We start from the raw sequence: 57,671 nt of genomic DNA on the forward strand, positions 1-57,671 counted from the left end.
CATAATGCTATTAATATCCCTCATTCTATTTGAGCACCCATAAGGATGCTCTATTTGTCATGCAATTTTCAAGGTACTGATTATTAAACAAACCTCTTCGTTTTAACTTGACATTTAATAGTTAGTCTATTAAACAAAAAAGGAGTACCCTAAGGTACTCCTGATATAAACAAATATTACCAGAATACATGCGCTCCGATGATGATTCCTTCGCGGCCGTTAACGCGGCGGAAGTGGAGTGCGCCGCCAACGGTGGTCTCACCGTTAATGGCTGCCTGTGCTGCCTGATAACAGGAATCGTTGATCCTGCCGCTGTTATATACATTGGCTACGGTTCCGTTAAGGGCAGGTGTAAACTGACCTGAAGCGTATATTACGCCATAAATACTGTTCTGATATGCACCGCTCTTGACACGGTTCATAACTACAGCGCCTACTGCAAGCTTGCCTTCATAAGGCTGGTTACCTGCTTCGCACTGGATGAGGGCTGCAAGAAGCTTAACTTCATCAGCATCTGCTGAAACCTTGCCACGGTTTTTGGTAAGGGCGGCCTTCTTCTCAGCTTCCTCCCTGATTTTGATGGCGGCAACGGTCTCACCCTGGTCAATCCTGAACTCTTTTGTCACGAAGCTGCTCTGAACATAGCCTGTCTCATCGTTGAAATCAACGCTGATCCAGCCATCTCCCGTATCCTCTATCATTTCGACAAAAGTGTTCTGGGGGAGAACTCCGAGTACAGAAGAATCCTCGGAAGCTTCTGCTCTGACATTGAGTGCACTGCCGGAAGTCTTGACTACCTGTCTTCCAACGTCAAGGGCCTGTGCCTGTGCCTCGTCATCGAAAAGTAGATATTCGTCCTTGGCCCATCCGATAAGGTCTCCGGACTGGAGCTTGGTCCATCCGTCCTTCCTGTCAATGATCCTGCCACCGCAGTCCTTGTACAAAACTCCGACTTTGGTGGAGTCCTCGCTGGGCTCCTCTCTTACGTTCATGGCTCTGGAAACATTGGCCATAACAAGAGTAGACTCTGTTGTATCCTCCGTAGTCTGGGCGGAACTTGCTGCAGATGATGACTTGTCTGCGTTCTTGGCTGCCTTAACCTCTGCTGCATCTTTGTCCAAACCAAGTGGTGCCACGGGGCTTAAAATGTTTGAAATACCGGTGGAGGGTTCGCCGTATGCTCCAGCATTGCGAGCCTCCGCAGTTACTCCGCCGTTCGCCACAAGGGTGATACCAAGAAGGGTCGTCATGACCAGTCTTGCTATCCCGGCGGATAACTTTGCTGTCTGTTTCATGATTCTAATAACCTCGATGTCTTTATTTGTTACAAATATGTTGCAATTTGTTAACGTCCTCAAAACACAACAATATTACTAGAAATATTTAATTTTGTCAAATTTGTTTATATATTTTGCCTATAAACCGCCTGCTGATGGGGGGAATAGGGCTTCTGGGGCAGGGGAGTATATGGGGAGGCAGCGGGGCGGAAGCATCGGGAAAATGCTGGTTTTCGTGCGCCTCGTGATTCTCTAAGACTCGATGGTGAAGGAATGACTCCTACTCATGCCTATTCGTGGACAGTCGTCATTCCTTCGCCCTCTCGTCTTGATAATCATCTCGTCGTGCGAGAACTGCACATTTTCCCGATGCTTCCGCCCCGCTGCCTCCCCATATACTCCCCTGCCCCAGAAGCTCCTATTCCATGCATACCCGCGGCTGTTTATAGACAAAATACACCAACGAAATATCCACAAAGAGGGGGCTGCAATCCTTTTGTGATTAGCGAAAGTTATTTAACATACGGTAACATACAAACTCCCTCATAGTCATCGCACAAACGCCTCTCACAAGGATTGATGAAACGGCCCGGTTTGGGGGTAAAATCTACTTCTTTCCATCATACACAAACAGCTCTGGGAAGACTTCTATAACGTAAGATTTAGAGAAAGACCTTACGGATTGGAAGTAGCGTAAAATGCGCAGGTGACAACAAGTATTTTACGCTACTTCCAATTCGTAAGGCCCATTCCAAAATACTTCCGGCATGAATCCCCCGGAGCGTCCGGGTAGCCAATAAGTAGATTTTATAGGTTTCTACTTCTATCGATGCAGGCAGTTACAGCGTCCATGACTGTTCCGCGGAAGCCTTGCTCTTCCAGGACGCGTACAGCTTCGATTGTGGTGCCTGCAGGGGAACATACCATATCCTTCAGTTCACCGGGGTGCTTACCGGTTTCAAGAACCATTTTTGCACTGCCAAGGACAGACTGTGCTGCGAATTCATAGGCCTGCTTACGAGGCATTCCACCTGCAACTGCAGCATCTGCCATGGCTTCGATGAAAAGAAATACGTAGGCAGGTGATGAACCGCTGACTCCAACCACTACATCCATCAACGATTCAGGCACTGTATAGGCCTTGCCAAAGCTCTCAAGAAGCTCCAATACAAAGTGAAAATCACTGTCACCCACCAGGTCGTTTCTACATACCGCTGAGCAGCCCTCAAGTACAAGGGCGGGAGTGTTGGGCATTACTCTTATGATCTTGGTTGGTTTCTCGAACTCTTTTGCCAGCCATGCGATTGTCTTGCCTGCAGCGATTGAAACAACTACCTTGCTCTCATCAATGCTGTCCATGATATCTGCGATGACAACCTTGAGATACTGGGGCTTAACGGCAAGGATGACGATGTCCGCCTCCTTGGCTACGGCTTCGTTGGAATCACGAACCTGAATGCCGTATTTGTTAGCAATCTTAAGTCTGGTCTCCTCTGTTGCCGCAGTTCCGATAATCTCGTTGGGGCCCATGAGCCCTTTTGCCAAAATACCACCAATCATGGCCTTCGCCATATTTCCAAGTCCGATAAATCCTACAGTCATTGCTTAGCTCCTCCTTTGTCTTGATGCCTCAAATGTCAAAATTGCTGATGATGTAGCAGCGTTCATGGATTCCACCTCTCCCTTCATGGGTATGAGAATGTACTCTCCTGCTGCATCTGCGGTCTCTTTTGTAAGACCGTTACCTTCATTTCCTATCAAAAAAGCTGTGGGCTTAGTGTAGTCAAATTCGTCGTAGTTCCTGGTTCCCTTAAGGTGCGCTGCGTAGGTGCTGATGCCGCTTGCGTGGAGCTTTTTGAGCATTTCGGGAACATTCTCTACATATATAAAAGGCATTCTGAAAATGGATCCCATTGTGGATCTGATAACCTTGGGATTGTAAATGTCCGCGGAGCCCTTACTAAGGATAATCCCCGTAACTCCGGCACCTTCTCCGCTTCGCAGCATTGTTCCAAGATTGCCGGGATCCTGAATATTCTCAAGAATAAGAATAAGCGGCGCTGCGTCCTTGTCAGTCTCGTTGTAGCCTTCGATGACTTCCTCTTCGGTGTAATGATACTGCCTTATCACCGCCAGAACCCCTTGCGGCGTCTGGGTCGCAGCCATTTTCTTCATAACTTCCTCGGAAACAGGCTCAGCTCCGTACCTCCAGAGAATCTCTTTGTCATCTTCACCGGCACTGTCAAGGAACTTCTCGGTAACATACACTTCCCTGACCTGCAATACCGGTGCTTCCCTCAGCATTTTCATGCCTTCGATGACGAAGACGTCTCCTTCTCTTCTTGCTTTACTTTTTTCTATATAGCTAACAACCTTCTTGACACGGTCGTTATTAACACTTGTGATCATAACTATTCCTCATTTATCTATTATTCAAGAAAGCGACTGTTGCACTCTTCTCAAAAATTATAACACCTCCTATTTCTACCAACAACAAAGTAAGCTAAATACATAAAACGAAAAAGACCTGAAACAGCCGACTGTTCTGAGCGAAGTCGATAGGAGGCTGTTTCAGGTTTTTTGAGTTTTAATGAATCACGACGCAGATGACAACAAGTATTTATAGCTCCTGTTCTCTTCGGCATCGATTCCCGTCCCGGAAATAAATCAAAGTATACGTGCGATCTCGTACATGTACTCGTTGATGTTCTTCTTCATTGCAAGAGCCTCGTCGATATCGTAATCAACGAACTGGCCGTTGCGGTAACCAACTACTCTGTTGGTCTTGCCTGCTGCAAGGATATCAGCTGCGTAGCATCCCATCATGGAAGCATATACACGATCCTTACATGTAGGGCTACCACCACGCTGCATGTAACCAAGGATTGAAGCTCTTGTCTCAAGACCTGTAGCAGCCTCGATACGACGAGCCATTGAAGTTGAATGTCCGATACCCTCGGCATTAACGATGATGTGGTGTGTCTTACCTTTTTTACGGTTATCAATGATGTTGTCAATGATGCGCTGCTCATTGTAATCGTACTTCTCAGGAAGAAGGATGTCGTCAGCACCGTTGGCGATTGAGCACCAAAGTGCGATATATCCTGCGTGACGTCCCATAACCTCAACGATACTTACACGCTCGTGAGATGAGGATGTATCACGAATCTTGTCGATAGCGTCCATAGCTGTATTGATGGCTGTATCGAAACCGATTGTATAATCTGTGCAGGAGATGTCCAGGTCGATTGTTCCGGGAACACCTACAGTGTTGATACCCTGCTGTGAAAGCTTCTGAGCTCCGCGGTAAGATCCGTCACCGCCGATAACTACCATTCCGTCTATTCCATGCTTGCGGCAGATCTCAGCGCCCTTAGCCTGTCCTTCGGGGGTTGTGAACTCCATGCAACGAGCTGTTCCAAGGATTGTACCACCGCGCTGGATGATATCTGAAACGCTGCGTCTGTCCATATCGATGATCTCTTCATTAAGAAGACCCTGATAACCCTTCTTGATACCCTTAACCTTAAGTCCGTTTGCAAGTGACTTACGAACAACTGCACGGATTGCAGCGTTCATTCCCGGTGCATCACCACCGCTGGTAAGAACTCCGATTGTTTTGATCTGCTTTGCCATAATCATTTCCTCGATTCTAAAACTGTCTTTATTTAACCTCTAAAAAATCCTAATTAATATAATACAAAAATGCCGCATTGACAATAGTTTGACATACTTAAATTAAGTGTACCGCAAACTTTTTTTGTCTGCAATAAAATTTGCCTAAACAATATCAGCACTTTTCTGACAAATGACACCTGAAATGGGATAAATAGCACTTCTCATGCCGCCGGGCATTTGATAAACTATCGATATAACGTGATCAAAGAGGAGAAAGGTATATGGGAACATTTTCAATCAACCCCGGCGGGGTAAAAACAAGTGCAATTCAGCTTCAAAACGCCGGGCAAAAACTGCAGTCTTTTTCACCGCAGATCCGCCATATACTACAGAAGACATCCGCAGTGTAATGTATGCCATGAAACATAACGGAGACACTTATGGTCTTTCAATTGATCAACAGGCTCTGATGGCACAGGTACAAAAGAAATTTCTCAGCAGCATTCCTCAAACTGATTACCCGAATTACGAATCAGTTACCGATGTCTATGGAGGTGTCACCGGAAATACCTGCAGAACCAAGAGTTATTATGGTCACAGTCTCGATTATTGGTCAGACACCACGCATCCTGCCAAGGAATTATGGGCAGAGTACTTTTCTTATAATATGGCCGGTGATACCAAAAACCTTGAGCATTTGAAACAATACTACCCGGAAGCATATAAAGCTCTGACCGAGTATGCAAACTATGTGTATAAGGAAACAAACGGAGGCACCTGATGAAATTTGCTAAATTTATAGCTGCAGCAATGCTTACAACACTTATACTTACAGGCTGCGGTAACGTTAATAATGGAGGCGCAACTATGAGCGAAAATAACAATATAAATGCCATGGACGATTATCAGTACATGACACAGGTTCTTGGCTGCACGGATGAGGAACTCGCAGGCTTCGATGTAATCTCGGTTTGTTCCGTGCTCAAAATCAGAGAACAGAATCTTAGCAGTGAAGATGCACACAAGCTGGTAAGCAGATTAAAAGACAGTTATACAGATGACGGCAGATGCAGCATCTATATGATCTCTACCGCAGCCGGAGGCGTAGGCATTTCATCGGATATCGAAGTATCCAGGATAAGCTATTACGTAAATAACGGCAATGAGATCATCAATGCTGTCTTTGATATAACAAACAAGCAGTATTTTCTTAATGACACTACTCCTCACGCCCTTTCCGACGCACAGTCCGAAAGTTTAAAAACCATCGCCAACAGAAACGATGTCAAAACCTGGGAAACTGTCACCCGCGGCGAAGAGAAGGAAACAACAGGCTGCTATGAGTGGAAAATTGTATTTCAGGACGTAAACGGCATATATTACGCCTATGAAGGCAGTAGCGCCGACGGCAGCACCTTCCCACCAACCTACGGCGGAGTAGACGGCGAACTGTACGATATCTTACACCAATAATGTAGTATCGATACTGAGATATGTTATAATCAGTTATCACTTTTTATTGGGGAAAAAAAATGGCTTTTACTCACTTACACGTCCACACGGAATACTCTCTTTTGGACGGTTCCAACAAGATAAAAGAATACGTTAAAAGACTTAAGGACCTGGGCATGACCGCCGGTGCCATCACGGATCACGGCGTCATGTACGGCGTCATAGATTTTTACAAGGAGTGCAGGGCTGTAGGCATCAATCCCGTTCTGGGGTGCGAGGTCTATGTAGCTCCCGGCTCCCGTTTTGAAAAAGAGTCTGCGGTTACGGATGAGAGATACTACCATCTGGTACTCCTTGCTGAGAACAACGTGGGCTATGCCAACCTTTCCCATATCGTAAGCCGCGGCTTTACCGAAGGCTATTATTACAAGCCCCGTGTAGACATGGAGCTTCTGGAGCAGTACCACGAGGGCATAATCGCCCTTTCCGCCTGTCTTGCCGGCGAGATTCCAAGGAATGTCATCAAGGGCGAGCCTGTTAAGGCCAAGGAAGCTGCTATGCGCCTTGATAAGATATTCGGCCACGGCAACTTTTTCCTTGAGCTTCAGGACCATGGCATTCCGGAGCAGAGAACTGTCAACAACTACCTGCTGGCTCTGTCACAGGAGCTTGATATTCCGCTGGTTGCCACGAACGACTGCCACTACACCTACGCCGACGACGCGGAGGCCCATGACCTGCTTCTCTGCATTCAGACAGGTAAAAAAGTCACCGACGAAGACCGTATGCGCTACGAAGGCGGTCAGTACTACGTCAAGAGCGAGGAGGAGATGCGACATCTTTTCCCCTATGCGCAGCAGGCTATTGATAATACGCAGAAGATCGCTGACAGATGTAACGTTGAGATTGAATTCGGCGTTACCAAGCTCCCTCACTACGAGGTGCCTGAGGGCTATGATTCCTGGACTTATCTGAATAAGCTCTGCGACGACGGTCTTGCGGAGCGCTATCCCGAGGACGACGGTACCCTTCGTAAGCGCCTTGACTACGAGCTCTCAGTAATTCAGAAGATGGGCTACGTTGATTACTTCCTTATAGTATGGGACTACATCAACTACTGCCGTCAGAATGGCATCGCCGTAGGCCCGGGACGTGGCTCCGCAGCAGGAAGTATTGTCTCCTATTGCATGCATATCACCAATATCGATCCCATTAAGTATGACCTTCTCTTTGAGCGTTTCCTTAACCCGGAGCGAGTATCCATGCCTGATATAGACGTGGACTTCGAGTACGAGAGACGCCAGGACGTTATAGATTATGTTACGGAAAAATACGGTGCCGACAAGGTTGTGCAGATCATAACCTTCGGTACACTGGCAGCCAAGGGTGTTATCAGGGATGTGGCCCGTGTTATGGACCTGCCCTACAGTTTTGGCGATACCATTTCCAAAATGATACCAACAGAGCTCAACATCACTCTTGATGCAGCTCTTAAGATGAATCCGGAGCTCCGTGCCCAGTACGAGCAGGACGAGACCGTTCACAAGCTCATCGACATGTGCAAAAAGCTTGAGGGTCTACCCCGCCACACCTCAATCCATGCAGCCGGCGTCGTTATCTGCCAGGCTCCTGCAGAGGATCTGGTGCCACTGTCACGCTCCGCTGAAGGAAATATTACAACCCAGTTCACCATGACTACCATAGAGAAGCTGGGACTACTTAAGATGGACTTTTTGGGACTTCGCACCCTTACCGTTATCAAGGATGCAGTCCGTTTCGCCAACGAATCTCTGGGCAAAAAGCCCGGTGACGAAGGCTTCATAGACATTGATAGGATTGATTACAACGACCCTGCGGTTCTTGCCTCCATCGGAAGCGGCAAATGCGACGGTGTATTCCAGCTGGAGTCAGGCGGAATGCAGAACTTCATGAAGGAGCTTAAGCCCCAGTCCCTGGAGGACGTAATTGCGGGCATTTCCCTGTACCGCCCCGGCCCAATGGACTTCATTCCCAAGTACATCAAGGGTAAAAATGATGCTTCCTCCATCTCCTACTCCACACCGGAGCTGGAGCCGATATTAAAGCCCACCTACGGCTGTATCGTGTACCAGGAGCAGGTTATGCAGATCGTTCAGCAGCTTGCTGGCTACAGCCTCGGACGAGCTGACCTGGTTCGTCGTGCCATGAGTAAGAAGCACGAGGACGAAATGGTCATAGAGAGGGAGAACTTCGTCAACGGTAACGAAGCCGAGAATGTTCCCGGCTGTGCTTCCAAGGGAATATCCATCGAAGTTGCCAACAGAATCTATGATTCCATGATGGACTTTGCGAAATACGCTTTTAACAAGTCCCACGCCGCCTGCTACGCTGTTGTTGCGCTGCAGACCGCATGGCTTAAATACTACTATCCTGTTGAATTCATGGCCGCCCTTATGACCTCAGTTATCGATAACTCGGGAAAAGTTTCGGGCTACATCATGAGCTGCAGGAACATGAATATCACTCTTTTGCCCCCTGACATCAATGAGGGCTTCGATGGCTTCTCTGTGGCTGAGATTGACGCCGGAGAGAATGACAGACCTATTCCCGGTGCGGCTATAACCTGCGCTCCCGGCAAGAAGAAGGCAATCCGCTATGCCCTCACAGCCATCAAGGGCGTTGGAAGGCCCGTTATCTCCGCCATTGTAAAAGAGCGTAAGCTCCGCGGCAAGTTCAAGGACATCGACGACTTCCTGACCAGAATGCAGGACGCTGACAGCGAAGTTAACAGACGCGCCATCGAGAACTTTATCAAGGCAGGCGCCTTCGACTGCTTCGAGGGCACCAGAAAACAGCTCATGACCGTCTATGGCCAGATCATGGACCGCCTCCACAGCGCAGGCAAGAACAGCATGGCAGGCCAGATGTCTCTTTTTGACATAGCAGGAGAAGACACCAAGGCCCAGTACAAGATCCCGCTTCCCAAAGTAGGAGAATTCCCTCGTGAGCTCATGCTGGAATTTGAAAAAGAAGTGCTTGGCATCTACGTTTCAGGGCACCCCCTTGAAGAATACGTTGCCATGTGGAAAAAGAAGATCACCAACACCACCACCGATTTCTATCTGGACGAAGAAACCGGCAAGCCTGTGGTTAAAGATAATGACAGAGCTGTGATCGGAGGAATAATCTCCGAGAAGAAGATAAAATACACCAAGAACGACCAGATAATGGCCTTTATAACCTTAGAGGACCTGGTGGGAAGCATTGAAGTAATCGTCTTCCCCAAGACCTATGAAGCCAACGCCCCGCGCCTAGGCGAAGACGCCAAAATATTCATCGAAGGCCGCGTCTCCGTAGAAGACGAGCGCGACGCCAAGCTAATTGCTTCCAAGGTCACCCTCTTCGATGAAGTACCCAAGACTGTGTGGCTACGCTTCCCCAATAAGGAAGCCTATGAAGCCGCTGATGCCAGCATAATGAACATAATCTCAAGCAGCGATGGCAACGACGAAATCGCCATCTACTTAAACGACACCAAGCAGATCAAAAAGCTCGGCAGGCAATTCAGCATCAAGGCTGACACCGCTATCCTGGAGCGTTTCTCCTCGCTAATTGGCAAAGAGAATGTTCAGCTGACGTAACCTGAGGAGATAATTCATAGAGCGAAAAAACGGAAATCCGCTGACTGCTTTGAGCGTAGTCGATAGGAAGCGGATTTCCGTTTTTGAGTTCTAATGAATTACAACGCAGGTGACAACAAGTGTTTTCACAAACCGGTCACCTTTCTTACGGGGTAAACTGTATTACTGTCCAATATTGTTGCGGATTAAATTAAGCCTGTACTGCTGCCTTGAGGGCTTCTGCTCTGTCTGTAGCCTCCCAAGGAAGGTTAAGATCGTTACGGCCGAAGTGACCATAAGCTGCTGTCTGCTTGTAAATAGGTCTACGAAGGTCAAGCATCTTGATGATTCCTGCAGGACGAAGATCGAATACCTTACGAACTGCCTCTGTAAGCTTCTCATCAGAAACCTTACCTGTGCCGAATGTATCAACAAGGATTGATGTAGGCTGTGCTACACCGATAGCGTATGAAAGCTGGATCTCTGCTCTGTCTGCAAGGCCTGCTGCAACGATGTTCTTTGCAACGTATCTTGCTGCATATGCTGCAGAACGGTCAACCTTGGTGCAGTCCTTACCAGAGAAAGCTCCGCCGCCGTGACGAGCTGCTCCGCCGTAGGTGTCAACGATGATCTTACGGCCTGTAAGTCCGGCATCACCCTGAGGTCCGCCGATTACGAAACGGCCTGTGGGATTGATGTAGATCTTGGTATTGTCATCAACAAGTGAGAGGTCAACAACTGCATCGATAACGTACTTTCTGATGTCAGCGTGGATCTGCTCCTGTGTTACTTTCTCGTCGTGCTGGGTTGAGATAACGATGGCCTCAAGTCTCTTAACCTTGCCGTTCTCGTCGTACTCAACAGAAACCTGGCTCTTGCCGTCTGCTCTGAGGTAATCAAGAGTTCCGTTCTTTCTAACCTCTGTGAGCTTCTTGGTAAGCTTGTGAGCAAGGCTGATAGCGTAAGGCATGTACTCCTCGGTCTCGTTGGTAGCATATCCGAACATCATACCCTGGTCGCCGGCACCGATGGCTTCAAGCTGCTCATCTGTCATCTGGTTCTCTCTTGCCTCGAGAGCCTTGTCAACACCCATAGCGATATCAGCTGACTGCTGATCAAGTGCTACAAGTACTGCGCAGGTATTGCCGTCAAAGCCCTTAGCTGAGTTATCATATCCGATCTCGCAGATTGTCTCACGAGCGATCTTGGCATAATCAACATGAGCCTTGGTTGTGATCTCACCTGTGATGAGAACGAAACCTGTGCAGGCTGCTGTCTCGCAGGCAACACGGCTCATGGGATCCTGTGCCATGCAGGCATCAAGGATCGCGTCTGAGATGTTGTCGCAGATCTTATCGGGATGTCCCTCTGTTACTGACTCGGAAGTGAAAATAAACTTATCCATTCTAATTATCCTTTCTTCACAAAAAAACTCCGATTATCTTGTTGCGTGCGTAACAAAACAATCGGAGCTGATCATCGTATCAGATCCTCTTATTGCTCGTATTCCAATCCTTTGGAATTGCACGCTCAGGTTGGCACCTTCCGATTCGGCTCGGGGTTGCCGTGGCTTCACAGGTCCTATGTACCTCCACCACTCTGAATAAGAGAACGGTTAATTGTTAAACCGGACTTTTTTAGTCCGTTAAGAAATGTTAACCCATTAATCCTACAAAATCAATAGGGATTTCATAAATTCATTAACATTTTGAAAAAAAATATCATTCGTTGGCATTGCCTTTGAAAATAACGATGCCCTTTTTCTTGAACTTCTTGGGAGCCTCTGTGGTTGCTGCGCCATCTGTTGAAGCGGGCTTCTTAACAACCTTACGTACTACCTTCTTCTCGCCCTCTGCTGTGGTCGCAGCCTTAGGCGCCGCCTCTGCTGCTCCCGCCGGCGCAGATGCCTTCGGCGCCGCAGCCTTTTTGGCTGCCGGCTTCTTCGTTACGCCTGCTGCAGCGGCTACCTGGTCTACGACCGAGGTTCGCTTAGGCGCAGCCTTCTTCTCCGGCGCAGGCGTAGCCTTGGGCGCCGGCCTCTGTGCAGCCTTCGCTGCTGCCTCCGCCGCTACCTTGGCAGGATCCTGCAGTTTCATTGTCAGCGAGATTCTCTTTTTATCAAGCTCAACATCAAGTACCTGTACGTCAACGATGTCGCCTACGCTCACCGCCTCAAGAGGATGCTTAATAAACTTATCTGTAATATGTGAGATATGTACCAGTCCGTCCTGGTGAACACCTATATCCACGAAGCAGCCAAAGTCGATTACGTTACGAACCGTACCCTTCAGCACCATACCGGGCTTAAGATCCTTCATATCAAGGACGTCGCTTCTAAGGATAGGTGCAGGCATGCTCTCACGAGGGTCACGAGAGGGCTTCTCAAGCTCTGACAGAATATCTGTAAGAGTGATCTCACCGATTCCCAGCTCCTCTGACAGCTTCTTTTTCTCAGCCTCGGTGACGCGCCTTGAAAGTGAGCCTACAGAAGCACCGGCTGCATTGTCCTGGCTGCGAACTTCAGCTGCGTCCTCGCCACCCTTGCCGCTTCTGCTATCATCCTCAACAACAGCCAGATTGCTGCCTGCAAGAGCTGCTGCCAGCGCTGCTCCCATTGCTGTGCCTGTATTCTTTATAACTACCTGCTTAGGCTTCTTCTGGGGCTTTGGCTTCTCGGTCTTAGCGGGCTTTTTCTCAAGTGCAGCCTTAGCCGCATTCTTCTGAGCTGCCCTTACATCGTCAAAGGTAATGCCAAGCTTGTCCATGAGCTTGAGCGTAGCTTCGTAGGACTCAGGGTGCACACTGGTTGCATCGAGAGGATTCTCACCGTCTGCGATACGAAGGAAACCTGCGCACTGCTCATAGGCCTTGGGTCCCAGCTTAGGCACGTTAAGAAGGTCTTCTCTCTTCTCGAACTTGCCGTGCTCCTCTCTGTAATCAACGATGTTCTTGGCGATAACCTTGCTGATACCTGAAATATACTGAAGAAGAGGTGCCGATGCGGTATTGAGATCAACACCTACCTTGTTAACACAGTCCTCAACCACGCCCTCAAGGGTCTCGCCCAGCTTTTTCTGGTTCATGTCGTGCTGGTACTGGCCCACACCGATGGACTTGGGATCTATCTTAACCAGCTCTGCCAGAGGATCCTGAAGTCTTCTTGCGATGGATGCCGCACTACGCTGTCCCACGTCAAACTGAGGAAACTCCTCTGTAGCCAGCTTACTTGCTGAATAAACGGAAGCCCCGGCCTCATTGACGATTACGTACTGAAGGGGTCTGTCCAGCTCTTTTATCAGTTCAACGATGACCTGCTCAGACTCTCTTGAAGCGGTTCCGTTACCTACGGAAATAAGGTCAACGTCATATTTGTCGATGAGCTTCTTGAGCTCTGCCTTGGACTCCTCAACCTTGTTCTGAGGAGCTGTGGGGTAGATAACCTTGGTATCAAGGACCTTGCCGGTGGCATCAACGATTGCCAGCTTGCAGCCTGTTCTGAAGGCGGGATCCCAGCCAAGCACTGTTTTGCCAGCGATGGGCGGTGCCATAAGGAGCTGAGTCAGGTTCTTGCCAAATACGGAAATAGCTCCGTCCTCAGCCTTCTCTGTCAGCTCATTTCTGATATCACGCTCAATTGCAGGTGCGATAAGTCTCTCATAGGCATCCTGATTGATCTCCTCGATGACGGGAGTTGTGATGGGATTGTCATTTTTGAGCATCTTCTTATTAAGATACTGAAGGATCTGCTCCTCGGGAGCTTCGATCTTGACCACCAGGAACTTCTCGGCTTCACCTCTGTTAAGGGCCAGAACTCTGTGTCCCAGCACCTTGCCAAGGGGCTCCTCGTACTCGTAATACATCTCGTATACGCTCTGGGCCTTCTCATCCTTGGCCTTACTTGTAAGGCGGCCCTGCTCCATTGTGGCTTCTCTGATATATGTTCTGAAATCAGCGTTGTCGGAAACATCCTCAGCGATGATATCCATAGCTCCCTGAAGAGCTGCTGCGGGGTCATCCACACCTTTTTCAGGATCTACAAAGGCAGCTGCCTCCTCCTGCAAAGGCTTGGTTGTCTCCTGGGCAAGAAGGATCTCTGCCAGAGGCTCAAGGCCCTTCTCTCTTGCAACGCTGGCTCTTGTCTTTCTCTTAGGACGATAAGGAAGGTACAGATCCTCGATGGCAACCATGGTCTCAGCTGCGATGATCTTGGCCTTAAGCTCATCAGTTAACTTGCCCTGCTCCTCGATAGAAGCAAGAACCGCCTCTCTTCTCTCTTCAAGGCCTCTTAAATACTTAAGTCTCTCGTCGAGATTACGGAGCTGCTCGTCGTTAAGGGATCCTGTCACTTCCTTACGATAACGGGAAATGAAGGGAATTGTGTTGCCCTCGTCAATCAGCTTAATGGCTGCTTCCACCTGCCATTTTTCTACGTTAAGTTCCTCTTTGATCTTTAATACAATATCCATACTGTCCTCACTAAAAAAAGCTTAATACTCATGCCGTATCCGATAAACTCAGCCTTATTTTTGTCTGAACTTTTCATAAACAGCACACACTCCCCTATTATACCAAGCCTTTGCGGGCATTTTCAAGACTCTGCGAAGGTCCGAAACATTGTAAAAAACCCGTTCTTATTGTAGAATCAAAATAAGAATGTATGTTTTGCACAGCGAGGAGTTACATGTCAGACAACGGGGACGATAAGTACTATTACAACAATTACAACTACAACCAGGCCCACAACGACCTGGATCAACACGTTAATCTTGCGACCGTGGCTATGGTTGCAGGACTTTTGTCAGTTCCATTTTGTTTTTTTGGATACATTGGTATCGTGCTTGGCGGCATAGCAATAGTGATGGCCATCCTGTCCAAGGGTACAGCCGCGAAGTTCCTTCCGCAGGCCAAGAAGGGCATTGCCTACGGAGCTCTCGGCGTCATAATAGGCTATGCAGTGGTTATCTCCAGTATACATATGCTTCTCACCAATCCTGAGATGCGTCAGCAGATGAACCAGATAAGCCAGCAGTTGTACGGAGTCAGCTTTGACGAGACACTTGAGGAATTGACGGGTAGTCCCGTTACTCCTGAGGGCAACTGATAGCAGTTTTCCCATATTTAAGTGTCCGGAAAAGAGGTGCCTATGAGTATTATCGGTGCTGTAAATAGCGGATACGGAGCAGTCGGATTTTTTGGCACACCCGGTACAACGGATGCCTCCAAGGCCGAGGGTTCCAAACCTATTTTGAATCCTTCCGAGTCCACCCAGGTTCAACCCGGAAAGAAGTCCTCTCCTGCGGAATGTCAGACCTGCAAGGAGCGCAAATACCAGGACGGTTCCGATGAGATGGTCTCCTTCAAGACCGCCCAGCATATCAGCCCTCAGGCCGCAGCAGCAAGAGTTCGCGGTCATGAAGCCGAGCACGTAAGTAACGCCTACAAGGATGCAGCCCAGCATAACGGCAAGGTCCTTCAGGCTTCAGTTTCGATCAAAACGGCAGTATGTCCGGAATGTGGCAGAACCTATGTCTCCGGCGGAGAGACTGCCACCAAGATAAAATATACAAATGAAGAAAATCCTTACCAGCAGGCCAGAAAAGCCCTCGACAAACAGGGCACTCTCGGTGCAAATGTGGACCTTGCCGGCTAAGGCAGGGGAGTACACCTAATGTCAGAATTAAAGACCATATCACAGCTTAAAGCTATCGCCAAAGAGAGATCTCTTGGCAAGTACGGCACCCTCATCGGTGCCGCTATCATTCTCGGCATCATCAGATTCCTGGTGATCTCGATCACATCCTCTTTTACCGCAGGATCAAGGAGCCCCATAGCAATCGTACTTGGCTGGCTCATCGCGATCATCGTCAATACGCTTCTCGGAGTCTTCGTATCCGGCGAAGCTTATATGTACATGAATCTTATCTATTCCCAGACCGTTAGTATATCGGATATATTCTTCGGATTTAAGCAGCAGCCCCAGAAGGCCGTGGCTCTTCAGGGCATCTTTGAGATTATCGCCAACGTGCTGACTCTGCCATATTTTGTGCTACTGTACGGCTTGCAGGCGGGTATTGATTTCTCAACTTCTATCCCATTTCTCATCCTGACGCTTGTATCATATCTTCTTTTGTTTTACGCGAAGATTGTATTTTCCCAGATCTTTTTCCTTCTCCATGACTTCCCGGACTGGTCGGTCAGACAGATCCTCACCACCGGCATTCATCTCATGAAGGGCAAAAAACTGAAATACCTGGGCCTTATCTTGAGTTTTATCCCTATGATTCTTCTTGGGTGCATAACCCTATTTATCCCGCTGCTGTGGATCAACGTATATATGCTTGCAACCTACGCAGCCTTTTATCAGGATATTATGTCCGGCGCTGCAGCGCAGAAAGAAGAAGGTGAAAATGGACTTAATTGATGCTATCAAAGCCATAGACAAGCCCCACGAGGATGACGTCTTAAACAGACTTTTTACCCCCTGGGGAGAAAATCTTAATTCGGATAAAGTGCTGCAGGAGTACCCGCGCCCACAATTTGTCCGTGACAACTATGTGAACCTGAACGGCTACTGGGACTACACCTTTGTCTCTGAAAAAGAGTCCGTTGAGATTCCTTCCGACGACAAGATGGAGGGCAAGATCCTGGTACCTTTTTCACCGGAAGCAATGCTGTCGGGAGTCGAGAAGCGTCTTGAGCCCGATCAGTACTTATGGTACAAAAAAGACCTTCCCGCCCTCACAAGGAAATTCAAGGATTCCAGATATCTGCTGCATTTCGGCGCTGTGGATCAGTTCGCCGATATCTACGTGAACGGAACCTACCTGGGTTCTCACAGTGGCGGCTATCTTCCTTTTACAGTCGATATCACTGAACATCTGTATTTTTCCCCGGACGGAAGCTACGCAGAAGACAACAAACTTGCGGTAAGGGTAAAAGATACAAGTGACTCCTCCTACCACAGCAGAGGCAAGCAGACTCTTCGCCGCGGCGGCATGTACTACACCTGTCAGAGCGGAATCTGGCAGACCGTCTGGATCGAAGAGGTGCCAAGCACTTATATCAGAGAGATCCGCATCAGACCTGAGGCGGACTTAAAGACCGTATCCATAGAGATTTCCACCAATAGGCCCAGCTCCGTGACAATCAAGACTCCCGGTCTTGAACTGGTTAAATCAGGGCGCTCTTTTGACAGCAACGAATCTGCTTTCCCCGGAGATGCCTCTTTTTCCTCAGACACCTATCCCACAATTGGGCAAAAGAGTGAGGGGGATACCCCTTCCTATTATCACTTCACCTTAAGTCTGAAGGACCCGCACCTGTGGAGTCCGGAGGATCCTTATCTATATCCTCTGCAGATTGATACAGGAGAGGATCATGTGCGCTCCTATTTCGCCATGAGATTCTTCTCCACGGAAAAAGATGACAAGGGTATCACCAGATTTTGCCTCAACCACAAGCCCTACTTCCTCATGGGAGTTCTGGATCAGGGCTACTGGCCGGACGGGCTCTACACCGCCCCCTCCGACGAGGCACTTATTTATGACATTACAGAGATGAAACGTCTCCATTTCAATATGATGAGAAAGCACATCAAGATCGAGTCTGCCCGCTGGTACTACCACTGCGACAGACTGGGCATGATCGTGTGGCAGGACATGGTAAGCGGCGGCTCTTCCTATGCCAAGCCCGTTGTAAGCTACCTGCCAACTCTTTTCCCCAAGGTATTCGGAAGAATGAGCGATGGTCCCGCCTACTACAAGACCTTCTCCAGAGGCTCCGCAGAGGGCCGCAGCGAGTGGCTGCTTGAGATGCAGAACACCATCCGATACCTCTACAACGTGCCTTCCATCGGCACCTGGGTTCTCTTCAACGAAGGCTGGGGACAGTTCAACGCCGCAGGCGCTACAGTTATGGCCAAAGAGATGGACGACTCAAGACCGGTTGATCAGGCCAGCGGCTGGTTTGACGAAGGAAGCGGAAGCTTTAGAAGTGTCCACAACTACTTCCGTCCCCTTAACGTGGAGATTGACAAGGCCGGTCGCGCCTTCGTTATCTCTGAGTACGGCGGCCTTACCTGCCACCTCGACGGCCACTCCAGCGTGGACAGAGTCTACGGCTACAAGAAATTCGAGAACCTCGACACCTTCGGTGTTGCCTACTACAACCTGATAAACGGCGACCTCAAGCCCCTTATCGCCAAGGGTCTCTCCGGCGCGGTCTATACCCAGGTCAGCGATGTGGAGGAAGAGGTTAATGGGCTGATGACGTATGATAGGAAGATCACGAAGATTAATCCGAATCTTGACCCGAATATGAGTAAGAGGCTTAATCAATGAGTACTAATACCAAGTCAAATACAATAAAGGACCTTACCGTCGGCGATCCTATGAAGCTGATCTTTGGCTTCGCAATGTCGCTGTTCTGGGGCATGCTGTTTCAGCAGCTCTATAATATAATTGATACTGCCATCGTATCCTGGTTTCTTGGCAAAGAAGCCTATACCGGCATGGGAACAACAGGTGCGGTGAACTTCCTTATCATGGGCTTTTGCATGGGAGTCTGCAACGGCTTTGCCATCCCTGTGGCCCAGAGATTTGGGGCAAAAGATTATAAAAGCATGAGAAAGTTCGTTTCTCATGCTATCATTTTGTGCAGTATTTTCGCTGTTGTAATGACTTTTCTTGTCAGCATATTCTGCAGACAGATCCTGGTCGCAATGAAGACTCCCGAGGATGTTCTTCAATATGCGTATCAGTATATCATCGTTATATTCCTGGGAATCCCCGTAACCTATATGTACAACCTGCTCTCAGGTATTATCAGAGCGCTGGGCGACAGCAAGCACCCGGTTCAGTTTCTCATCATCGCTTCCATCATCAACATCGGACTTGACCTTCTGTTTATCCTGCCCCTTCACCTTGGAATCACAGGTGCAGCGCTGGCTACGGTTATTTCCCAGTTTATCTCGGGCCTTATGTGCCTCATTTTTATCATCAGAAAGATTGATATCCTTCATCTCAAGAAGGAAGACTGGAGACTGGACAGATCCCATTTCTTCATCCTTATCAACATGGGTGTTCCCATGGGTCTTCAGTACTCCATCACCGCCATCGGAAGCGTTATCCTTCAGACTGCCATCAACAGCCTTGGAACTGACGCAGCTGCTGCCGTTACCACCGGCGGCAAAGTTGGCATGTTCTTCTGCATTCCTTTCGATGCTCTGGGCTCCACCATGGCCACCTACGGCGGTCAGAACGTTGGCGCAAAAAAACTGGATCACCTGTCCCAGGGTCTTGTAGCTGCCATCAAACTGGGCTGCGGCTACGCTATCCTGGCCTTCGTGGTCCTGTACTTCTTCGGAAGGAACTTTGCCATGATCTTCCTTGATGCCGGCGAAGTGTCCTGCCTTGACAATGCCCATTTATTCTTGATCTTCAACTCAATGTTCTACATACCGCTGGCTCTGGTCAACATCGTGAGATTCCTTATCCAGGGCATGGGCTACTCCATGTTTGCGATCCTTGCCGGCGTAATGGAAATGATCGGCCGCACCCTGGTGGCAACACTTCTCGTTCCCCTCATCGGCTTCAATGCAATCTGTCTTGCAAGCCCTGTAGCATGGGTTCTGGCTGACGCCTTCCTCATTCCGGCATTCATCATCGTACGGAATCGTCTTAAGAAAATATTTAACGGACAGGTGGAAGTATACTGAGGCGAATGGGGACATGACATGGGGACGGTTTTTATACCAATGGGGACGGTTCTTTATGGTATAGTTTTTTCTTTGCAAAAACTATACCATAAAGAACCGTCCCCATTGGTATAAAAACCGTCCCCACTTCATGCTTTAGAGTTTTCCTAGCAATTCTTGGTATGTTAACTCTCCGCCAAGATAATCGGATTCTCCTTCAAGTCCATCAATCACGGTCTTAATCTCTGCTTCGGTGAGGTTTTCGTCTGTGTAGTTTAGGTAAACTACTTTTCCCTTGGCATTCTCAAGGGCTTCATCTGTGGTTTCCTCTTCGTCGGGAAAATCGTTGCCGTTGAGGTCGTCGAAGTTGTAACCCTTGAGGGCGTAGGAGCTGACCATGTGGTGGTCACTGTCCATGATTAAATAGGTGTAGTAAAAGATTGCGCCGGCATAGTCCTGATTGAAATTGGTTATGACTGCTTTCTTTTCCACATATTCATAGCCTGCATTTCCGCCTGCGCCGTAGGCCCACTCGAAGATCGGGCAGTAGAGATGTCCGTCCTCGTACATATAGAGGGACTGCATACATCCCGGCGTAGATATGACTAAATCGGGGATATCATCATCGTTAAAATAAATAAGACCATAGCTCAGTTCATCAGCTTTATATCTGAGCGCGGCGTTTTGGGTTACCGTAAGGTAAGCATCCTTGTAAGTAGCAAAGGTTCCGTCAAAGCCCTCTCCAAAAAGAAGCTTTTTTACCGAATCACCGGATATATCCTGCCCCAGAGCATCTCTTACTTGCTCAGAAAAATAGTCCGGTGAAAAGAAACTATCCATGTAATCCTCGGAGTATCTCTTTTCGAATTCGCAGATGGCTACTTCCCTGCCTCTTTCAGTATCTCCGATAACGATAATGTCTTCGTAGTTATCAAAATTGCTGTCTGCAATGGTGATCTCATCTATATTCAAAAAAGTATAATCCACGAACTTGTTACCTTTATGCTCATTAAACAGAATATTATTTTCAGCCTGGACTTCGTCGCCCTTAGTAACCGTTAAATGTGCCAGCTTCCCCATACTATCTGACTCGTATGTGCTGAGGGTAAGTGTTACTTCGCCGCCATATTGGATAAGATTCGCATTCATGCTGTAATCCGCTTCGCCAAGCTTCCACAAAGAGTTATCTTCTTGAGCTGGGGCTTCGGTGCCGGCCAGGGAGGAGGAATCGGCTTCCTTGGCTGATTCATTTGTCTGAAGACTTACCGTACTTTCCTGCGGTTCATCGGATGTGGCCACACTTGAAACTTCCTTACTTACATTTTCAAATTCTGCAGGGGCAACCGCTTGCTGCTCTGCCTGGTTTCCGCAGCCCGCGAGCATAATGGCTACAGCCGCAGTAGCACTGATTACTTTTCCAAACCTTTTCATTTGCTTAATTCTTCTTTCCTTTTTTCAAAATATCTTTCATAAAATGATCTTCATCAATATCATTTTAATTCAATCTCAATGGGATCTGCCTCTGCACCAAAACCATTTCTGAAATAGGTAAGACCCTTATCTTTGGTCCAGGTCATGTTGCAGTAGTAGCCGGATTCAACCAGAGGATTCCAGAAGGAGAACTTGTAATTATCCCCCTCTTCTTCGATCTTTGTCTCATAATCTGTGGGGTTCTGGGGCTTCCCACTCTTTGAATAAATCAGCATAGAGTCCGTAAGAAACTCTTCCTCAGTGGGGATCTTCTCACACTGCTCTTCCATATAGATTGAATCTTCCGTAACGTAGAAGGTTCCCAGAGCATATCTGTCCATTCCGCTGTAAGTTCTCTCAGGGATATCTTCATACTGAACAGTCAGAGAGTACACATCGCCATTCTCATAATTGGCAAGAAGCTGAAGTTTAACCGTTATCTCATCGGGATCTTCGAAAAAGAAATTCTTTACTTGGTAGGTATATTCTTTTGACCCTTCTGCGAAGAAATAGTCATTGTGGACTTTGGCTGTCAGCGTGTTTCCAGCGGAAGTATTTGCTGCGGAAGCTGATGTCTTGCAAAAGCCCTCATAGGATTTCTTCAGATTCTCTGCTGTTATATCCTTGAACCAGAAGGCGTTATCAAGAAGTGCATCAACAGCCTCAGGCTCCTGACAAGGTTTTAAAGAAATGCGATTGTTCTCCATTAGCATTTCGTAATATGTATAGTCGTTACGGCCTGCATCATACTCCATATCTATAACAATATATGCGTTTTTATCAGCATTATCTGCGGATCTGATGCCCTCCATAAATAAATCGGGCTGGGAATTCATCCCCTCGAGGACTGATGTATCAATAGCTTCCAGAGTTCCCTCCGCTGTAACCTCATATATGTAGTTCATGGAATAGTGCCCTGTTCCTGCCCAACCTGACTTGATAACCTCCAGCATTCCGTCATTATCAAGGTCGGTCACGGCAAAACCGTAATTTGCAAAATCCGTGGCCTCAGTAAAATCGCCATGGGCCTCCTCTGAGAGTTGCCAAACTGCAGCCTCTTTCTCAAGGAGCTCCAGCTGCCCCTCAGTATCGAGCGCAGCGTTATCGGAATTTTCACTGCCTTTCCCGGCGATGACTTTCCAGTCGATGTCGTCATTTCTGTGCTCATAGAATTTACCTGCCACCGCAAGCCACTCCTCCATGGTCACTTCCTTTTCATCTTCTCCCAGATAAAACCAGTCCTCAGAGTCCAACTCGCGGTTTTCGTTTGCGTCGTACCAGGAGGCAACAGTCTCGGAAGTCTTTTTCCCCGACTCAAACTCCGTGTATCTGAATATATCATGAAGCGGCGCATCTCCCGGATACGCATACAAAACTCCGATAAGACCATCTGTATTTATGGGCACGTCATAGCCGCAGCCATCATATATCATCTTATATTCACCATCTACATTTTTGATAAGGGCCGACACCGGGCTGGCCAGAATAAAGAGCTCGTCCTCGCCGTCTTTATCCAGATCCATGATCACATAATTCACATCACGGTTACCGACAAGTTCTGTAAGACTGACGCTCTTTCCATCTAAGGTCTGAAGCTTTGCTTCTCCCTGCAAAAGAGCGTCATAGCTGATATTTTCAGCTGTTTCTTTTGATGTTTCTTTTGATGTTTCTTCTGTATTGGTTACAGACTTCTCCGTAACCTCCTGCAGCAAGGAATTTACATCACTGTCTTCCTGCTGCATCTGCTTATCTCCGCATCCTGTCATTACTACCATCGACGCGGCGATCATTAGTATCACTGTTCGTTTCAATACTTTTTTCATTACATTTATCTCCATATCAATAGATTATCAATTCAGTCTCCAGTTTACACACTCATTTAAACACAATATTTTTCTCTAATAAATCTCGCTATATGCCAAATGCTTATTCCTATTCCCCAAGCTATACAAATTAGTAGAATCGAGTAGGCTGACTCCTACTCGATTTCGCACACGAACATTCCGCATTTCATGCTCCATGTTCTTACGACCGGCAAATGAATTTGTATGCAAGCATCCATTCGCTTGCCGGTCTTGTGCTGCAAAAAGAGCCTAACCCCATTTGGATTAGGCTCTCTGATAATATTCAGTTAATGTTTATTCAAATGTAATCAATGTTCCGGCCTTGCCTCTAAGGGCATCAGCTACCGATGAAAGTGATGTTATAAGAACGGAGCCTTCGTGGTTGGCATTGAGGAACTCGATTGCTGCTTCAATCTTGGGAAGCATATCTACCTCGCCGAATTCTCCGGCTTCTATGTATTTCTGTGCATCGGCCACGGTCATCTTCTCGATAGGTGCCTGGTCCTCTTTTCCGAAGTTCTTGTATACACAAGGAACAGAGGTGAGGATGATGAGTCTGTCGGACTTAAGATCTGCGGCAAGCTTGCCTGCGATCGCGTCCTTCTCGATTACTGCAGAGGCGCCCTTCAGATTATGTCCCTGCTGGATTACGGGGATTCCGCCACCGCCGCAGGCGATAACTTCCTGGCCGGCATCTACAAGGGCCTTGATGGCGTCAATCTCAACTATGTCGATGGGCTTGGGAGCGGCAATGATTCTTCTGTATCCGTTGCCGGGTTCTTCCTTGACGAAGTTGCCCTTCTTGATCTCTACATCAGCGTCCTCTTTGGACATGTTACGTCCGATGGCCTTGGTGGGTTCATAAAAAGCTTCGTCGTAAGGGTCAACAGTAACCTGTGTAAGAATGGTGCTGACAGGCTTGGAAATACCGCGGCTTGTAAGCTCAGCCTTGAGAGAATTCTGAATATCGTAGCCTACATATCCCTGGCTCATGGCGCTGCAAACGCACATGGGAGCTGCCGTGTAATCGATATATATTCTGTGAAGCTCAGTCATGGCCTTGTGGATCATGCTGACCTGTGGGCCGTTACTATGAGTGATAACCAGCTGATATCCTGCCTCAACCAGATCTGCCAACGCCTTGGCTGTGATCTTGGTGGCATCCTTCTGCTCATTGGTGGTTACGCCAAGTGCTTCGTGTCCAAGAGAAACTACCGCCTTAATATTTTCCATTTCGCCCTCCGAATTCAAAAAAGATAAGGTAATTGTACCCCATTTCGCCCTGTATTAAAACATAATTCGTAAAAAAGCCCAACTGGCATTCACTGCCAATTGGGCTAATATCATTTTTAAAGCATTGTTGCCTGCTCTGTATTGAACTTGGGAAGCTTGGGCTGGGCTGCCTCTCCTCGGATCTCGATAAGGGGAGAAGCCTTGCCTTCAATATATTCACGGGTTATGGTCACACGGCCGATATTCTCGTCCTTGGGAATCTCATACATGATATCCAGCATGAATTCCTCGATGATGGCACGAAGGGCACGGGCTCCGGTATCTTTTTCCATGGCCTTCTCTGCGATGGCTTCAAGGGCGCCGTCGTCAAACTGAAGGTCGACCTCGTCGAGAGCCAGGAGCTTCTGGTACTGTTTGAGAATAGCGTTCTTGGGCTCCTTGAGGATCTTGATCAGCATCTCCTTGGTAAGGGCCTGCAGTGTGCAGATAATGGGAAGACGACCAAGGAACTCGGGGATCATACCGAACTTCTTAAGGTCGTCAACGGTAACGTTGGTAAGAAGATTAGGGTCATCCTCGTATTTATCCTTCAGGTCTGCATCAAAACCGATGGAAGTCTGCTTGTTAAGCCTCTGGGTGATGATCTCCTCCAGATCCGGAAATGCTCCGCCGCAGATAAAGAGGATATTTCTTGTATTAACTGTCGCAAGAGGAACCATGGCGTTCTTGCTGCCTGCGCCTACGGGAACCTCAACGTTGGAACCCTCCAGGAGCTTCAGCATTCCCTGCTGAACGGACTCGCCGCTAACGTCTCTGGAAGTGGTGTTCTTTTTCTTGGCAATCTTGTCTATCTCGTCGATGAAGATGATACCGTGCTCGGTCTTCTCCACATCGTTGCCTGCTGCAGCCAAGAGCTTACTTACAACGCTCTCGATATCGTCGCCAATATAGCCTGCCTCTGTAAGTGAGGTAGCATCTGCAATAGCCAGCGGTACATCAAGGAGCTTAGCCAGCGTCTTAACCAGATAGGTCTTACCGCTACCTGTGGGTCCCAGCAGGAGAATATTGGACTTCTCGATCTCGATATCATCCATAGTATCTGTGGCAACTCTCTTGTAATGGTTGTAAACCGCAACGGACATGACCTTCTTGGCCTGATCCTGACCGATCACGAACTCATCAAGCTTAGCCTTGATCTTGTGAGGCGCAGGGATATTTTTAATGTCAAAAGCGGGCTTGGCTGCGGTCTCACTCTTTTTCTTGATCTTCTGAGAATTGGGAATGCCTCCGCCCATGTTAAAGCCACCGGGGATACCCATATCAAAAAAGCCCATTCCGGGGAATCCACCGCTGTTCTTGTTGAGCTCATTCATGAGATTGGGGTTGTTCAGCATGTTCTGATAATCAAACTGGCTGACAGTATCCATGGTCTTGTGCATGCAGTCATCGCAAATGCAGATATTATTGGGAAGATGGAACATCTTGCCCGCCTTGCTCTCTGGCCTTCTGCAGACAAAGCACACATCCTCATATTCGTTTTCCTTCGGTCCATAAGTATTATCACTTCTGGTGCCACTTCCGCCATTCTGACCATTGCCGGAACCATTACCACCGTTTCCTGAATTATCCGCACTATTTCTCAGAACATCCTTCTTGCTATCATATTCAACTGTGTAGGGAGTCTCCTCAATATCCACTCTCTCATCATCAGTCACTTCTCTGAAGTCAAAATCGTCATTTCTCTTATCTGTCATCTATATCTCCAATCTAAATCCTGTATTCCTTACTCTCTCAATCCATTCAAATTGCCGAAACTTACGCAATTTAAACACATTATAATATCCGCCCTACCGCTAATCAAGTGAACTTTCTCTAAAATCCCCCTCCCCTCACATGATTGCCGCCTACTTCCTCCCTCATATGATTGATGTATTATGCATCTAAGATTCAATGGCTTTAGGCACAAATCCGGTGCTGCTGCTTTATATATAGTAATAGTTTTGGCCTTACAAAGACAGGGGGAGCGGGTAAGGTGTCGGGGACGATGGCTTGCAGGAATGAAAATTACTTCTTATAACGTTGAGGAGGATTTAGGAGCGCCTCAGACAGACAATCATGTGAGTGTTCCGAACAGCGTGAGATGAGCATGATTGGCTGGATGAGGTGCCCTAAATCCCCGATAGGTTATGAAGGAATTTTCATTTCTGCAAGCCATTGGCACCGGCGCATTACCTGCCCCCCCGTCATGTATCCAAACCATCACCATATAGAAAAAGGCACCGGATTGTGTTCCGGTGCCTTGAATTTAGTGGCCGCCTCTTTGTTGGTTGGAACCTGAGTTTCTATCCTCCGGCTTCCCCGGCTGCGTCTGCCCATCATAGTGATCACCCTCACCATTACTCTGGTCCTGTCCTGAACCGGATGTGCTATCCGCGCCTCCAAGTACCACATCAAAGGTCTTCTCAACATATTCGTTGCCTTCCAGCCTCATTACAGTTATGGAAACAGTACTTCCTGCTGCATAGTACTGAAGCCTGTTCTGAAGGTCCTCTCTTGATGCGACCTCCTCACCGTCAAGGGCTACAATAACATCTTTTTTCTCAATTCCTGCTGCCTCAGCGCCGCTTCCCTGCTGAACCTTGTCAATGTAGATTCCCTCAGGAATGCCATAAACTTCTGAAACATCTGCAGTAACACTTACGCAGACAACTCCGAGATAACCTCTCTGGCTCTCTGCAACCTTGAGCCTGGTCTGCTCATTCATGAGCTTCTCAATGATAGGCTGTGCTGCAGAAATAGGAATTGCATAGCCCATACCCTCGATGGTATCACCGCCAAGCTTGTTGGAGTTGATTCCGATTACCTCACCCTGAAGGTTAAGAAGAGCTCCGCCTGAGTTACCGGGGTTGATAGCTGCATCTGTCTGAATAAAGCTACGGGTTACGCCCTCTGAAATCTCAAGTTCACGGTTAAGAGCAGAAACAACACCGGTTGTAACTGACTGTCCATAACCAAGAGCATTTCCGATAGCTACAACGGGCTCGCCAAGAGCAAGTGCATCGCTGTCACCAAGGGTTGCAATCTTAATAGTTGAAAGTGTGTCTGATGAAATGGAATCAAGGGTTACCGCGATAACCGCAAGGTCCATGTCTGAAGCTGTACCTTTTACCACTGCCTCAATTGCAGTATCATCGGAAAAAATTACTTCAAGGGTGTCAGCTCCCTCAATTACGTGGTAGTTAGTAGCGATAAGAAGTTCTGTATCGTTCTGTCCCACTATGATTCCGCTACCGGAAGCCTGCTGCTCGTCCTGATAGGTATATCCGAAATAGTTGCCTGATACAGTGTAGTTGTTGTGGATAATAACAAGGGCAGGCATAACCTCTTGTACAACCTGTGTAACATCGGTAACTACCGCCATTGTCTGACCTGTAACTGTGGTTGTCTGGATGTTGTTTGAATCAGTCTTGGAAACAGTAGTCTTCTCTTTAGTCTGTTCCTGTGTATCCTCAGAAGCTACCAGGGTTGTATCTTCCTTCTCTTCAACCTGTGCCTGCTGATTGTGACCTGTGATCTTGCTATAAGTGTAATAGGCTGATCCGATGCTGACTCCGATAAGTGCGATTGCTGCGAGAGATGCTGCAACTATCTTGATCACATTGTTCTTTTTCTTAGGAGTCTGTTCTACTGTATTGGTAGTTGTAGTATTAGCGTACTGATATGTACCGTAGGTCTGACCGCTTGACATGTCACTTGAAGGAATCTGTGACTGACTTGTGCTGCGCTCGTGGCTATAGGGGCTGTATCTGTCGCCGTAGGGATCATGCACCGCATTGGCATCGGTATAGCCACCAAAAGCGGGCTTGGGTTCCTCTAATGAAGATACATTCTCTTTAGCATTTGTAGATTCGTGGTCGTTGGAAACTACTCTGCTGTAGCCGCCGTAGGTTCTTGAAGGCTGCTCGTCATAGCTGCCCATCTGGTGACCGGCGTAGCCGCCTGTCTGTGCACCGCCATAAGTAGTTGTCTGCTGTCCGCCATATGCCCCACCTGCATATGTCTGACGGTTCTGTCCGTAGTCATAACCCCTGTAGTCAGGAGTACTATAGGATCCGGTACTGTACGGATTGTTGCTGCTTGCAGAAGAATTGGAGCGTCCAAGTTCCTCTGTTGAAGAAGTTTTGTCGTTTCCCACACCATTGTTTTTCAGTTCATTGTCGTTCTGTTCATACATGGTATATCACCTCTTCCTTTCGATTATGATTTTTAGTATAGAGGCAGTTTGTGAAGGAATTGTGTTTATTTTCTTATACAATTATTAATAAATTGAATGATAATGGGGCTAATTATGAGGACGGGCAGAATCGGCAGGGGCCGGGGAGATGGCTTGCGGCAATAATAATTTCGTCAGAACCCCATGGGTATTTATGGCACCCCATCCAGCCAGCTATGCTCATTTCACCCTTCCTCGAAAATTTACTTATCGAAATACTCTACCACTTCATCAAGGCTGGCAAGGACCGTCTCCGCAAGGTGCTTCATCTCTTCGTTGGCGGGGAGAAGATCCGGCACCATGATGGGGCGGAGTCCTCCGGCGGCGGCTGATCTTATTCCGTTGTAGGAATCCTCGATAGCGTAGGCATTTTCGGGCTTCACACCAACCTTTTCACAGGCAAGAAGGAAAATCTCAGGATGAGGCTTACTGTGGGTGACCATGTCTCCGGTGACGATCTCATCAAAATAATCGATAATACCTGCATCTCTAAGCTCATTAACTACGGTCTGCTTTCTGGTTGAGGATGCAAGAGCGATTTTTTTTCCCTGATCACGAAGATACTCAAGAAGCGCCTTCACTCCGCTCTTCATGGGGAGTTTGCCGCCATCATATTTTTCGTGAAACATTACGGAAGCTTCCTTGGCAAAGGTATCATAAGGAAAATCCTCGCCATAAGCTTCCAGCATTATTTCCCTTGTTCTCTGATTGGTGGTTCCGGTGCAGGCAAGAAAGTGTTCTTCAAGATTTTCAATGTTATACTTCCGGGCCAGCTCCAGCCAGCAGTACATGGTTGCTCTCTCGGAATCGAAGATAACTCCGTCCATATCAAAGATTACCGCATCAAATTTTTTCATGCTTCCCCCTCATTTCGCAAAATTTTTTTCTATACTTTCTTAATATGCCGGTCACTTAATAATCTTCCTCCAGGACCTGGATTTCCATGTAGTCAAAGGAGATCTGCTCGATAAAAGCGTCCTTGGTGAAGCGGCATTTGTTGTGAAGTTGGAAATCTTTGACGATATTGTCAAGCCAGATGGGCTTGGAAAGGTCCAGCTCGTAGCAGGCCTTTTCGATGGAATTCATTACTTTGTGGGTTCGGGTGTCTAGGGTGTCATCGCAGATGACGGTGTCTTTGATGAGGTGGTTATCATCGATGAGTTTTACCCAAAGTCTAAACATTTTTTCATTTCTCCCGGATAGTATAGTATTTGACTAATTATAGCAGAAAATAAATAAAGGAGGCTAATAAAGAATGTGAGTGCTACTGCATCATAGTAAAAATGAAATAACGGCTGCGCCGTAATGAAATGCACTGCGTGCATGAAATTCCCTGCGGTATTTCATTCATCTACGATGATTTTCATTCAAAGTGTTTCAGCACTCCACTTGCACTGAGCCCACTAATAAAGCTCTCCCTGGAATGATTAATAATCAGCTCCTCAGGGAAGTGCACGGTCTCCAATGCCTTCAGTGCCCTGTCAAATCTTCCGATATCGTAGGAAACATGGGCATCCGTATTGACGCAGATCTTAACTCCCAGCTCTGCGCAGCGCTCGGCGATCCTGACACAGTGCTCCTGATGGTCTCCGGGCCACATGAAGCTGTGTTCATTGATCTCGATAGCCTTGTGGAGCTCTTTTACCCGCTTCAGGACTGTATCCATATCGAAGGCGACACCTGCGCGGCCGATATGGCCTATGAAATAAACCTTGGGGTTCTCCAATATCTTGAGATACATCTCTGTGGTCTTGGCGATTCCTGCACCTTCCGCAAAGCGCTTGGCGTGGACGCTGGCGATGACGAAGTCCATCTTTTTGAAGACCAGCTCCTGCAGTGTGGGCTCGCCCTTATAGGGATCTCCGATTATAGACTCAGGGCAGATGATGTCGTGACCGAACAGGTGACCCTCAAGGTCCACCACATCTGCTTCGCAGCCACGAAGAAGGGTGACCTTGTGCCACTCTCTGGGCCACTGATCCACGCCGAAGAAGTACTGATAATTCTTGATGTTTTTGTAGTCGGCATACAGCATGTCACTGAAATGATCTGTGCTGGCAAGGAGCTTGAGTCCCGCCTTCTTGGCCGCCTTGACATTCTCCTCTATGGTTGAGTAAGCATGCCTTGAATAAAAAGTATGAGTATGGGTATCACATTCGATTCGATACATATTAACCTCTTCTGGAAGTATTTTTTTATTAAACACAAAAAATGATATGAGGACCTATGTCCCCATATCATTTATATCGTCCAAAAATTTAGTTTAGTTAACCCTTAGTCTTCGTAGCCGTTAGGATTCTGGCTCTGCCATCTCCAGGAATCTTCGCACATTTCCCTGATGCCGTTCTGTGCGGTCCAGCCAAGTTCAGCCTTAGCCTTGTCTGCATTGGAGTAGCAGGTTGCGATATCACCGGGACGTCTGTCCTTGATCACGTAAGGAACCTTAACTCCTGTGGCTTCCTCGAAGTTCTTGACGATATCAAGAACGCTGTAGCCTACGCCTGTTCCAAGGTTGTAGATGTTAAGTCCGCTGCCGGGCTCAAGCTTCTTAAGAGCCTTGACATGGCCCTGTGCCAGGTCAACAACGTGGATGTAATCACGAACGCCGGTTCCGTCCGGAGTATCATAATCGTTACCGAAAACAGACAGCTCAGGGAGCTTGCCTACAGCAACCTGTGTGATGAAAGGCATCAGGTTGTTGGGGATTCCGTTGGGATTCTCGCCGATGGTGCCTGACTTATGGGCTCCGATAGGATTGAAGTATCTAAGGAGAACCACGTTCCACTCGGGATCAGCCTTCTGCATATCTGTAAGCACCTGCTCAAGCATGGACTTGGTCCAGCCATAAGGGTTGGTGCAGGTTCCCTTGGGGCATTCCTCAGTGATCGGGATAAATGCAGGATTGCCGTATACTGTAGCAGATGAAGAGAAGATGATGTTCTTGCAGCCATGCTTTCTCATAACGTCAACCAGTGTAAGGGTTCCTGTGATATTGTTATCGTAGTACTCCCAGGGCTTGGCAACAGATTCGCCAACTGCCTTAAGTCCTGCAAAGTGAATAACGCTGTCGATCTTCTCATTGGAAAAAATCTTCTCGAGACCCTCTCTGTCTCTTATATCAGTCTCGTAGAAAGGAACTTTTTTGCCGGTGAGAGCTTCTACTCTTCCGAGTACCTTCCTGCTTGCGTTGACAAGGTTGTCCATAACAACAACGTCGTAGCCTGCGTTCTGAAGTTCAACAACTGTATGGGATCCGATGTAGCCTGCGCCACCTGTTACTAGAATTGCCATAATCAACCTCTTTTCTTCTGTAAAAAAATCTTGTCTTTTGTTTACTATGGTTTCATTTTAGAGCCGTATTCCGCTTATTACAACTGTCTTATGTTACAAAGAGCAGTCAAAATGTTATACACAAGCGATGCAGTAACTTAAAGCTCAATTCCGTTAAGTTTGCAAAGTTCTCTTGCGGACTCAACTGAGTCGATGCCTGTCTTGTTCTTAATAGGAGCGAACTCGTGCTCTCTTACTACCTCATAGGGAAGGCAGGTCTTGAGCTCGTGGATCATATCAAGAACCAGCTGCTCGAACTTGCAGCCGTTGGGAGCCTCGGGCTTAACAAGCTGTGCGTTCTCATCGATATAAGGAATCTTCTTCTCAACAACGTGAAGAGGAAGTGTGTTCTTGGAAATCTCGTTAAGTGCCTTCTCGTTAAAGAGATAGTTAAGGATAACGCCGAAGTTGTAAGCAGGATCGCCGTTCTCATCCTTGGCATCAGCCATCTCCTGTGACAGCTCGTAGTACTCAACGATTGAAGGTCTGCCGTCCTCAAGACACATAACACCTACCTTCTCATCGGGAGCGTTCTTTCTTACAACCTTGGCACCGCAGTCAACGCCTGTGCTTACGGTAGCTCCTACGAAGCAAGGATCTGCGATTCTCTGAAGTACGTTGTCAACAGCGAAGATATCGATCCATTCAATGCCCTCCTTGAGGATCAGGTCGCGAAGGCCTGCCTTGAGCATTGATGAATACCAGCCGGCATTACCGTTGGGAGAGGTAGAGATTCTACCCTTGCCCTCCATGTATACCTTTCCTTCGTAATCTGATGCAGGAGCCATATCCTGCTTGAAGAAGGTAATCTTCTCCTCGGGATATCCGAAGAAGTTGTGCTCCTTGAGGAAGTTAATGGTAGCATCATTGTTCTTTTCACTGGTCATGATGAAAAGGCGGATGTAGGTTCCGTCAGCTGCCTTAACTGTATCAAGAAGGTTCTCAATGATTCTCTGGAAAATATAAATGGGCTTGGTAAGACCGATATCATACATTCCCTTAGGGTTGTCTGAGCCAAGTCTTGTGCCCATTCCACCTGCGAGAAGACATGCTGCAACCTTGCCGGCCTTGATGGTCTCGATACCAACCTTTGCAAACTCCTCTTTTCTCTTCTCAATCTCATCTACCTGCATAGCTGCAAGAGGCTCAAATACTCCTCTCTCTCCGCCTTTACCCAGGTTCTTGCAGTTCTCAAGAACTGCGAAATCTGTCTCATCGATCTGCTGAAGAAGGTCTGCCTTCTCAGCCTCTGTGAGTTCGTCGTAATATTTAAGGACATGTTCCTGTCCAAACTGTTCAAGTTTTGCTTTTGCTTCCCCGTAATTCATAACTCTTTCCTTTCGATATAAATTCGTTGCTTTTTCAACCGATTTATTCTATCACAAATAGACTATAAGTCAAAGAGAACCGTTTAAGTTGATGACATCCATCACAAAAAAAGAGTCAGGTACTATAGCTATCTACAGTAACCTGACTCAGGTTCTATGTTATTTCTGTCCGGGTGTCCATCCGGCGGGATCTATGAGTACACCATTTTTATCGAAGGTGCAATTTACATTATCAAGAAGAGCCGATACACCGGCCAGCATGCGGCCGTTGTTGGCATCGTAGTAGTGCCAGCCGTCGGGCTGCTGTACCCAGCCTACAACCTGATGACCATCGGCGGGATCGAGATAGTAAACCCCCTCGGGAAGTCCCAGCTGTCCGAGAGCCATTCTTCCGTCTGCAGCGAAGTAGTAAGACTTGCCATCGATTGCATTCCAGCCGGTAACCATTTTGCCGTCAGGTCCGAAGTAGTATCTTGCGGCCACTTCGCCTGACCAGCCTGTGCTCATAACGCCGTCTGCTCCGAAGAGGTAGTTGGCGCCGTCAACAGCCTGCAGGCCAACCTTGGCGGTATGTGTGGCAGGATCAAAATAGAATCTCTGTCCCTGCTCGTTGGAGTACCAGCCTGCGATGGCAATTCCGTCGGGGCCAAACATGTATTTTCCGGTCTCAAGGGCCACCATTCCGGTAACCATGACACCTTTTTCATTGAAGTAGTAGAGCTTGTCGCCAATCTGTGTAAGGCCTGCGTGCATCACGTAGTTCTCGTCAAAATAGTGAATGCCGTCTTCAAGTGTAACAAAGCCTCTCTGGCAGACACCGTCAGCGTTTGCATAGTACACGGGGCCGCCCACATTGAGAAGTCCGGTGCATCTTACACCATTTTCATTAAAGTAGTAACGGGCGCCGTCGATATCGGCAAATCCGGTCTTGGCCCTTCCGCCCTCAGCGGGGTCAAGGTAAAAGATTCCGCTCTCATCCTGGAACCATCCGGTCTGAACCCAGCCGTTGGCTTCGGTGTGGTATCTGCCCTGGGCAAGATTGAGCCAGCCGTACATCTTGCGGAAATTGCTGTAGTAATAGGTATGTCCGCCCCAGCTGTTGAAGCCCTCGGGAATGATCCTTGAGAAATAATCGGAATACAGGTGGTTAACGTCTACCCTTCCTGCGATTCCTGCAAAAGAGCCGTGGCTGGAAGACTGCCACATTGCATAGTCTCCTCCGTACTCACAGGCACTGCCGTACTGAGCAACCCATTTTGCAGAAGAAACATTGGGCATTCTGCCCTGGAACCAGTTCTTGCTGGCGTATACCATGGGTTCGTAGCCGTTGGCATTGATAATGCCGCAGAAGGTATCTGCGATTGCCTGAAGCTGCGCCGCATTAAGGCTCTTCTGGCAGGAGTCCTCAATGTCTATGGCAATGGGGAAAGAAACGCTGTAGGGCGCTATCCATGCCAGGACCTGATTGGCCTCAGCTGCTGCCTGCTCAGGAGTTGTGGCATAGGAATAGATATAGACTCCGGTCCTGATGCCCGCTGCGTTTGCTCCATTGATATTGTTGACGAACTGCTCATCCAGTCCTTTTTTGGTGGTTCCGACTCTGATCATGGCGAAACGAACGCCTGAATTTCTGACCTGCTGCCAGTTGATGCCTCCCTGATACTTGGAAACATCGATTCCTAAGGCAACTTCCGGTCCTACTGCCTGTGACTTAACAGAAGCAACCGGTGATAAAGACATAAGTGCAACGATGGACATGATAAGTCCTGCACTAACAAGACTCTTCTTAATTCTTCCCAACATAAAAACTCCCCCGTATAATGTTTGTTAAACTTTTCTTAACAAATATTATACGGGAGGGGACGGTTGTGAGTCAATGGGGACGGTTGTGAGTCAATTGGGGACGGTTCTCTGTGACTCGCTTCGTGAGTCAGCAAGAACCGTCCCCATTGACTAACAACCGTCCCCTAGCCTTAGTTAACCAGGTTTCTAGGATTTCCGTTTATCCACGCCTGCGCATTCTTCTTAACTTCCTCAAGGCACCTGGTCCTTGCCTCAGTGCTGGCCCAGGCAAGATGAGGAGTCACTATGAGTTTGCCGCTGTCCTGAATCTGAAGAAGCGGTGAATCCTTGGCCATAGGCTCAGGATTAAGTACATCCAGACCTGCTGCCCTGATCTTACCCTGCAAAAGAGCATCTGCCAGGTCCTGTTCGCTGACCACCGCACCTCTTGCTACATTGATAAGGATCGCAGTGGGCTTCATTTTGTCAAAAGCCTCTTTATTAAAGAGGTTCCTGGTTCTGTCGCTCAAAGGACAGTGAAGAGATATGACGTCAGAGCGCTTAAGGAGCTCATCGAAGCTCACCTGCTCATAGTCTGTGCAGTCACTGCTACCTGATGATGCGTAGAAAATAACCTTAGCGCCATAGGCGGTTGCGATCTGGGCAACCTTTTTTCCTATATTGCCCATTCCCACGATGCCGTAGGTCTTACCGTCCAGTTCTTCGAAGGGAATGTCGAGGCAACAGAAATGGCTCTGGGCCGCATAGTCACCTCTTTTAACAAACTCATCGTAGTGACGAAGTTTCTCCATCAGGTAAAAGAGCATAGCGAAGGTATGCTGAGCAACGGATGCCGTGGAGTAGTTCACCACGTTGGCAACCTTAACTCCATGTCTGTCGCAGGCAGGGATATTGGCATTGTCAAAGCCTGTGGCAAATTCGCAGATAAGCTCAAGGTCAGGGGCATCATCCAGGAGTTTATCGGTGATCTGACTCTTGTTGATCATCAGGATCTTGGCTCCTGCCATCCTCTCTTTTGCATTGTCCTCGGTTATCTTATCCTCGTAATAAACCACTTCGCCCAGCTCATCGTAGATGCTGTAATCCATGTCCTGTCCAATACTGTCGGTATCCGCTACTACTATTCTCATATCAAACCTCTCGTTTTTTATATGTATGATACCACATTATGATCTTTTCTTCTTTCTGCGGATCATAAATCCTGCTCCGCCTGCAGCTGCTACACATGCAAGAGCTGCAACTACGACGCCAACGGTCTTGTAAGGGAACTCATCATTGGTGAGTTCGCCGCCAATTCCGGTTGTAGATATATCTGAACCGGTTTCGTCCTGCTCAGAAGATCCGATAGAAGCTTCGCCCGCTTCTTCTACTCCGGGCTTACCGCCCTGACTATAGCTGGGCTTGTTGCCGGTTGTGGATGAAGTCTTATTCGATGTTGACACCCTTACATCCTTGAACACAACGGTCTGCTTGTTGCCCGCAACGTCCTTGGCAATAAGTGTGATGTTCTGAAGTTCGTTACTCTCATTAATAGTTATTGTCTCAACGTTATCATCTGCAGCCAGCTCTTTGCCGGTAAAGTTACCAATCTCTTTGCCGTTACTGTATACAGTGAAGCTTACAAGTCCCATATTATCGGTTACGTCAACGTTGAAGCTGTGACTCTTTTCCCTGTAAACGCCCTTGTCTTCGATGTCGGCAACAACGATACTGGGTGCTGTTCTGTCAACGGCGAACTCAATCTCAGCATCTCTGCTCTTGTTGTCCATCTCGTTGGTAGCTCTGTCCTTGGTGTAAAGAGTTACAGAATATACGCCGTCTTTGGCAAAATTGGTCTTGTTAACATTGTAGGTAAAGGTCTTCCAGGTTGTATCATCGCCCTGTCTGCTAACCAGGTAATCAGTCTCGCTGTTAAGCTGTCTGATAGCGCCGTCTCTGGTCACTGAGATGTTACGCTCAACAAGGTCATCGACGTTGATCTCGGTGACAACAACGTCCTGAGGGTCATTTACGTAATACTTGTTGTTCATCGCCTTGGTTCCTTCGCCAAGTACGAAGACAGAACCAAAACGGTTAACTGAGAATACAAGTGTCTGGATTGCTTCATTTCCGGCAAGATCCATTACTTTGGCTTCAAGAGTATAGAGGTCATCATTTGCCTTGACTCTGGAAAAATCAGCGCAAGAGATTACAAGTCCGTCCAAAGACTCGGAGACACTACTCTTAATATCCATCTCGCCGTTATTGGAACCGGTGAGCCTTATCTCTGATACCTGCTTGTCCATATTGAGGTCGTAGCAGTTGATAACAGGAGCTACTTTGCCGTTATTGGCAGAGAAATTCTCAACTTCTGCAAAAGAGATCACAGGATTGGTTCTGTCAATTACGTAGGTTCCGAAGTCTATATCAAGGGTCTTTTCCCAGTCATATCTCTTATAGCAGATTCTGAAGGAATATCTTCCGTCTTCGTCCATAATTGCTTTGGCAATTGTCTTATTACCCTCGGTCGCAAACTCAAGTCTGGGAGTCTTGGTAGGAAGACCGGCTTCATTGTTTTCGATATATACGTACTTATCTACATTTCTTTTGTCAAAAACAACGCTCTCAATTACTGCTTCGTTATAATAAAAGCCGTTTCTGGCATCGCTCTTTTTAATAGTGTTCTTAGTGGCATTAGGAATATCAGATGCGATTACGAACCTATCACCCTGGGCTTCGGATGTATCAATTGACCAGCCCACACTATCTTTTGCCCCATTTGAACTTACAGAAACATTGTATTCACCACTTCCGGAGAAGTTAAGTCTTGCTGAATAAGTAGCATCTCCATATTTATAATCACTGATAGTATATGTGTAATCCTGCGCACCATTTCCGTTATCAGCTTTCCTTGTTGCTGTAACCATGCATCTGATAGCGTTATCAAGATCTTCTGTAGTAAAAAATACACCGCCACTTATCATAACATCCATATATACTTCAGAGCCAAATGGATATGTCTTTACACCATTATCAACATACGGATCAGGCATGCAGCTTCCAAGACTCAGCTGGGGAGCTCCCGGCATATATATAACAGTAATCGGCTCATCAAACGCTTCACTTTTGTTATTGGCGTAATCTGAAGCGATTACCCTCTTAATTGTATATTTACCCGGACACTGAAATTCTATTGTGGCATGAGCCTCGCGTTTTCCTTCGCCATTAACAAAAATTTCTCCATCTACAGAAAGAGGTCTGGTATATGTGGGGCCGTTATCATTCATACTATCATCATCTGTACCAATTAGTGAAAGCCCTTCGTATGAGAACTCGTATCCTTCAATATCCTTAAGATAATCATCAGTCACACAAACATCTAAATATTTATCTGAACCAACGATACCAATGGCAGATGTTACTTTCCCGGAAAATTCATCTGTGTCGTTATCTTCTTGTTTCTCTCTCGTTGCAACTGTTACACTAGCTTTCGGTGCAACATTATCAATATATACATCACTTGTTATTGAAGAAATATCCGATCCGACACTCATTTTTCCGGCAGGGCCATTTGCTACTATAGTGCAATGCAGACTAGCAGTCTTTGCACCGGATAGAAATACTGCGGTCTTTGCATTTTCATCTTTGGATGTGATTGTATAGTAGCGTTTTTGAGGAGTCATTGGCATAGTTACATTACGATTGTCAGTATCTCCCTCCACAATAACATTGTTATTCATATCCTTAATACAACTTGGAGTTAGAGTAGTAGAGGAACCATCATCATATGTCACGTTGATACTAAGTGCGTCACCTTCGTAAACATTTTCCACACAGTAAACAAGCGTAAAGCCATCTACGTCCGGATTAACATAGTAGACTTTATCCGGTGAATTTTTATCAGAAGAATCCTCTATATCACCAGAATATGGCTTAAGCTCTTCAAATTCGCCATCTGAAGTGCCTTTATGCAAGGTTATGTTGTAAGGCGAATTATTACGATAAATATATTTAGAAGATTTAATACCACAGTTAGCATATGATTGACGCTCTTTGTTATATGCAACAACAAAAATATCTGATGGATTTACTTCTCCATTGACTTTACATGTATAATAAATAGTTTCACCAGCAGAAGTATGATCTACCAAATTCAAATCATCTTTTTTTTGAACTTCTCCGGTAAAGCTTACGCCCATTAATTCATACCCTTTGCCAAAAAACTCCTTTCGCCAATCTTTCAGGAAATAAACACTGGTAGATGTAACTTCACCCCCCTCATAATTGTAGAATACTGACAACTTAATATCTTTAAATACCCAAAGACTATTAATATCCTCAAACTCAGCTTCTTCCTCATCCTCTGCATCATTATCACTAACATCCCCTGCAGAGTTCTCAGATACCTCATCATCCTTCCAGTCATCCTCATCAGAAGCACTTGAGGATGCAGCAGCGGACTCCTCGGATGACGCACTGCTTGCAGCATCAGCGGAGTCCTCGGAGGATGCATCTGTGGAACTGTCTGATGCGCCTTCCCCATCAGTTGAGGTTGCATCTGTAGAGCTGTCTGATCCTGCGCCCTCAGAGCTTGCGCCTGTTGATGCACCTTCTCCGGAGCCGGAATTATCACCTTCTACAGGAGTAGCACCTGTTGATGATGCGTCTTCTTCATCTGATGTATCATCGCCTTCAGAGTCACCACCTTCAGAATCTCCACCTTCGGAATCTCCACCTTCGGAATCTCCTCCCTCGGAGTCTCCGCCCTCGTAGTCTCCTCCTTCAGAGCCTTCTCCCTCGGAGTTGTTATCCCCATTCTCACTGTCTTCACTGCTTTCGGGAGCACTATCCTGCTCTTCGACTTCAGGCTTTTCCTCATTCTCAGCTTCAGCCATTGCAGCTACAGTCTCATCGGCTGATGCATGAATAGATGCGAAATTACACCCCATAATAGCGGGAACCAATAGCGCAACAAGAAGTCGTCTGCCCAGCATAGACTTTACTTTCTCAAAATTCATAATTCCTCCTAATGCACTACCCCATTGAGGCCCCTCAACCAGAATGAGATTAGTAAAAAATAAATAAATTTTGTGTAACTTTTTTGTAAACCAGGAGCCGATTATATATTATTTATTTCAGTAAAAGCAATGAATTTTGTGTGAAAAATATATTCGTAATTTAGTTAAAATCGACATTCAATTCTATTTTTTATCGATTATATTTGCTCTTTTTTTGACTAATTTTCTTTGATTCCATAGTTATCAGATAAAATCTCTATTTGTATAAATGTTTAAAAATACACAAAAAAAAGAGGCATCTGCCTCTTTTTATCAATTGTATAAAATATTTTGTATTCTTACGCTATCAGCCTCCCTGGGACCTGGCCATCTCTATAGCTTTTTTGGCCTGCTCAACGTTACTTTTGGTTTCGACGATCAGCGATTGTACATGGTCGCTCTGTCCTTCCAGGGACTCAATGTCGTTCTTGATGTGGAAGCTGACTGTCTCAAGTTCCTGCTCCATGGTGTCGTAGCTGACACCTGCCATGGCAAACTTGCTGTAATGGGCAAAAACCTGGGATGCTATCTCGTTATAGATCATTAGCGCCGTGGTTGGATTGTCTATCTCGGCAATATTACCGTCAGCAATCTCAACAAGGTTCTCCCAGTACACATTGTAGGGCATTCCCGGATCACCGGTCTTGTCATCTCCGCCAATGGAGTTGTAGTATTCAGCGATGGTGCAAAGTCTCTGGGCTCTGGCCTTCTGTGACTCCTCAAGATAGTCTGAAGCAAAGGCCGCCTTCAGCCATTTCAGCGAGAGCTGCTTGTTGCCATCATCCTCATAGCAGTAATAATATGCCATACCAAGCTTATAAGCGAACTCATCATAAGCCTCGCGGTTAGCCATAAATGCCTTCTCTATCGTAGTTCCGTCGCAGCTTGAAATAAGGAGCTTACGAAGGTTCTCATCCTCTGAAGCGGTAAAACAGTCATCTGCAAGAATCCTGTTATCAAGCATCTCCGTAAACGCTCTGGGATTGGTGGGCTGCAGTCTGATCGCCTCTGCAAACTTGCCTGTTGCGGCTACATCATCCTCTTCTCCAAGCGCATCAAGGAGCAGATCCTCGTAGCTGGTAGTCGCAGTCACAGTTGCTGCATTGTGGAAATAATATGACATGGAGCCGCAGATAACAGCCCCTGCCGTCAAAAGAGCAACCAGCGCCACGCTCATTTTGGCCGTCTTCTTGTAGTCTCTGTCCAACTGCTTGTAATGCTGAAGATCGTACATCAGCTCAGCACAGGACTGATATCTGTCCGCAGGGTTATTCTGAACGCACTTGGCAATGATCTTCTCAAGTCCCGCAGAAAGAGACGGGTTCCAGTACCTGATGGGATAGAACTCGTAGGGCGGCTCGTTGGAGGTATGCCCTGTCAAAAGATTGTACATAGTAGCGCCAAGGCAGTATACATCTGTCCTCGGATCAGTCTGTCCCATTCCGCCAAACTGCTCGGGAGCCGCATAGCCTCTGGTTCCAAGATACTGCGTATCTCCTGTGCGGTTCATCTTGTATTCCCTTGCAGTTCCGAAGTCGATAAGGCAGACACGTCCGTTGGGGCGAAGCATGATATTTGCAGGCTTCAGATCCCTATAAATGATCGCAGGAGTTCTGCTGTGAAGGTATTCAAACACATCGCAGAGCTGTATTCCCCACTCGATAACATATTCCTGGGGCTGCGGACCCATGGTCGCCAGCGCCTTGTCCAGCGTATTACCCTCTATGTAATCCATAACGATAAGGAACCTGCCCTCATCATCGATAACGTCTACAATACTGGGTAAATATGGGTGCGAGAGGTTCTTCAAAAGATTGGTCTCAGTAATTAGACTCTGACGCACCACCTGATAGTTGGCAACAGCGTCCTTACGGACCTCCTTGATAGCCCAGGGCTTATTGGCCTTCTCGTTCATAACAAGATAGACGGTACTCATACCGCCCTGTCCTATGACGCTAAGGACCTTGTATTTTCCATCAACTAAACTTCCGATCTGTAACATTGTTTTATTTCTATTAGTTCTCCACTGTAATACTTTTTCACGATATTATCCCGACAATAATAACATCAATACGTCAGATTAACTACCACATTCTGCAAAAAACACAGAATGTTCAGAATTGCTTCGAACCAAATCAAATTACCTTTATAGTTACTTTTACACTTAGTCCGCTTCCATCCATTGCTTTAATGGTTACAGTCGTAGTTCCTTTTTTCTTCCCGTGAATATGAACATAGTCCTTTTCATTAACAGTTAATGTTGCAATATCTTCATTTTTATTGACTATGTACAACTTATTCTGACGATTCTCGCTAAGTAGCATACATGTGTAAGGATAATCTTTTCCTACCAGTACCTCGTATGTATTACCACGGCTAAGCTTCATATATGTGTTACAATCCACACGCTTCACCAATTTGGTTTCACTATGCAGATTTGAGCCGTCTGTTGTATAAGCAGTAACTTTAATACCATAGTTGTTACACTCACAGTCAAAACGTAGATCCACCGCCTGTTTATCATATTTTTTCTGAGAAACTGCTGTAATCTTTCCGTTTGAAAAGGTAAAGAGATATTTCTTCTTTAAGATTTTCGCCATTGTGGCATCGCTAATTACTCCAACACTTGTCTGCCCCTTGTCTTTGTAGCCAACAATCTCATACTCCCACCTTATCTTGCTGTTACTTGGTTTGCCGTATTTTGTACCTATTACGGGAGTAAACTGGAGCGACCCTCCTGACGCAAGCTTGTCATCCTGCCTGTCTATCGGAACCGAAAGGGATAGGTCGGATACCGGAATTACCATTTTGATCTTAGCTGTGGCCTTCTTGCCTGAACCGTCATTGGCAAAAGCTGTAACAGTAACATTACCTGCAGCAAGCGCTGTAAGTGTGGCCTTATTTCCTTTGATACTAAGGTTTGCTATTTTGTCATTTGACACCTTCCAGGACACTGTCTCATCGTTATCTGTTGAAGCTTCAAAAGATACGCTGTCCTTCAAATCTCCAACTGCATGCGTTGCTATGGTCGTAGTAGATGGCGTAGAAAGAGTCACCTTTGTTGCCCTTTCTCTTACTGTTATTTCCTTCTCCGTATACACACCACTACAATCCTTGGCAGTTGCAATTATAACTACTTTTGTCCCCTTTGCAACATCTTTGGTAACTGATACTTTACCACTGGAAGGGTTTACTGATACTCCGGGGATATCCTTTTTTAGTGACCATGTCACTTTCTTATTGCTTGCTTTTTTCGGATAGGCGATTGTTTTGTAACTTGCATTTTTCCCTGCTGCAATATATGTCTGACCGGTTATTTCAAGTTTCGTCACTCCCTGTTTTACATTGATAACTACCTTTGTTTTTTTCTTGGAATCATCCCCTGCAAAGCAAGTAATTGTTGCTTTTCCTAAACCCACTGCCTTAATAGTCGCACTAAGTCCATTCGGAGTAACCTTCACTACGTTATCATTACTACTTTTCCAGTCTGGAACAGCTTTTATTTCATTGCCTGTCTTTCCTTTCTGACTTACAGTAAGTTTCATACTTGTATAGTCAGTATCAAGAGTAAAAATTCCCTTAGTCATGGCTCCGTTTTTTGAATACTTAATACCATACCCCCCTGATTTTTCTGATGTCTTATCTACACCGGAAAATATAGCCATAGTATTAACTGCATTCTTTATTACCTGTATTGATACCTTTGCTGATTTCTTTGATCCGTCCCCTGCAGTACAGGTTATAGTCGCCTTTCCTATACCAACTGCCTTAATTGTGGCATGCAGTCCATCAGAAGTAACCTTTACTACTTTTTCGTTGCTGCTCTTCCATACAGGAGTGGTTTTTATCTCGCTACCATCTTTTGTTTTCTGCTTTGTAGTAAGCTTCATAGCGGTATACTCAGTACCAAAGGTGAAAATTCCCGATTTTATTACTTCGTTTTTACCATATTTGATTCCATACAGCTTTGATTTTTCTGAGGATTTACCGTATTCAGAGAAAATTTCTATGGCTGTTATCTTCTTTTCGGTTCCCGCCTGTGCATTCTTTTCATCCCACTCACAACTGTCACCGGTTACATCATTTCCCGATATATCTTCTGCAGAATCGTTTGCGGATATATCCTCCTGAGTCAGATCGTTTCCTGAAATATCTTCAGTTTCCTCATAAGTCAGTTCTTCCTGCTCATCATATACTTCGTCATCTCCGATGACGTATTCCTCTGATTCCGGATCATTCCATTCTTCATCTTCACAGATCTGTTCATCATTATTTTCATAACTTGAATCCACCGCATAATTTTCCGAACCAAGTTCTTCACTATCCGGTTCATTAGTCTCATCGATGATGATTTCATCATCTTCTGCTACAGAGATATTCTCTTGGGTTCCATCAGATGCTTCTTCTGATGCATCCTCGCTGATGTCCTCAATCTCCCAATAATCCTGACTATCTGTAAGATCATAACCGGTGCATTCTCCTGCGGCCGCAGCTCCAACTGACTGTGTCAGAAAAGCTGTTGCCAAAACAAATGCTGCTATCGTATTCTTAAGTTTTCTCAGGCTCATACTTCCCCCTTAATACAGGTACAAATATACAGGTTACTATAACAAAATGCGCATCGGCGAAACACTGCCGATGCGCATCTCACACTATGATACTAACGTTTATTACTTACTAACTTTTCTTCTGCGGATCATTATTCCCGCTGCTGCGGCTGCCAGGACGCAGGTTACTCCTCCTGCTGCTGCAGCTGCCTTTTTGTAAGGAAACTCTTTCTTAATAGGCTCCTCAGGAACTACAGGTGCTACGACCTCTTCAGTAGTTTCAGGCATAACTGCTTCTTCCGGCTCTTTGGTTACTCCAAGAGTCTCAGGAATATCAATCTGCTCTGCTACCTCTTCTATTTCTTCTGTCTCCTCAAGCTCTTCTTCAACGAGCTTGTCGGCATCCTTGGCTGAAACAACCACGTTTTTGTAGACAACAGTCTGCTTGTTACCGGCTACGTCTACAGCGATAAGGGTAATGTTCTGAGCTTTTTTACTCTCTTTAAGAGTGATGGTCTCTACATTGCCATCAGCCTTAAGCTGCTCTCCGGTAAACTTCCCGATTTCCTTGCCGTTGTTGTATACAGTAAGGTCAACTACTCCCATGTTATCTGTTACATCTACGTTGAAGTCATGGGTCTTTGTTTTGTATACACCCTTATCTTCGATATCGGCGGCAACAATACTGGGAGCTGTCTTATCTACAGCGAACTCAATCTCGGCATTTCTGCTCTTGTTGTCCATCTCATTGGTAGCTCTGTCTTTGGTGTACAGAGTTACGGAGTATACACCATCTTTGTCAAAATTGGCTCTTCCTACGTTGTAGGTATATGTCTTCCAGCTGGTGTCACTGCCCTGCTTGTTTACTCTGTAGTCAGTTTCATTGTTGAGCTTCTTGATAGTTCCGTCTCTTGTAAGTGAGACATCTCTGGTAACAAGATCGTCAACGTTAATCTCAGTGATCGTTACATCCTGAGGATCATTGGTGTAATACTTCTCATTCATGGCCTTGGTGCCATTACCAAGAACGAATACCGAGCCATATCGGTTAACAGAGAATACCAGTTTCTCTGTGCTCCTTCTTCCGGCAAGATCTTCAACGGTTGCTTCAAGTACATACAGATCATCAACGTCCTTATTACGTTCAAAATCAGGACATACAGCCTTGACGAAGCCCTTTCCGTCAGAAATTGTATGGCTGATAGGCACTTCACCGCGATTAGCACCTGTGAGCTTGAGATCTACTATAGTCTTGCTCTTATCAAAGTTCTCATCGCTGCAGTTGATCACCGGTGCTACTGCTCCGTTATTGGCTGAATAATTCTCTACCCCTTCAAAAGTAACCTTGGGATTCTGTAAATCAATTACATAGGTAAAAAAATTCTCCTCAATGACATCGCTGCCTCTTTTATATCTGATAACAAATGCATATCTGCCTTCTTCCGCCATAATAGCACGAACAACGGTATTGCCCTTAGAATTCTTCTCGCATTTGATGGTCGGAAGCTTGGTAGCTCCTGCTGGAGCATAATAATCCACATCAATGTACTTCTCCTGCACATACTGATCAAACTCAACTCTCTCAGTTACTGCTGAAGTATAGTAAATTGTATTCTTGGGTGACGGGTTATTTGTTGTTAACCTGGTCATCTTGGGCACTGAAGACTTAATGACAAAAGTAATTGAACTCTCATTTACAATAAGATTTCTCTTTCCGGCATCCAGATTGTCCAGTTTGCCCTCAATTGATACTGTGTATGTTCCGGGCTCAGAAAAAGAGAGCTTGGCAGTATGTCCATCTGTGGTATATCCGGTGTAGCTTAGAGAATTGTCATTACTGTCACTGGCTTCACCATCATCACCATTTTGACGAGTAACAGAAAGAACATGTTTAATACTGTCTGTAACGCCTTTTCCTCCCGGATATAATCCATCCTTAATTGTGAATAACACGTTGACGGAACTGTTTGTTTCGAATGTAGGTATCCCATTATCATCTTCTACATATGAGTCTGAATCCAGTCCATTCATCTCAAGAATAGGATCTTTCGGATCATATATGAACTTTGGACTTGTATAACTGTCACTTTCATTATTTGCCAGATCACTGGCTGTTATGCCATCAATCCAATAAATACCCGGTTCACAAACAGAAATAGGATGTGTCAAAGTAGTATCTTTATTTGTCTTGCAATCTACTATCGGCAGATTGGAAGCGGAATAATCACCTGCGTTGGTTTCACCCTTGATAGAGTACGATGTAATATCATGCAGGTTATCATCTGTCGCGCGCAAAAGAACACTATTATCATTAATGGAGTGATTTTCATCAATAGGTTCTTCATTTCCACAAAAACCTATATCCTCAATAGCAGCTACTTCAGGAGACTGTCCGTCAACATATATATCTCTATCATCAATATCGGTTGATTCTTCAGCTCCCGGCGCAGTATTTTCAAGTTTGATTCTGCACTTAAGTTCAGTCTCATTAGGAGTTGACAGCATTGTTGCCACATTGGGGTCTTCCTGCGGCTTAGGAAAAACACTGAATACATATTTACGGGGCTGGAATGGCAACAAACCCTCCACTTCATCTCTGTTAACTAATTCTGTATCCAGATAAGTTTCTCCATCGGTAGCACACTTAAGGGCAAATGTACCATTTAGATTAGTCACACCTGTTACAACATATTTAAGATCATCATACTTTTTGATATCCTTGGGATTAACAAAATATACTCCCTGGCTATTGGAGGAATATCCATCAATCTCTGTTTTAAGAGGATGCAAGTCACCGGTATTCACTCCACTTTTTGCATAGACAATATAGTCCTTGCCATGTTCACGATCATAATCAATTACAGGGGCCTGATTCTCTGCAACACGTTTATATGGCTGTGCATGGAACTGAATATTGGTTACCTTAGAATTCCATAATTTAGAATAATTGAAATGATAGTAACCATATTCTTCAAGTTGAGGCTTATTAAGCCATATTTCTTCAGATCTGTAGCTACCAATATTAACTTTGATTTCGGTAAGCACCCAACCTACATCTGCAATGACATCTGTATAATAAATATCTGTAGACGTAAGATCATTATCTTTATTATAGTTATAGATAAAATAGACCTCTGCCTCATTAAAGACAACAGTATCATCCATAAACTCCGCAGTCTCGGCATCATTACCGCTTACATCTTTTGCCTCCCCGGAAGCATCCTCACTGGATGCACTGCTTGCAGCATCCGCAGCATCTGCTGAAGATGCACCTGAAGAAGCATCTGCCGCAGCATCTGTAGAAGCGCCAGATGATGCACTTGTTGAAGCATCAGACGAATTGCCTGTAGTAGCATCAGATGAACTTGCAGTGCCTGCGTTGTCGGAGCTTGCACCGGTTGATGCACTTCCGGAAGCCTCACCGCCTGCATCTTCTGAAGTAGTCGCACCGGCAGAAGACGCATCCTCAGCATCTCCTGATCCGTCTGAACCGCCGTCGCTATCCTCACCGGAGGATTCTCCGGGATTATCATTACCATCACCTGAGTTATCGTCGGATTCTCCACCCGGATTACCCTGGTTATCGTCCGCTGCGGGCTGATTATCATTATTGTTCTGATCTTCTTTGGAATCTTCGCCTGAATCCGCAGTAGTTTCCCCGCTTTCAACTACGGCCTCATCAGCTAATGCCTGAACGGCAGTAAAATGACATCCCAAAATTGTAGGAACCAACAATACAGTAAGGAGCTTCCTTCCCCAAAAAGCCCTGACCTTATCAAATTTCATACATCCTCCTGTTTAGAAACAAAATAAAAATTTTATTACACAATTATAAAAAAAATATAAACACATGACCGATTATAAGTTACTGAATAACTAATTGCAACAATATTACAGAAGTTTCTGAAAATTATCCGCTGTTTCAGCTATCCGAATTATCTCACCAAGCGAGTATTCTTTATTATAGTTGACGCTTTATGGCGATGCTTTTAGCCCCATTCGCGATAATCAAACGGTATCTTATATGGATACCCATACACCGTTACCGTGTAAATCGCATAATAATTTCCTTCACTGAAATCGTATTCAAATCTATGTTTAACAAAGTGCTCATAAAAAATTGGGCTCTCCTGCTCTCTTACAACAAAATCACGTCCTTGATATACCCTATGACTCTCATAGTAATCATTTAGTTCCTCCGCAGATAAATCACTTTTTACCAGCATCACTCCCATAAAGCCCATACACCTTTTATTAAAATAATCATCCTCACATCCGGAATAATAGGTTTCTATCAATTCTGTATGCTCCGGCAGTGGTACCTCCATCAACATATCCACAACGTACGCAGCAGCTTCATTGTTTCCTTTTACGACACAACACTCAGCAACAATTATACATCCCACAAGAGCAACGACAACGATCAAAGCCATACTAATATTTTTTGCTATGTTTTTTTTCATCCTTATCCTTTTCATCCCACACATTTAACAAAAATCGCAGAATGATTGTCACCGGCGCCCTTTCTGGTAACTTCTTTCTGGATGGAAGATATCAGTTTCTCGATTCCTTTGTTGCTGCCGGTAAAGAAGACTTTACCGGGGAGCTTTTTGATGGTTTTGGGAGTAAGCTCTTTGTATACACCGTCGCTACACAGGAAAAATTCATCTTTCTTGCCAAGCTTGCCGGTGATTCTGTTGAACTTGAGGCTGTCACTGACTCCAACGGCCTTGGTAAGTTTGCCGTTGGGGGCAGCGTCGTCCCTTGTGATCTGATACATATGGATTTTTTTCTTCTTGTACAGTCTGCTGTCTCCGGCTGAGAAAACAGCATATCTGTCCTTGAATATGACAAGACATACCACGGTACTGCCGCAGGGGCCTTTCGAATTGTATTTCTCGAAGATCACCTTGTTGGCTTCGGTGAGTATTTCTTCTATTTCGTCAAAAAGCTCTGAGGCTTTGTCATACTCTTTATCTTTGTTCTCTCTCTGCCAGAGTCTGATTCCACCGATGATCTCTCTGGAGGCCAGTTCTCCGTGCATATGGCCGCCCATACCGTCAGCGACGCAAAATATTGCCAGATCACCTTCTGTCAATGCCAGAACGCTGTCCTGGTTTATTCCGTCACGTGAGCCTCTGTCGGTGTAGTTCGCTGATAATAACTTCATAATTTATCGACCTTCCGAAATTGTTATGGTGTAAGAATGCCTTCCTATAGTTACTACAGAGTTGCTGACAATAAGCTGGGGTATTGTAGGTTTGAGCAATACGCCGTTAATTGCACTTCGATTCTTAACATCCTTAAGGTCTGTATAATAAAAAGTTCCATTCTTGACCGATACTACCGAATGATGTCTGTGGACTGAGTTGTCGTCGCCGATGATGATATAGTTGTCCTCCATACGGCCGATGGTAACTTCATCGATGAGCTCACATCTAAAGCTCCTGTCCTCATCTTCTGTATCTGTCATAAGGAACATATATTTCTTTCTTCCGTCCGAAACTGAGGGCGTAAGCTGCTCTGTTCCGTTGTTCTGGCTTCCTGTGCCATATCCGAATAGTTCTGTCTCACCTGCGCCTGCTGCAAGATTGATTGTAGGCATCATGACATTCTCAGGCTGTTTCTTATTCTTGAATGCCAGATTATATATAAGAAGCCACATAAGACCTGCCAGTACGATTACCGCACCAACCAGCGCAGCAATTACTTTAGGCTCTTTGAGTCTGTCCCAAATTGTTGGATCCGGCTCTATAACAGGTTCTTCCGGTCTTGGTGGTTCCGGCGGATCCACAATCACAGGTTCAAGTGAAAAAGGTGTCTGCACCATGAATTCAACAGAGCTGCCACTTGCCAGGGTAAGTCTGCTGTTCTTGCGTTCTCCATCCTTGGCTTCTTCAGGGATTGTTGCGGTCACTACAGTAATGGCACTGTCTGCGGCTACAATAGCAGGAACTTCTCCAATGCTGTCTTTGTCTATAACGAGATAGTCTCCGGCTGTTCTTCTTGACAGTGCAAACATGTTCTCTAACAGCTTGGCATTGGACTTGGTCTTAACGCCAAAGGAATAAATAGGGTAGTTTCTGGATGACATATGATCAACCAGCTCGCTCTCCGTATATCCTATCTCTGTGTTATCCACACCATCCGCAAACACCAGGATTCTGACATAGCCATCATAGCTGTTGGCTTCCAGTTCGCTGATGATGTCATAGAGAACGTTGTAGAGATTGGTATCCTGATCATTGAATTTGATAGAATCAACAGTATTGATCAATGATTTATAATCGTTTATAAAATCTCCGTTGAGATATGTTACGGTCTTCTCTACCGTACCGATTCTGAAATATTCATTTTCTCCATGGGCATCAATTATCTGCTTGATCGTATCAAGAATAGGCTGCCTCAATGACTGAGTCATGGACATGGAGTTATCCAATAATATGAGAGTCCTGACTGGACTGGAATCTTCACCTATACCGCAGGATCTGATATCTTCACAGGCTGTTTTGCCAATCTGATAAGTACTTGTTCCGTCAAGGGCTCCGTTTCTGATATACGCCCTGACTATATTTTCGCGTACAAAAGACTGCATAAGTCTAGCGGGCTCCTGAGACACTGCCTCTTCCTCGGTCTGTACCTCTTCCCCGGTCTGTACATCGCCTTCAGCCCTTGCCTTGATCACTGCAGGTCCACCTGCGAGAGATAAAACAATACATGCAGCAAGTGCAAGATTAATCCATTTCTTAAAGCATTTCATATAATAAAAACTCCCATCATTTCCTAAATACACCAAAAACAGTGCCGTTAAAAGCACTGTTTTCGGGTAGAATATCTATTTTGATATCAATTAAAGCATTGTGATGTCTGCAGGTAAAGACTGAGCTAATGCGATGTTGTCGTTCTCACCGTTCTCGTACTCTGTAGCGATCTGCTGAAGATCTGTGCTGTATGTCTGGCAGATGTTGTAAAGTCTGTCGATATCGTCTCTAAGACCCTCGAACTTATTTACAAAGCTCTCACGAGCCTCGCCCTTCCAAATGTTTGCTGTGCCAAGAACAAGCTCGATCATCTCGGTTGCTACATTCTTTACCTGATCAGCATGATCCTGGAAAATCTGTGACTCTGCTCTTAAGTCCTGTATGTCTGATACTCTTAAATTATTTAATGCCATGATTAATATTCCTCCTAAATTATATTAAGTATGTCTCATTAGTGAGCTGCGATGTTGACGTTGGTCTCTTCTGCTCTCTCATATCTCTCAAGGATATTGTTAAGAACCTTCAGATAATCCATGATTCCCTGATAGAAGTCCTCGAAGCAGTGCTGCTCCTTGTTGAAAGTCTCCTGGAATCTCTCGCTTGCTTCACCTTCCCACTTCTGTGTGAGCTTCTTAGCTTCCTGAACGATGTCCTGAGAAGTCTCCTGATATCTGCCGTTAAGCTGCTGTAATGAATCGATAACCTCTCTAATTGCCTGTGAACTAGCTACATAAATTTCTCCCATTTTGTTTTCCTCCTTTAATGACTAGCTATTCTGATAGCTGCCAGTTCTGCTTGCATAATTCTGGCTGCTATTGCTTCAATTACGTCTGCCACTTTCTTGACATTAGCGGCTGTTGTGTTGATCTTTACTTTCTCGTTGCCGGCCTTACCGGTATAGTTGTCCGAATTCTCGCCGGTCCAGTCTGCGCCAATCTTGGTAACTGCACCCTGAACCTCGTCGTCTGCTACGTTGTCTAAATTTGAAGCAATCTGGCGAAGTCGGCTTGACTGTTCCTTGGCCTTCTGGAAATCCATGTAAATTTGTGCTTCCGTTTTCATTCCGGTTCTCCTCGCTAAATAATAATCACTTCATTACAATGTCGGTTGCCAATGTATTTGCCATCTCAACTGACCCTTCTTCAGCCTCTTCATAGATACCGGCCATCTTGAGAATTCTTGTTGGGTATGTACGAAGTCGCTCAATCAACTTGTTAATTTCACTTACCTGATCTTCGAAGTTCTTCCTCTGGGTATTACCGGCATCTCCCTCCCAATAAGAAGAGGTTCCTGTAACTTCCTCATACAGGAGATTAACCTGTTTAACCATATCATCAATATCTGTATTGATGTCTGAGGATTTGGTCTTCAGCGATTCAGGAGTAACACCAAGTGCTAATGTAAATGCCATGTTTTAGTCCTCCAATTATAAATCGTTTATTATTCCCGATACCTTCTGCTCACATGATGTATATTCGGAATGAGCAAATTTCAATTCGTTATATACTCTGAGCACGTCATCGAGCATTGTCTGCGTCTTCTGCTGATCATTGCTGAAGGTGTTCTTCAGTTCCTCATGAGCTTCGCCTTCCCACATGGTGTTAAGTTCATTCATGTGAATAACCATCTGGTCGAAAGCCTGTGATAACTGTGTATATCCGGAATTGTAATCCTGAATATCACCATCAAACTGTGGCAGGTTGTTAGCTATTACGTCCATTCGTCTACCCTTTCCGATTAGTAAAACAAGCCTGATAATTCTTCAAGTGTTTCATAATCTATTTTATTTGAAGCTGCTGGTGACCATCCGTCTCCGGAAAAGTCCTGAAGCGAAGATCCGCCTCCGAAGGCCCAGCTCTGACCCTCCTGATTGTTCAAAATGTTCTCTTCGGCCTTCCTGTACTCGTTAACAATCTGAATACCTGCTTCATAGAACCGGCCAAGCTGATTCGACTCTTCAAGTATCTGATTGCTCAATTGCTCAAGTGCCGATAGAACCTCATTCATTTCGCTAAGATCCGAAAGATTACTTCTTACATCATCAAGTTCATTTCTTAGCCTTTTTAAAGTTTGCTCACCGGAAGAAAATGAAGCCACCGCCGAGCGAACGTTCTCGGTATTTATGTAGAACATTTTTTATCTCCCTCTGTCTGAAATACACTTTACCACGTTTGAAAAAAAAATGTTGATTTTCTGACGAATGACACTTGAAATCGGACGAATGACACTTTTTTTATGTTTTTTATATCAAAATGAGGTATTTTCCACTCCGAATACTACATTCTGAGAGTGAATTTTTGACCGGTAATTTTTGATAAGTTTCTTTGTTATAGAGTCTTAATTTACTCTGGTCTCCAACAAAAACCATCTTCTCTTTCTGCTCGATCATGTCGGTTATCTCGGTTATGACCGCATCTATTTTGACATTCTCGTTAAGGCTGAAGTTATAGACCTTATCAAGAGCAGGTACAAAGACGTCAACTACTATCATTGTTATTCCTCCATCAAAAAGTTGGTGAAAAGGTCCGGGGCATAGACATAATCTTCTGCCTGTTCCTTAATTACGGTAAGAGCGAAGGGATCTCCTTCCCTTACCACAACTCTGATCTCACTCGTTGGTGCACCTCGAAGGTATCTGTCAACCACAGTTACCACATCGGGGATTTCCAACACATCTTCTATAGGTAATTCTCTGGATATCGATCCCGTGGTAGATACGGATCCCAGCTGTTCCTCATCAGGCATTGCGTCATAGTAAGTAACATCATTAAGAAGTTCTCTTACATCCGCAAGCTCGAGTCTTGCTCTCTTGGGATTGGCGACGTCAAGATTCATCAGAACGCCTCTGCCCTTAAGCGCATACAGAAACTGCTGAGGCATCCCGATATTTCCTATATGAAATATCTTCTCCGCTCCCGCGATAATATCTGCGATCTCCCTGGCCTCATCAGAAAGGGTCAACGCTCCGTTTTTGTCCGGAACAATAAAACCTTCTCCGATCATTTTGGCCATGGCCTCCTTAAGCTGTCTGTCATCCGCATCTATATCAGACATAGCATCGGGAACCAGAAGCCCCTCTACTTTTCTCTGATAAAAAATGATAAGGAGCTGCTCAAGGGACATATATATGGCTTTGCTTCCTATATTACTCATTTCTTGAATTTCCCCCTGACTGCGGCGTTGTAGCTTCTGGACACGGGAATGAAGATATCGTCCTTGAGATACAGCGTCTTTTCTGTTGTTGCATAGCGTTCAACGTAATCCATGTTAACGATGATTCCTCTGTGGCATCTGACAAAGTTATCGGGAAGCGTTGCCTCCAGGTGCTCTAAGGTGTCATAGTAGCCGTATTCCTCATTCTTGAGACGAAGGAACACTTTCTTGGCCTTGGACTCAAAATACACAACCTTGGAGATCGGAACCTTAAGGTCTCCGAACTTGGTCTCAACCATGAGCATCTGCTCATCATCAGCCACCGTAGGTTTAAGGGAAGCGGACAGGAAATCAGAAATATTCCTCTCCATGTCATCGTCTGATGAAGGCCGCAGAATCAGAGCCGACGGCATTATGCCCGGTCTGATATACTTGGCGGGAGAAACAGTGATGTCCACCACCAGAAGGAGCGGAATGTTACCAAACTTCTTTCTGATTATGTCCACGCAGCTGCCGTCCTCACCAAACTCAGCGACAACGACATCGCAAAGATCCAGCGTTTCCATACCCCCCTTAAGCTTCTCCACGCTTGAGAAGGCCGCAATTCTAAGCTCGTCCTCCGCAAGCATGGAAACAGCATCAGAAACGAAATCTTCTATCTTATTCAATTCTTCTTCATTGCTGTCAAATAAAATGGCAGATATCATTTCAAGTTACCTTTTACCATAGGAAGTACTACTTCCAGTGTTGTATCACCGTTGTCAGATGCAAGCATACCTCTTCCGGCAGGCTTAGCAGTGTCAACAGTCTTTCTATCCTGATTCTCATAGCTCATGCCGGCAACTGCCGTTGAGTGAGCATTTCCACCAAAGTGGATACCCTTCTTGTCAGCCGCAAACAGCTTGAACAGCTTGTAAGAAGGTGCAACTCCGAGATTCTCCTTATCAGCAGTTGAGAACCAGTACAGGTTGTGGAGATAACCCTTGGACATTATCATCTCCATGTTGATGTTAAGGTTATTAGGCACACCTTGTTCTGTAGGCTTGATTACTCTTGTAACGAATTCCGGCAGGTTGTTTATGAGAACGAAAATCTGGCCGAACTGCTGCATCTTCTCGAATATCTCTTTTTCTTCCAGGTTCTGGCCCACAAGTTCTGACTTGAACTTGTTTCTCACAGAAATATCCTGAACCAGAAGCTTGGACAAGAAGCCTGCGAAATCCATCTCTGTATGGATTGCCTCTACGCCGAGATCCTGCGCAAACTTGGCAAGTGTTCTGTCGAAGTCGACAATAACAACTCTGGCACCTTTGGCTGCGGCTGCACAAGCGATAACCTTGAGGGTGTTGGTCTTTCCTTTTTTCTTGGAACCTGTAATAAGGTAGGAATAAACCTCTGAGTAATCGATACCGTATATTGCTGCGGTCTTAGCGTCATAACCGATAGGAAGAAGTTTGTTGGAAGCAAACATATGCTTAACATCATGCAGCTTTCTGAACTCCTCCCAAACAGGCTCCTCCGGAATCTCCGGAATTGGCCTTGGATAGTATCTGTCCTCTCCGCCGTCCTCCCAGGCCTGCTTCATCTTGCCTGAAAGTGCGTTAAATACCTTACTGCATTCCGCATCATTCCTGCTCTTAAGGGGAAGAGCTGTCTGGTACTCAAGAACTCTTTCGCCAATCTTGGCAATACCACGTCCGGGAATACCGGCTTCGGGTCTCATTCTCAAATGAGCGGTTCTCATATAGGTCGTATAATCGAATACGTTATTAAGCTCAAGACAAACAGTAGTCTTGAAGTTCTGAGCCATATTGTTGGGAATCTCACCACTACCACAGCCTGCTGCGGAAACAATGATGAAGATACCAAGTGTAGCACCCTCTTTGACCAGCTGCTGAAGTATTCCGTTATATCTGTCGGCAGCTCTGTTTACAAGAGATGCGAAGTTATCGATGATGATGAACATAGCAGGCATGCTGTCTGCTTCTGTCTCAGCCACATAGTGCTCGTAACCGGTTTCGCCCAGGCGCTGCTTTCTCTCTGCAAGGATCTGTCCCATCATGATGAAGAACTTCTCAAGCTTCTCATTGGAGTCATTCTCAGTAACGATACCTCCGATGTGAGGAGCAGCTGCAAAAGGTGTAAACTTACGCACTGAAAACTCAAGTGCATAGATAGTAACCTCTGCCGGTGAATAACGTGTAATGAGCTCGTATACAAAGGTCTGAAGGAAGGAACTCTTACCTGTAGCAGGAGCACCGATAACCATAAGGCTTCCTGCCTTGGGGAAGCTAAGGGTGTAGAGATCCTGACGCTGGTTCTCGGGATCGTCGTACAAGCCAAGGCCCACGGTGATATCTCTTTTGCCTTCGTGATCAGGCCATGCAGTTCCGCCAAAGATAGTCTCCGAATTTCTTGGCAATGTATCCTGAGGAAGCTCGTCCAATCCCATAAGTGTGGGCAAAAGAGGAAGGAACAGGCTGAAGTCGTGGTTGTAATTGTTGAGCTTGGCCAGCATCTTGAGGTAGCCGACAACTGCTTCCAGCTGTGTTCTCTCGGGCTTCTGAGGAAGCTTTTTCTTGGCGTTGGTGAGCTGAGCCTCAATATCAAGGATCTTCTCAGTGTCAAAGCCCTGCATTCCTATATATTCAAAGAGTGTGATAAGGTTCTCTCTGTTATGCTCTGTATCCGGATAGTCATATTTAAGAGAAAGGAGCTTCTCAAGGACAAGTCCTGCTATATGCTCTTTTTCCTCTCTTCCGGCATTTTTGAGCTTCTCGGAATCATCTCCGTATACTTCCTTGGTTACTTCAAGGAGCTTGCCGATCCATTCCATCTTCTTTTCCTTCTGACGAATGGTTCTGGCATGATTACCCTCGATGAAAGAAGTACCGTTGACATCCAGCATGGTAGCGATATCTGTGCTGACATCCTCTTCATCGTCATAATAAACCGCTCCTGAGAAACCTGACTGGAACAGTTCGTAGAGCTCGTCGTTACCAACCTGCAGGTAACATCTACCTGACTGGGTAAGGTAAGCAGCATCGGGCTTGTGGAGCATGTCCATTGAGTCCTGTCTACTCTGAACTCGCAGACAGAGCTTGAATCTGGAGTTGGCCCAGATGTCATCGCTGACGCTTCCGGCAGGCTTCTGGGTAGCCATGATAAGGTGGATACCAAGGGAACGTCCTACACGGGATACGGAGACGATTTCCTGAATAAACTCAGGCTCTTCCTTCTTCATCTCCGCGAA

Annotated in this window: 43 protein-coding genes and 1 riboswitch (1 of these 44 running past the window's edge); of the genes, 8 read left to right on the forward strand and 35 right to left on the reverse strand. The window is 46.1% G+C overall.

All coding sequences use genetic code 11. From position 1 onward, the window contains the following. Nucleotides 1-176: 176 nt before the first annotated feature. The 4 genes from NXH67_RS02815 to pfkA all read right to left on the reverse strand — a co-directional run bounded on the left by NXH67_RS02815 (nt 177) and on the right by pfkA (nt 4,913). A complete protein-coding gene (locus NXH67_RS02815; protein ID WP_022778240.1) occupies nt 177-1,295 on the reverse strand; it encodes an SH3 domain-containing protein in 1,119 nt (372 codons plus the stop codon). Nucleotides 1,296-2,084: 789 nt separating this feature from the next. Then, nucleotides 2,085-2,879, reverse strand: a complete 795-nt coding sequence (gene proC / locus NXH67_RS02820; protein ID WP_022778239.1) for a pyrroline-5-carboxylate reductase — start codon at nt 2,877-2,879, stop codon at nt 2,085-2,087. Between the two features lie 3 nt (nt 2,880-2,882). Then, nucleotides 2,883-3,686 (reverse strand): TrmH family RNA methyltransferase, encoded by an 804-nt coding sequence (locus NXH67_RS02825; protein WP_022778238.1) that lies wholly within the window; start codon nt 3,684-3,686, stop codon nt 2,883-2,885. A gap of 258 nt (nt 3,687-3,944) precedes the next feature. Then, the gene (gene pfkA, locus NXH67_RS02830; protein ID WP_022778237.1) at nt 3,945-4,913 is read right to left on the reverse strand and encodes a 6-phosphofructokinase; all 969 of its coding nucleotides are present in this window, start codon (nt 4,911-4,913) and stop codon (nt 3,945-3,947) included. A gap of 400 nt (nt 4,914-5,313) precedes the next feature. Between pfkA and NXH67_RS02835 the strand changes: the two genes are divergently transcribed. Genes NXH67_RS02835 through NXH67_RS02845 form a run of 3 tightly spaced genes read left to right on the forward strand, consistent with a single transcriptional unit; the run spans nt 5,314 to nt 9,967 of the window. Continuing rightward, nucleotides 5,314-5,676 (forward strand): hypothetical protein, encoded by a 363-nt coding sequence (locus tag NXH67_RS02835; RefSeq protein WP_272796299.1) that lies wholly within the window; start codon nt 5,314-5,316, stop codon nt 5,674-5,676. Next, nucleotides 5,676-6,368: a hypothetical protein gene (locus NXH67_RS02840; RefSeq protein WP_272796300.1), complete on the forward strand. Its 693-nt coding sequence runs from the start codon at nt 5,676-5,678 to the stop codon at nt 6,366-6,368. The genes NXH67_RS02835 and NXH67_RS02840 overlap by 1 nt, the downstream gene beginning before the upstream one ends. A 59-nt stretch (nt 6,369-6,427) precedes the next feature. Then, nucleotides 6,428-9,967, forward strand: coding sequence for a DNA polymerase III subunit alpha (locus NXH67_RS02845; protein WP_272796301.1), 3,540 nt, complete (start codon nt 6,428-6,430; stop codon nt 9,965-9,967). Between the two features lie 190 nt (nt 9,968-10,157). Here the strand turns inward: NXH67_RS02845 and metK are convergent, their stop codons facing one another. Next, nucleotides 10,158-11,351, reverse strand: coding sequence for a methionine adenosyltransferase (gene metK, locus NXH67_RS02850; RefSeq protein ID WP_022778234.1), 1,194 nt, complete (start codon nt 11,349-11,351; stop codon nt 10,158-10,160). Nucleotides 11,352-11,437: 86 nt separating this feature from the next. Beyond that, nucleotides 11,438-11,556: riboswitch (SAM riboswitch) on the reverse strand. 111 nt (nt 11,557-11,667) lie between these two features. Continuing rightward, nucleotides 11,668-14,412, reverse strand: coding sequence for a Tex family protein (locus NXH67_RS02855; protein WP_272796302.1), 2,745 nt, complete (start codon nt 14,410-14,412; stop codon nt 11,668-11,670). 215 nt (nt 14,413-14,627) lie between these two features. Between NXH67_RS02855 and NXH67_RS02860 the strand changes: the two genes are divergently transcribed. The 5 genes from NXH67_RS02860 to NXH67_RS02880 are packed head-to-tail and all read left to right on the forward strand — an operon-like array spanning nt 14,628 to nt 19,661. Further along, the gene (locus NXH67_RS02860; RefSeq protein WP_022778232.1) at nt 14,628-15,047 is read left to right on the forward strand and encodes a DUF4190 domain-containing protein; all 420 of its coding nucleotides are present in this window, start codon (nt 14,628-14,630) and stop codon (nt 15,045-15,047) included. A 42-nt stretch (nt 15,048-15,089) separates the two neighbouring features. Continuing rightward, entirely contained in the window at nt 15,090-15,596 is a 507-nt protein-coding gene (locus tag NXH67_RS02865) for a hypothetical protein (RefSeq protein ID WP_272796304.1), read from the forward strand. Nucleotides 15,597-15,614: 18 nt separating this feature from the next. Continuing rightward, on the forward strand, nt 15,615-16,367 hold the full coding sequence (locus NXH67_RS02870; protein ID WP_272796305.1) for a DUF975 family protein: 753 nt from the start codon (nt 15,615-15,617) through the stop codon (nt 16,365-16,367). Next, nucleotides 16,354-18,285, forward strand: a complete 1,932-nt coding sequence (locus tag NXH67_RS02875; RefSeq protein WP_272796307.1) for a glycoside hydrolase family 2 protein — start codon at nt 16,354-16,356, stop codon at nt 18,283-18,285. The genes NXH67_RS02870 and NXH67_RS02875 overlap by 14 nt, the downstream gene beginning before the upstream one ends. Beyond that, entirely contained in the window at nt 18,282-19,661 is a 1,380-nt protein-coding gene (locus NXH67_RS02880; RefSeq protein WP_272796308.1) for an MATE family efflux transporter, read from the forward strand. The genes NXH67_RS02875 and NXH67_RS02880 overlap by 4 nt, the downstream gene beginning before the upstream one ends. Before the next feature lie 135 nt (nt 19,662-19,796). Here NXH67_RS02880 and NXH67_RS02885 read toward each other — a convergent pair whose 3' ends face one another. The 29 genes from NXH67_RS02885 to essC all read right to left on the reverse strand — a co-directional run. Beyond that, nucleotides 19,797-21,071 carry a hypothetical protein gene (locus NXH67_RS02885; protein WP_272796309.1) on the reverse strand — a complete coding sequence of 425 codons (1,275 nt, stop codon included), beginning with the start codon at nt 21,069-21,071 and terminating at the stop codon, nt 19,797-19,799. A gap of 59 nt (nt 21,072-21,130) precedes the next feature. Then, nucleotides 21,131-22,933 (reverse strand): hypothetical protein, encoded by a 1,803-nt coding sequence (locus tag NXH67_RS02890; RefSeq protein ID WP_272796310.1) that lies wholly within the window; start codon nt 22,931-22,933, stop codon nt 21,131-21,133. 315 nt (nt 22,934-23,248) lie between these two features. Further along, a complete protein-coding gene (gene arcC / locus NXH67_RS02895; protein ID WP_022779257.1) occupies nt 23,249-24,187 on the reverse strand; it encodes a carbamate kinase in 939 nt (312 codons plus the stop codon). Nucleotides 24,188-24,303: 116 nt separating this feature from the next. Beyond that, complete coding sequence (gene clpX / locus NXH67_RS02900) at nt 24,304-25,941, reverse strand: ATP-dependent Clp protease ATP-binding subunit ClpX (protein WP_022779256.1); 1,638 nt, start codon at nt 25,939-25,941, stop codon at nt 24,304-24,306. A 551-nt stretch (nt 25,942-26,492) separates the two neighbouring features. Beyond that, nucleotides 26,493-28,421 (reverse strand): S1C family serine protease, encoded by a 1,929-nt coding sequence (locus NXH67_RS02905; RefSeq protein ID WP_022779255.1) that lies wholly within the window; start codon nt 28,419-28,421, stop codon nt 26,493-26,495. A 242-nt stretch (nt 28,422-28,663) separates the two neighbouring features. Next, nucleotides 28,664-29,317, reverse strand: coding sequence for an HAD family hydrolase (locus tag NXH67_RS02910; RefSeq protein ID WP_022779254.1), 654 nt, complete (start codon nt 29,315-29,317; stop codon nt 28,664-28,666). A 55-nt stretch (nt 29,318-29,372) separates the two neighbouring features. After that, a complete protein-coding gene (locus tag NXH67_RS02915; protein ID WP_022779253.1) occupies nt 29,373-29,642 on the reverse strand; it encodes a hypothetical protein in 270 nt (89 codons plus the stop codon). Nucleotides 29,643-29,823: 181 nt separating this feature from the next. After that, nucleotides 29,824-30,630: a phosphatase gene (locus tag NXH67_RS02920; RefSeq protein WP_272796312.1), complete on the reverse strand. Its 807-nt coding sequence runs from the start codon at nt 30,628-30,630 to the stop codon at nt 29,824-29,826. Nucleotides 30,631-30,734: 104 nt separating this feature from the next. Further along, a complete protein-coding gene (gene galE, locus NXH67_RS02925; RefSeq protein WP_272796313.1) occupies nt 30,735-31,751 on the reverse strand; it encodes a UDP-glucose 4-epimerase GalE in 1,017 nt (338 codons plus the stop codon). A gap of 137 nt (nt 31,752-31,888) precedes the next feature. After that, on the reverse strand, nt 31,889-33,118 hold the full coding sequence (locus NXH67_RS02930; protein WP_272796314.1) for a UTP--glucose-1-phosphate uridylyltransferase: 1,230 nt from the start codon (nt 33,116-33,118) through the stop codon (nt 31,889-31,891). A 159-nt stretch (nt 33,119-33,277) separates the two neighbouring features. After that, nucleotides 33,278-34,921, reverse strand: coding sequence for a GH25 family lysozyme (locus NXH67_RS02935; protein WP_272796315.1), 1,644 nt, complete (start codon nt 34,919-34,921; stop codon nt 33,278-33,280). 170 nt (nt 34,922-35,091) lie between these two features. Further along, nucleotides 35,092-36,051 carry a D-2-hydroxyacid dehydrogenase gene (locus NXH67_RS02940; protein ID WP_022779247.1) on the reverse strand — a complete coding sequence of 320 codons (960 nt, stop codon included), beginning with the start codon at nt 36,049-36,051 and terminating at the stop codon, nt 35,092-35,094. Between the two features lie 36 nt (nt 36,052-36,087). Next, entirely contained in the window at nt 36,088-39,918 is a 3,831-nt protein-coding gene (locus NXH67_RS02945) for a hypothetical protein (RefSeq protein WP_272796316.1), read from the reverse strand. A 346-nt stretch (nt 39,919-40,264) separates the two neighbouring features. Beyond that, a complete protein-coding gene (locus NXH67_RS02950; RefSeq protein ID WP_272796317.1) occupies nt 40,265-41,959 on the reverse strand; it encodes a serine/threonine protein kinase in 1,695 nt (564 codons plus the stop codon). 133 nt (nt 41,960-42,092) lie between these two features. After that, nucleotides 42,093-44,483 (reverse strand): Ig-like domain-containing protein, encoded by a 2,391-nt coding sequence (locus NXH67_RS02955; protein WP_272796318.1) that lies wholly within the window; start codon nt 44,481-44,483, stop codon nt 42,093-42,095. 144 nt (nt 44,484-44,627) lie between these two features. Continuing rightward, on the reverse strand, nt 44,628-48,290 hold the full coding sequence (locus NXH67_RS02960; RefSeq protein ID WP_272796319.1) for a hypothetical protein: 3,663 nt from the start codon (nt 48,288-48,290) through the stop codon (nt 44,628-44,630). Nucleotides 48,291-48,493: 203 nt separating this feature from the next. After that, complete coding sequence (locus tag NXH67_RS02965) at nt 48,494-48,937, reverse strand: hypothetical protein (RefSeq protein ID WP_272796320.1); 444 nt, start codon at nt 48,935-48,937, stop codon at nt 48,494-48,496. A gap of 41 nt (nt 48,938-48,978) precedes the next feature. Continuing rightward, a complete protein-coding gene (locus NXH67_RS02970; RefSeq protein WP_022779242.1) occupies nt 48,979-49,674 on the reverse strand; it encodes a PP2C family protein-serine/threonine phosphatase in 696 nt (231 codons plus the stop codon). A 3-nt stretch (nt 49,675-49,677) separates the two neighbouring features. Continuing rightward, the gene (locus tag NXH67_RS02975) at nt 49,678-51,264 is read right to left on the reverse strand and encodes an FHA domain-containing protein (RefSeq protein WP_272796322.1); all 1,587 of its coding nucleotides are present in this window, start codon (nt 51,262-51,264) and stop codon (nt 49,678-49,680) included. 90 nt (nt 51,265-51,354) lie between these two features. Beyond that, nucleotides 51,355-51,678, reverse strand: a complete 324-nt coding sequence (locus NXH67_RS02980) for a WXG100 family type VII secretion target (RefSeq protein WP_022779240.1) — start codon at nt 51,676-51,678, stop codon at nt 51,355-51,357. Between the two features lie 38 nt (nt 51,679-51,716). Then, nucleotides 51,717-52,010, reverse strand: a complete 294-nt coding sequence (locus tag NXH67_RS02985) for a WXG100 family type VII secretion target (RefSeq protein WP_022779239.1) — start codon at nt 52,008-52,010, stop codon at nt 51,717-51,719. Between the two features lie 14 nt (nt 52,011-52,024). Next, the gene (locus NXH67_RS02990; RefSeq protein ID WP_022779238.1) at nt 52,025-52,327 is read right to left on the reverse strand and encodes a hypothetical protein; all 303 of its coding nucleotides are present in this window, start codon (nt 52,325-52,327) and stop codon (nt 52,025-52,027) included. A gap of 25 nt (nt 52,328-52,352) precedes the next feature. Then, the gene (locus tag NXH67_RS02995) at nt 52,353-52,676 is read right to left on the reverse strand and encodes a WXG100 family type VII secretion target (RefSeq protein ID WP_022779237.1); all 324 of its coding nucleotides are present in this window, start codon (nt 52,674-52,676) and stop codon (nt 52,353-52,355) included. 15 nt (nt 52,677-52,691) lie between these two features. Beyond that, nucleotides 52,692-52,985, reverse strand: a complete 294-nt coding sequence (locus NXH67_RS03000; protein ID WP_022779236.1) for a hypothetical protein — start codon at nt 52,983-52,985, stop codon at nt 52,692-52,694. 17 nt (nt 52,986-53,002) lie between these two features. After that, nucleotides 53,003-53,398 (reverse strand): hypothetical protein, encoded by a 396-nt coding sequence (locus tag NXH67_RS03005; RefSeq protein ID WP_022779235.1) that lies wholly within the window; start codon nt 53,396-53,398, stop codon nt 53,003-53,005. A gap of 109 nt (nt 53,399-53,507) precedes the next feature. Continuing rightward, nucleotides 53,508-53,756, reverse strand: a complete 249-nt coding sequence (locus tag NXH67_RS03010) for a hypothetical protein (RefSeq protein ID WP_022779234.1) — start codon at nt 53,754-53,756, stop codon at nt 53,508-53,510. A gap of 2 nt (nt 53,757-53,758) precedes the next feature. Then, nucleotides 53,759-54,418 (reverse strand): hypothetical protein, encoded by a 660-nt coding sequence (locus NXH67_RS03015; RefSeq protein WP_272796323.1) that lies wholly within the window; start codon nt 54,416-54,418, stop codon nt 53,759-53,761. Next, entirely contained in the window at nt 54,415-55,086 is a 672-nt protein-coding gene (locus tag NXH67_RS03020; protein WP_196804985.1) for a LytR/AlgR family response regulator transcription factor, read from the reverse strand. Before NXH67_RS03020 ends, NXH67_RS03015 begins: the two co-directional genes overlap by 4 nt. 35 nt (nt 55,087-55,121) lie before the next feature. Further along, a protein-coding gene (gene essC / locus NXH67_RS03025; protein WP_272796325.1) for a type VII secretion protein EssC crosses the window boundary here: on the reverse strand, nt 55,122-57,671 show its 3' portion. 2,520 nt of this gene lie beyond the right edge of the window; the window shows 2,550 of its 5,070 coding nt (coding positions 2,521-5,070); the start codon falls outside the window, past its right edge — the gene reads right to left on this strand; its stop codon occupies nt 55,122-55,124.

Origin of the sequence: Butyrivibrio sp. DSM 10294, assembly GCF_028539135.1 — a bacterium.
In the GTDB taxonomy this organism is placed as follows: Bacteria; Bacillota; Clostridia; order Lachnospirales; family Lachnospiraceae; genus Butyrivibrio.

What these genes read in the sequence shown, in the direction of transcription:
- NXH67_RS02815 (WP_022778240.1), bottom strand. Translation starts at nt 1,295, where the DNA reads ATGAAACAGACAGCAAAGTTATCCGCCGGGATAGCAAGACTGGTCATG.
- proC (WP_022778239.1), bottom strand. Translation starts at nt 2,879, where the DNA reads ATGACTGTAGGATTTATCGGACTTGGAAATATGGCGAAGGCCATGATT.
- NXH67_RS02825 (WP_022778238.1), bottom strand. Translation starts at nt 3,686, where the DNA reads ATGATCACAAGTGTTAATAACGACCGTGTCAAGAAGGTTGTTAGCTAT.
- pfkA (WP_022778237.1), bottom strand. Translation starts at nt 4,913, where the DNA reads ATGGCAAAGCAGATCAAAACAATCGGAGTTCTTACCAGCGGTGGTGAT.
- NXH67_RS02835 (WP_272796299.1), top strand. Translation starts at nt 5,314, where the DNA reads ATGAAACATAACGGAGACACTTATGGTCTTTCAATTGATCAACAGGCT.
- NXH67_RS02840 (WP_272796300.1), top strand. Translation starts at nt 5,676, where the DNA reads ATGAAATTTGCTAAATTTATAGCTGCAGCAATGCTTACAACACTTATA.
- NXH67_RS02845 (WP_272796301.1), top strand. Translation starts at nt 6,428, where the DNA reads ATGGCTTTTACTCACTTACACGTCCACACGGAATACTCTCTTTTGGAC.
- metK (WP_022778234.1), bottom strand. Translation starts at nt 11,351, where the DNA reads ATGGATAAGTTTATTTTCACTTCCGAGTCAGTAACAGAGGGACATCCC.
- NXH67_RS02855 (WP_272796302.1), bottom strand. Translation starts at nt 14,412, where the DNA reads ATGGATATTGTATTAAAGATCAAAGAGGAACTTAACGTAGAAAAATGG.
- NXH67_RS02860 (WP_022778232.1), top strand. Translation starts at nt 14,628, where the DNA reads ATGTCAGACAACGGGGACGATAAGTACTATTACAACAATTACAACTAC.
- NXH67_RS02865 (WP_272796304.1), top strand. Translation starts at nt 15,090, where the DNA reads ATGAGTATTATCGGTGCTGTAAATAGCGGATACGGAGCAGTCGGATTT.
- NXH67_RS02870 (WP_272796305.1), top strand. Translation starts at nt 15,615, where the DNA reads ATGTCAGAATTAAAGACCATATCACAGCTTAAAGCTATCGCCAAAGAG.
- NXH67_RS02875 (WP_272796307.1), top strand. Translation starts at nt 16,354, where the DNA reads ATGGACTTAATTGATGCTATCAAAGCCATAGACAAGCCCCACGAGGAT.
- NXH67_RS02880 (WP_272796308.1), top strand. Translation starts at nt 18,282, where the DNA reads ATGAGTACTAATACCAAGTCAAATACAATAAAGGACCTTACCGTCGGC.
- NXH67_RS02885 (WP_272796309.1), bottom strand. Translation starts at nt 21,071, where the DNA reads ATGAAAAGGTTTGGAAAAGTAATCAGTGCTACTGCGGCTGTAGCCATT.
- NXH67_RS02890 (WP_272796310.1), bottom strand. Translation starts at nt 22,933, where the DNA reads ATGAAAAAAGTATTGAAACGAACAGTGATACTAATGATCGCCGCGTCG.
- arcC (WP_022779257.1), bottom strand. Translation starts at nt 24,187, where the DNA reads ATGGAAAATATTAAGGCGGTAGTTTCTCTTGGACACGAAGCACTTGGC.
- clpX (WP_022779256.1), bottom strand. Translation starts at nt 25,941, where the DNA reads ATGACAGATAAGAGAAATGACGATTTTGACTTCAGAGAAGTGACTGAT.
- NXH67_RS02905 (WP_022779255.1), bottom strand. Translation starts at nt 28,421, where the DNA reads ATGTATGAACAGAACGACAATGAACTGAAAAACAATGGTGTGGGAAAC.
- NXH67_RS02910 (WP_022779254.1), bottom strand. Translation starts at nt 29,317, where the DNA reads ATGAAAAAATTTGATGCGGTAATCTTTGATATGGACGGAGTTATCTTC.
- NXH67_RS02915 (WP_022779253.1), bottom strand. Translation starts at nt 29,642, where the DNA reads ATGTTTAGACTTTGGGTAAAACTCATCGATGATAACCACCTCATCAAA.
- NXH67_RS02920 (WP_272796312.1), bottom strand. Translation starts at nt 30,630, where the DNA reads ATGTATCGAATCGAATGTGATACCCATACTCATACTTTTTATTCAAGG.
- galE (WP_272796313.1), bottom strand. Translation starts at nt 31,751, where the DNA reads ATGGCAATTCTAGTAACAGGTGGCGCAGGCTACATCGGATCCCATACA.
- NXH67_RS02930 (WP_272796314.1), bottom strand. Translation starts at nt 33,118, where the DNA reads ATGAATTACGGGGAAGCAAAAGCAAAACTTGAACAGTTTGGACAGGAA.
- NXH67_RS02935 (WP_272796315.1), bottom strand. Translation starts at nt 34,921, where the DNA reads ATGTTGGGAAGAATTAAGAAGAGTCTTGTTAGTGCAGGACTTATCATG.
- NXH67_RS02940 (WP_022779247.1), bottom strand. Translation starts at nt 36,051, where the DNA reads ATGAGAATAGTAGTAGCGGATACCGACAGTATTGGACAGGACATGGAT.
- NXH67_RS02945 (WP_272796316.1), bottom strand. Translation starts at nt 39,918, where the DNA reads ATGAATTTTGAGAAAGTAAAGTCTATGCTGGGCAGACGACTTCTTGTT.
- NXH67_RS02950 (WP_272796317.1), bottom strand. Translation starts at nt 41,959, where the DNA reads ATGTTACAGATCGGAAGTTTAGTTGATGGAAAATACAAGGTCCTTAGC.
- NXH67_RS02960 (WP_272796319.1), bottom strand. Translation starts at nt 48,290, where the DNA reads ATGAAATTTGATAAGGTCAGGGCTTTTTGGGGAAGGAAGCTCCTTACT.
- NXH67_RS02965 (WP_272796320.1), bottom strand. Translation starts at nt 48,937, where the DNA reads ATGGCTTTGATCGTTGTCGTTGCTCTTGTGGGATGTATAATTGTTGCT.
- NXH67_RS02970 (WP_022779242.1), bottom strand. Translation starts at nt 49,674, where the DNA reads ATGAAGTTATTATCAGCGAACTACACCGACAGAGGCTCACGTGACGGA.
- NXH67_RS02975 (WP_272796322.1), bottom strand. Translation starts at nt 51,264, where the DNA reads ATGAAATGCTTTAAGAAATGGATTAATCTTGCACTTGCTGCATGTATT.
- NXH67_RS02980 (WP_022779240.1), bottom strand. Translation starts at nt 51,678, where the DNA reads ATGGCATTAAATAATTTAAGAGTATCAGACATACAGGACTTAAGAGCA.
- NXH67_RS02985 (WP_022779239.1), bottom strand. Translation starts at nt 52,010, where the DNA reads ATGGGAGAAATTTATGTAGCTAGTTCACAGGCAATTAGAGAGGTTATC.
- NXH67_RS02990 (WP_022779238.1), bottom strand. Translation starts at nt 52,327, where the DNA reads ATGAAAACGGAAGCACAAATTTACATGGATTTCCAGAAGGCCAAGGAA.
- NXH67_RS02995 (WP_022779237.1), bottom strand. Translation starts at nt 52,676, where the DNA reads ATGGCATTTACATTAGCACTTGGTGTTACTCCTGAATCGCTGAAGACC.
- NXH67_RS03000 (WP_022779236.1), bottom strand. Translation starts at nt 52,985, where the DNA reads ATGGACGTAATAGCTAACAACCTGCCACAGTTTGATGGTGATATTCAG.
- NXH67_RS03005 (WP_022779235.1), bottom strand. Translation starts at nt 53,398, where the DNA reads ATGTTCTACATAAATACCGAGAACGTTCGCTCGGCGGTGGCTTCATTT.
- NXH67_RS03010 (WP_022779234.1), bottom strand. Translation starts at nt 53,756, where the DNA reads ATGATAGTAGTTGACGTCTTTGTACCTGCTCTTGATAAGGTCTATAAC.
- NXH67_RS03015 (WP_272796323.1), bottom strand. Translation starts at nt 54,418, where the DNA reads ATGAGTAATATAGGAAGCAAAGCCATATATATGTCCCTTGAGCAGCTC.